Here is a 47,228-nt window from a genome sequence, read left to right as displayed (position 1 = left end):
CGTACGCCACACCCGCAGTGGGTGGCGTACGCGCCTCCGCACGCCCGCCGGGGGCACGGAGGGGGTTCGGCAGCGGCCGGGGGTCCGGGGTCGCCGGGCTCCGGACTCCGGACTCCGGGCTCCGGGCTCCGGGCTCCGGGCTCCGGGCTTCAGTGCACGAAGGCCGGTTCCGGCGCCGGTTCCGCCGCGGCCTTCTTGGCGCCGAGGTGGTTGAAGGCCAGGTTGAGCAGGATCGCGACCACGCATCCGGTGCTGATGCCGGAGTCGAGGACGACCAGCAGGTCCTTGGGGAAGGCGTGGTAGAAGTTCGGCGCGGCGATCGGGATCAGGCCGATGCCGACCGAGGCGGCGACGATGAGGGCGTTCTCGCCCTTCTCCATGGCCGCGCCCGCCAGGGTCTGGATGCCGCTGGCCGCCACCGAGCCGAAGAGGACGATGCCGGCGCCGCCGAGGACGGGCAGCGGGACGACCCCGATGACGGAGGCGGCCACCGGACACAGGCCCAGCAGGATCAGGATGCCGCCGCCCGCGGCGACGACGAAGCGGCTGCGGACCTTGGTCATCGCGACGAGTCCGATGTTCTGCGCGAAGGCGCTGCACATGAACCCGTTGAACAGGGGGCTGAGCGCGCTGCCGAGGGTGTCGGCGCGCAGGCCGCCCTCGATGGTCTTCGCGTCCGCCGGACGGCCCACGATCTTGCCGAGGGCCAGGATGTCGGCGGTGGACTCGGTCATGCAGACCAGCATCACGATGCACATCGAGATGATCGCCGCGACCTGGAACTGCGGGGCGCCGAAGTGGAAGGGGGTGGGGAAGCCGACGAGGTCCGCGTTCTTGACGGCGTCGAAGTTCGCCATGCCCAGGGGTATCGCGACGAGGGTGCCCGCGACCAGGCCGAGCAGGATGGAGATCTGCTGGAGGAACCCGCGCAGGAACTTGCGCATCACCAGGACGATCGCCAGGGTGAGCGCGGCCATGCCGATGTTCTTCATCGAGCCGTAGTCGGTGGCCGTGCGGTTGCCGCCCTGGGACCAGTTGAAGGCCACGGGGAGCAGCGAGACACCGATCAGGGTGATGACGGTGCCGGTGACCACGGGCGGGAAGAACCGGACGAGCTTGCCGAAGTAGGGGGCGGCGAGGAAGCCGACGACTCCGGCGACGATGATCGCGCCGAAGATGACGGGGATGGCGTCGTGCCCCTGCCCCTTGCCGATGGCGATCATCGGGGTCACACCGGCGAAGGAGACCCCGTTGACGAAGGGGAGTTTGGCGCCGATCTTCCAGAACCCGAGGGTCTGGAGGAGGGTGGCGAGCCCTGCGGTGAAGAGGGAGGCGCCCATCAGGAAGGCGGTCTCGGTGGCGGAGAGGCCCACGGCGGGGCCGACGATCATGGGCGGGGCGACGACACCCGCGTACATGGCGGCCACGTGCTGGAGGCCGCTGGTGAACATCTTGAACGGAGGCAAGGTCTCGTCGACCGGGTGCTTCTCGTCCGGTACTGCGACTGCATCTTTGCGGAACCTGGGCGCATCGGCCACGGCTTCCTCCGGTCGGTTAAACACGTCGGCAGGGACGTGGGTGTCAGGGAGGTGGTGCGAAAGCGTGCTGGTCGAGCCTTTATGGAGTTGTGGGTGGAGCCACTTCTGTTGTCCCAAGGGGTGCGGAATCGATTCGCCCAAAAACCGGTTCCACGCGGTGGTCCCCGCCCGGTCAGGGCTGGGGGTGCCGTGGCAGTGGCGCGGATGGCGCGCCGTGCGGGGGAAGGGGTGTCACGAGTCACCGCCCCGGGGGCGCCGTCGGATCTCTCCTCGGGCGCTTCCCGGGAACGGCTGCCGCGGACCCCGCTCGGGTCCGCGGCGGCCGGCCGGGGGCCGTCCCCCCCGGCCGGACTCCGTGGGGATCAGCCCTGCGCGGTGATACGCGCCAGGCGCTGGGCCTCCTCGCGGGTGGACACCGCGATGGCGTCCTCGTCCGCGAAGAGCAGCCGGTTGTTCTCGACGATCTGCTTGCCGTTGACGAACGAGGCGGTGACCGGGGCGGCCGCACCGAAGACGAGGGCGGTGACCGGGTCGGCGATCGAGGAGTGCAGGAAGGTGTTGAGGTTCCACAGGACCAGGTCGGCGCACTTGCCGACCTCGAGCGAGCCGATGTTGTCGGCGCGGCCGAGGACCTGCGCACCGCCGTAGGTGCCCAGGCGCAGCGACTGGCGGGCGTTGAGCGCGGCCTCGCGGTGCACCGGGTTCAGACGGTTGATCAGCAGCGCGTTGCGCAGCTCGGTGTGCAGCTCGCCGGACTCGTTGGAGGCGGTGCCGTCCACGCCGAGGCCGACCGGGACGCCGGCGGCCAGCATGTCCGGGACGCGGGCGATGCCGGCGGCCAGACGGGCGTTGGAGGACGGGCAGTGCGCGACACCGGTCTTGGTGCGGGCGAACGCGGCGATGTCGGAGTCGTTCATGTGGACGCTGTGCGCCATCCACACGTCCTCACCGAGCCAGCCGGTCGACTCGAAGTAGTCGGTCGGGCCCATGCCGAAGAGTTCGTGGCAGAACTTCTCCTCCTCGACGGTCTCCGAGCCGTGCGTGTGCATGCGCACACCGAGGCGGCGGGCCAGCTCGGCGCCCTGCTTCAGCAGCTCGGTGGAGACGGAGAAGGGGGAGCAGGGGGCGACGGCGACCTGGGTCATCGCGTCGAAGGAGGCGTCGTGGTACTTCTTGATCGTCGCCTCGGTGTCCGCAAGGGCACCCTCGAGGGTCTCGACCGCGTGGTCCGGCGGCAGGCCGCCGTCCTTCTCGCTGCGGTCCATGGAGCCGCGGGCGAGGGTGAAGCGGACGCCCATCTCGGACGCGGCGCGGATGATCGCGCCGGAGAGGTCGCCGGAGTTCTTGGGGTAGACGTAGTGGTGGTCCATCGCGGTGGTGACACCGCCGCGGGCCATCGCGGCCAGGGAGCCCTGGGCCGCCGAGTACGCCATCTGCTCGTCGATGCGCGCCCAGGTCGGGTACAGCGCGACGAGCCAGTTGAAGAGGTTGTGGTCGGTGGCCAGGCCACGCGTGATCCACTGGTAGAAGTGGTGGTGCGTGTTGACCAGACCGGGGGTCACGAGGTGCCCGGTGCCGTCGATGCGGCGGACGACGTTCTCGAGGTTCTCGGGGGCCTTGCCCGCGCCGACGAACTCGATCTTGTTGCCTGCGATGACGACGTGACCCGAGGCGTACTCGGTGTCGTTGGCGTCGACGGTCGCGATCGCACAGTTCTCGATGACGATGCGCTCTACGGCGCCGTCATGGGCTGCCGATGCTGCCATGGGACTTCCTCGTGCTTTCAGTGGCGGTGCGGGCACGGCAAAACCCTGGGGATTTGAGTGCCGGAGCCGGGGGCCTGACAGCTGACAGTACTGCCGCCCCGTGTGATGCGTCCGGGTGCCGATTCAGGAAGCTGTGGGGGTGTCGCCCCGGGGCCACTGCGGAGCCCCGGGGCGCACGTGCGCTGCTCAGAGGTTGGTCATGTCCACGGGGATACGGGCGTCAGCGCCGTCGCGGAGGACCGTCGCCTCGATCAGACCGTACGGACGGTCCGCGGCGAAGTACACCTCGTTGTCGTTCTTGAGGCCGAAGGGCTCCAGGTCGACGAGGAAGTGGTGCTTGTTCGGGAGCGAGAAGCGGACCTCGTCGATCTCCGAACGGTGGTTGATGATGCGCGAACCCATCTGGTACAGGGTCTGCTGCAGCGACAGGGAGTAGGTCTCCGCGAAGGCCTGGAGCATGTGCTTCTTGGTCTCGGCGTAGGACTTCTCCCAGTTGGGCATCCGCTGCTCGTCGTCGGTCCAGTTGAACCGCCAGCGGCCCGACACCTGGGTGGCCAGGATGCGGTCGTACGCCTCCTGCAGGGTCGTGTACTTGTCCTTCACGTAACCCCAGAACTCCGAGTTGGTGGAGTTCATGACGATCAGGTCCTTGAGGCCGGAGATGACCTCCCAGTTCTGGCCGTCGTACGTGATCTGGGTGACGCGGGTCTCCATGCCCTTGCGGACGAAGGAGTGGTTGACCTCGTCGGAGCCGATGAACTTCGAGTTGGCGTCCGAGGTGGCGATCCGGTCCCAGCCGTACTCCTCGATCCGGATGCGCGCGCGCTGGATCGGCTCCTGGCTGTTGACGAACCAGCGCGCCAGGTGGATGCCGAACTGCTCGGCGGACTCGATGCCGTACTCCTTGGCGAACGCGTACACCGTGTTCTTGGTGGTGTCCGTCGGGAGGACGTTGGCGTTCGAGCCGGAGTAGTGGACGTCGTCCATGTCGCCGGAGAGGGCGACCGAGACGTTCAGGTCCTTGATGTGGTGCGTGTCGCCGTCCCGCGTGATCTTGACGACGCGGTTCTCTGCTTTGCCGTACTGGTTCTGGCCCAGAATCGTGGCCATGCTAGCTCCCTCGGTAAACGGAGTAGCCGAACGGGTTGAGCAGCAGCGGTACGTGGTAGTGCTCGCCCGGGTTCACCGCGAAGGTGATGGTTACCTCGGGGAAGAACGCACCGCTGTCCCTTACGCGGGGGGCGTCCTGCTGCGCCTCGGCTTGCTTCTTTTCGAAGTACGTCTCGGTCTCGAAGTCGAGACGCACGTGTGTGGTGCCCTCCGGCAGGGCCGGCAGGTCCTTGCAGCGCCCGTCGGCGTCGGTGGCGGAGCCGCCCAGGGCCGCCCACTCGCCGTTCAGGCCCGCGCGGGCCGACAGGGAGATGGCGACGCCCTCGGCGGGGCGGCCGATGCTGGTGTCCAGAATGTGCGTGGACACCGACGCGGTGGTCTCGGTGCTCATGTTCACTCTCCTTCTGCGAGCTCGACGAGTCGGGTCAGACGGATCCGGTTGATCTTCACGAGTTCGCCGCGAGCGATCTCTCGCTCCTGCTCCGGCGTGTTCTCGATCCGGACCTTGACCGAGTCCCGCATGAACTCACCGGTGGCACCGGTGGCGCAGATGAGGAACACGTGGCCGAACTTGTCCTGGTAGGCCAGGTTCAGTTCGAGGAGCTCGTTCTTGAGCTCCTCCGAGGCACCGGCCATGCCACGCTGCTCGCGGGCGGAGGTCGGGTCTCCCGGCTTCGGCCGGCCGATCGGCGCGTGGCCTCCCATCGCCTCGCCCAGGTCCTCCGCGGTGAGCTCCGCCATGGCGGCCTCGTTCGCGGCGAAAAGGGAGTCGGCGGTGGTGAAGGGGCGCTGGGCGAGCATCTTGCTCCCCCACGCCGAGCTGGCGCACACCTCGTGCAGCTCGGCCGTGGCCTCGCTGTCGTCCAAGGCGTTGAACCGGGTCAGACCCGGGGTCTGGCTCGAAGTCACGGTAGGCCTCCGTGGCCTGTTGTTGCTTTGACGGGCTGCGCATAGCTAACGCCCTCCACAACACGGCGTCAACACTTTGTTGAAACTTCGCGTACACAAAAGCCGCCGCCCGGGTGAATTGGGCGGCGGCTCGTGACCGTGGGTGGAGCATCCCTCACTCCGGGCTGTTCCGCCCTTGTGTCTTGTTCGCGTTTTCCCGGTTCAAATAGTTGTAGACGGTGAAGCGGCTTACGCCCAGGGCCCCCGCGACCGTCTCCACGCCGTGCCGGACGGAGAAGGCGCCCCGCGCCTCCAGTATGCGTACCACGTCCTGCTTGGACTTCCGGTCGAGCTGCGCCAGCGGCACGCCGTGACGGCGTTCCAGCGCGGCCAGGATGTGGTCCAGCGAGTCGGACAGCTGCGGCAGGCGCACGGCCAGCAGCTCCCGCCCCTCCCACGTCAGCACGACGTCGTCGGGCTCGGCCGCGGAGGGGTCCATCAGCTCGCCGCCCATGGCGTCCACCAGCGGCTTGACCGCGGTGACGAACGGGTGGTCGCGGGGTTCGGTCATGCTCCGTCCTCACCGATCACGTTGACCTGGAGCGAGACGCGGGTGGCGCCGGCCTCCAGGGAATCCCGCAGCAGCGCGGCCACCGCGGTCAGCACCCGGTCGGAGTCGCCCTCGGCCGTATTGCCGAACGGGCCGACGTCGACCGCGTCCAGCTCGGCCTTCTGGATGACCTCGCGGGCGGCCACGGCGTGGGCGGGGGCCTCTTCGAGATCGAAGGGCTCGGTCGTGAACTCAACTCTCAATCGCACGTCGTCAAGCTACCGGGCAGTCCTGAGATTCCGGGAGTCGGCACTTGACAAGTCGGACGCCCGGCTTGCAGTCTTCCATCAAGCAGAAACTAACTTCCGCAATACGGAAGGAGCGCACACCCCTCATGGGATACTCGGACCAGCGCTTCGATGTGAACCTTTCGATCCTCTTCACGGAACTCCCGCTCCTGGAGCGCCCCGCGGCCGCCGCCGCGGCGGGCTTCACCGCGGTCGAGCTGTGGTGGCCCTGGATCGAGACCCCCACCCCCGCTCAGGAGGAGCTCGACGCCCTCAAGAAGGCTCTTGAGGACGCCGGCACCCAGCTGGTGGGCCTGAACTTCTACGCCGGCCAGCTCCCCGGCCCGGACCGCGGCGCGGTCTCGGTCCCCGGCGAGGAGTCGGACCGCTTCAACGCCAACATCAACGTCGCGGCGGACTTCGCCGCCTCGGTCGGCTGCAAGGCGCTCAACGCCCTCTACGGCAACCGCGTCGAAGGCGTGGACCCGGCCGTCCAGGACGAGCTGGCCCTGAAGAACCTGGTCGTCGCGGCGCAGGCCGCGGACCGGGTGGGCGCGATCCTCCTGATCGAGACCCTCAACAAGCCCGAGTCGCCGCTCTACCCGCTGGTGAGCGCCCCGGCCGGCATCGAGGTCGTGGACAAGGTGAACGAGGCCACCGGTCTCGGCAACGCCAAGTTCCTCCTCGACCTGTACCACCTGGCGATGAACGATGAGGACCTCTCCGAGGTCATCGAAAAGTACGCCGCCAAGACCGGGCACGTCCAGATCGCCGACAAGCCCGGACGCGGTGCCCCCGGCACCGGTGAGCTGCCCCTCGAGGACCTCCTCGACCAGCTCAAGAAGGCCGGCTACCAGGGCTTTGTCGGCCTGGAGTACAAGGCCGCCGACGCCGCCGCGTCCTTCGACTGGCTGCCGGCCGAGGCCCGCGCCGCCAAGTAAGAGGACGAAGTCCGGGCAATCAGCCAGGCACCTCACGCACTTTTCGTACGATGCATTAAGAGAAGGACCCTCATCATGAGCAACCTCCCCAAGATCGCCTGGATCGGCCTCGGAATCATGGGCTCCCCCATGTCCGAGAACCTCCTGAAGGCCGGCTACTCGGTCACCGGCTTCACCCTCGAGCAGGACAAGCTGGAGCGCCTGGCCGCCGCCGGTGGCACCGCCGCCGGCTCGATCGCCGAGGCCGTGGCCGACGCCGACGTGATCATCACGATGGTGCCCGCCTCCCCGCAGGTCGAGGCCATCAACTACGGCCCGAACGGCATCCTGGAGAACGCCAAGTCCGGCGCGCTCATCATCGACATGTCGTCGATCACCCCGCAGACCTCCGTCGACCTGGCGAAGAACGCCGCCGAGAAGGGCATCCGCGTCATCGACGCCCCGGTGTCCGGCGGCGAGGCCGGCGCCATCGAGGCCGTCCTGTCGATCATGGTGGGTGGCGAGCAGGCCGACTTCGACGCGGCCCTGCCGATCCTCGAGGCCCTCGGCAAGGTCATCGTCCTGTGCGGTCCGCACGGCTCCGGCCAGACGGTCAAGGCCGCCAACCAGCTCATCGTCGCGGTGAACATCCAGGCGTGCGCCGAGGCCGTGGTCTTCCTCGAGAAGTCCGGTGTGAACCTCGAGGCCGCCCTCGACGTCCTCAACGGCGGTCTGGCCGGCTCCACGGTCCTGACCCGCAAGAAGGACAACTTCCTGAACCGCGACTTCAAGCCCGGTTTCCGGATCGACCTGCACCACAAGGACATGGGCATCGTCACCGACGCCGCCCGCAACGTCGGTGCCGCCCTGCCCGTCGGCGCGGTCGTCGCCCAGCTGGTCGCCTCCCTGCGCGCCCAGGGCGACGGCGGCCTGGACCACTCCGCCCTGCTGCGCGCGGTCGAGCGCCTCTCCGGCGCCCAGGTCTGATCCACCCGCGGCCCGCTCCCCCGGGCCGCCTCCCCCCGCACGAACGGGGGCCCGAGTTTCCGGATGGTGCCGGTGCTGACACCTGTCCTGTCGCGCCCAAGCGCCGGCACCGTCCGGATTACCTCCCCATTCTTTCTTTCAACAAACTGTTGACGTCGCGTTCACGCCGAAATTAGGCTGTTCCGCATGACGGAAGATGCATTCCGTCAGCAGTTACCCGTACGGAAGGTCACCATGTCGAAGCGCACGCTGACGACCGAGTCCGGCGCCCCGGTCGCCGACAACCAGAACTCCGCCACCGCCGGCGTCGGTGGCCCGCTCCTGATCCAGGACCAGCAGCTCCTCGAGAAGCTCGCCCGCTTCAACCGTGAGCGCATCCCGGAGCGCGTGGTGCACGCCCGCGGCTCGGCCGCGTACGGCTACTTCGAGGTGACCGACGACGTCACCGCCTACACCTCGGCCAAGTTCCTCTCCGAGGTCGGCAAGAAGACCGAGACCTTCCTGCGGTTCTCCACCGTGGCCGACTCCCTCGGTGGCGCGGACGCCGTCCGCGACCCGCGCGGCTTCGCGCTGAAGTTCTACACCGAGGACGGCAACTACGACCTCGTCGGCAACAACACCCCGGTGTTCTTCATCAAGGACCCGATCAAGTTCCCCGACTTCATCCACTCCCAGAAGCGCGACCCCTTCACGGGCAAGCAGGAGCCGGACAACGTCTGGGACTTCTGGGCGCACGCCCCCGAGGCCACGCACCAGATCACCTGGCTGATGGGTGACCGCGGCATCCCGGCGTCCTACCGCCACATGAACGGCTACGGCTCCCACACCTACCAGTGGACCAACGCCCAGGGCGAGGCCTTCTTCGTCAAGTACCACTTCAAGACGAACCAGGGCATCCGCTGCCTGTCGGGCGAGCAGGCCGCCGAGCTCGTCGGCAAGGACGCCAACTCGCACCAGACCGACCTGCTCCAGGCCATCGAGCGCGGCGTGAACCCGAGCTGGACCCTGTACGTCCAGGTCATGCCGGCCGCCGAGGCCGCGGACTACCGCTTCAACCCGTTCGACCTCACCAAGGTGTGGCCGCACGCCGACTACCCGCTGCAGCGCGTGGGCCGCCTGGTCCTCGACCGCAACCCGGACAACGTCTTCGCCGAGGTCGAGCAGTCCGCGTTCTCCCCGAACAACTTCGTCCCGGGCATCACCGCCTCGCCGGACAAGATGCTCCAGGGCCGCCTGTTCGCCTACGCCGACGCCCAGCGCTACCGCCTCGGCGTGAACCACACCGTGCTGCCGGTCAACGCCCCGAAGGCGACGAAGGCCGACAACTACGGCCGCGACGGCGTCATGGCGCTGCGCAACGGTTCGCGCCACGACAAGAACTACGAGCCCAACTCGTACCAGGGCCCGGCCGAGACCGGTCTGCCGCTCGGCGCCCCGAAGGCCGTCTCCGGCTACACGGGCACCCACGAGGCCCCGGCCCACACCAAGGACGACGACTTCTTCCAGGCCGGTGAGCTCTACCGCCTGATGTCGGAGGCCGAGAAGCAGCGTCTGGTGGCGAACATCGCCGGCGGCCTGTCCCAGGTCACCCTCGAGGACGTCATCGAGAAGAACCTGGCTCACTTCCACGCCGCGGACGCCGACTACGGCAAGCGCGTCGAGGAGGCCGTGCGCGCCCTGCGCGACGCCTGAGCCCCACAGATGTACCGGGGGCCTGACGGGAGGTCAGGCCCCGGGTGCTGAGCCCGCGCCGCGGACCCGGATGAGGGGTGGTACGTGGTGAGGGCAGGACGAGGACCGTGGCAGGCGAGCGAGCCAGTGCGGTGGTAATGGGTTCCGAGGCCCGTCTCTTGACCTGAGGGAGACGACGCCGGAGTTCTCGTCGCCCGCCCGCCACGGTCCCAGCCACTCCTCTATATAGGGGCCACGCACAGAGTCCCCTATATAGAGGAGAACCAACCTCCCCCATGTCTCCGCCCGGCGGTGCGAACGTCCCCTTCCGGACGCCGTCCTCGCACCGCTGCGCGGGCTTCGGGCCGGCTGCGCCGGCCTCCGGCCGCCGGATTCCACCCGGCGCCACCACAACTCCGCCCGGCGGTGCGAACGTCCTGTCGCGCCAGCCTCGCTCCGTCGGGCGGTAACAACCAGAGCGCCGAGTCACGGACGGTCCCGTGACTCGGCGCTTTGTCATGCCCGGGCGTACCGGGGAAGGCGTACGGAGAGCAGCAGGGCCACCCCGACGGCGTTGGCCAGCTGCTGCACGGCGTTGAGCACCCCCGAGGCGGAGCCCACCTCGGACTCGGCCACGCCCGCCAGGATCACGTCGAACAGCGGCGGGATCACCAGGCCCATCCCGAGTCCCGTGACGAAGGTGCCCGGCAGCAGCCCCCAGCCGTCCACCGCCCCGCCGGCGGCCACGGCCAGCACGCCCAGGCCCAGGGCGGTGAGCGCGATGCCCGCCTGGATCACCAGCCGGCCGTGCCTCGCCGCGAGCCCTCCCGCCGGCCCGGCGGCGACGGCGATCCCCAGCGCCAGCGGGGCGACGGCGTACCCGGCCCCTTCGGGCGAGAGCCCGAGCGGGCCCTGGAGGAAGAGGGACAGGACCAGCATCAGGCCCGTGAAGGCGGCGAAGAAGGCGACGGCGACCGCGATCCCGCTCGTGTAGCCCCGGTTGGCCGGCAGGGACGGGGCCACCAGGGGCGAGGGACGTCGCCGCTGGAGCCGCGCGAAGATCCAGAAGCCCAGCGGCCCGGCCGCCATCAGTGCGAAGCTCCAGGCGGGCCAGCCCAGCTCCCGCCCCTGCACCAGGGGGTACACCAGGGCCCCCGAAGCCGCCGCGGCCGGCAGCATGCCCGGGACGTCGAGCCGCGCGCCCCCGTCGGGGACCGTGCGCGGGATCCAGCGGACCGCCCCGGCCAGGGCCGCCAGCCCCAGCGGGACGTTCACCAGGAAGACCAGGCGCCAGCCGGTGCCGAAGAGGTCGGCCCCGGCGAGCAGGCCGCCCAGGACCGGCCCGCCGACGGCGCACACCCCCATCACCGGCCCGAACAGCCCGAAGGCCCGGACCTGCTCGGGGCCGTCGAAGACCTCCTTGACGATGCCGAAGCCCTGCGGCAGCAGCAGTGCTCCGAAGGCCCCCTGGACGGCGCGGGCGGCGATCAGCCAGCCCTGTCCCGGGGCCGCTCGCGCCCCGCCAAGCCCCCGCTCAGCGAGGCGGCCGTCGTCGAGGCGGGCCTGCGGGTGCTGCGCCGCGAGGGGGTGGACGCGGTCACCATGCGCAAGGTCGCGGCCGAGCTCGACACCGGCCCCGCGTCCCTCTACGCGTACGTCTCCCAGCGCGGCGAACTGCTGCGGCTGATGCACGACGCCGTGATCGCGACCGTCCCGCTCCCGGCCGTCGGGCCCGGGCACTGGCGCGAGCGGCTCGCCGCCCTCGTCACCGACGTGGTGCGGGCGCTGGGCGCCCACCCCGGCATCGGCCGGGTCTCCCTGGGGGACATCCCCACCGGCCCGGCCTGGCTCAGCCTCTTCGACCGCGTCCTCGGGCTGCTCCTGGCCGGCGGGATCGACCGGCAGCGCGCGGCCTGGGGCTGCGACCTGATCGCCCTGCACATCGGAGCGGTCACCTATGAGGTGGACTCCGCCGCTCCGGCCGCCGGCGATGGCGAGGGGGCCCTCCAGGGGGCCCTGGACGCCCGCCACGCCCGGGTCGGCATCGAGGAGCGCCTGGCCGGCCTCGACCCCGTCCGGTACCCGCACCTGGCCGCCAGTACGGCCGAACTGGCGGCCGGACCGGCGTCGGCGCGGCTCGCGCTCGGGATCGAGGTGCTGATCGACGGCCTGGCCGGCGGGGGTTCCCGGTAACGCGGAGCGGCCCCCGCCCCTCCCGGAGGAGGTGCGGGGGCCGCTTCGTGCGTACGGGGTGGATCAGACCTGGAGGGCCTTGATCGCGGTCGGGGCGTGGCCCGGCTCAGTCGCGAGCTCCTCGAACTCGGTGACGTCGCTCATGTCGACCGTCTTGCTCATCGCGATGTTGGTGACGCGCTCCAGGATGGCCTCGACGACGACCGGGACCTGGAACTCCTGCGCCAGCTTCTTGGCCTCCTCGAAGGCCTCGCCCAGCTTGTCCGGGTCGGTGACGCGGATGGCCTTGACGCCCAGGCCCTCGGCGACCTTGACGTGGTCGACGCCGTAGACGCCGATCTCCGGGGTGTTGATGTTCTCGAACTCGAGGTTGACCTCGAAGTTGATGCCGAGGCCGCCCTGCGCCTGGCGGATCAGGCCCAGGTAGGCGTTGTTCACGAGGACGTGGACGTAGGGGACCTTGTGCTGGGCGGCGACCGCCAGCTCCTCGATCATGAACTGGAAGTCGTAGTCGCCGGAGAGCGCGACGACCGGGACGTCGGGCTGCGCGGTGGCGGCGCCGATGGCGGCCGGGATGGTCCAGCCGAGCGGGCCGGCCTGGCCGCAGTTGACCCAGTGGCGCGGCTTGTAGACGTGCAGGAACTGCGCGGCCGCGATCTGGGAGAGACCGATGGTGGTGACGTAGCGGGTCTCCGGGCCGAACGCCTTGTTCATCTCCTCGTAGACGCGCTGCGGCTTCATGGGGATGTTCTCGAAGTGCGTGCGGCGCTGCAGGGTGGCCTTGCGCTCCTGCGCGGAGGCGGCCCAGGCGGAGAAGTCGGGGAGCTTGCCCTCGGCCTTCCACTCCTTGGCGACCTCGATGAACAGCTCGAGGGCGACCTTGGCGTCGGAGGCGATTCCGAAGTCCGGGGCGAAGATCTTGCCCAGCTGGGTGGGCTCGATGTCGACGTGGACGAACTTGCGGCCCTTGGTGTAGGCGTCCAGGTTGTAACCGGTGTGACGGTTGGCCCAGCGGTTGCCGATGCCGATGACGGTGTCCGACTCCAGGAAGGTCGCGTTGCCGTAGCGGTGGGCGGTCTGGACGCCGACCATGCCCGCGGCCAGCTCGTGGTCGTCCGGGATGGTGCCCCAGCCCATCAGGGTGGAGATGACCGGGATGCCCGTCAGCTCGGCGAACTCGACCAGCAGGTCGGAGGCGTCGGCGTTGATGATGCCGCCACCGGCGACGATCAGCGGGCGCTCGGCCTCGAGCAGGAAGCCGAGGGCCTTCTCGGCCTGGGCGCGGCTGGCCTGCGGCTTGTAGACCGGCAGCGGGGTGTAGGTCTCGGGGTCGAACTCGATCTCGGTCAGCTGGACGTCGATCGGCAGGTCGATCAGGACCGGGCCGGGACGGCCGGAGCGCATCAGGTGGAAGGCCTGCTGGAAGACGCCGGGGACCTGCGCGGCCTCCAGGACCGTGGTGGCGGCCTTGGTGACGGGCTTGGCGATCGTGGCGATGTCGACGGCCTGGAAGTCCTCCTTGTGGAGCTTCGAGACCGGGGCCTGGCCGGTGATGCACAGGATCGGGATCGAGTCCGCGATCGCGGAGTACAGGCCGGTGATCATGTCGGTGCCGGCCGGGCCCGAGGTGCCGATGCAGACGCCGATGTTGCCCGCCTGGGCGCGGGTGTAGCCCTCGGCCATGTGGGAGGCGCCCTCGACGTGACGGGCCAGCGTGTGCGCGATTCCGCCCACGTTCTTGAGCTCGCGGTAGAACGGGTTGATCGCGGCACCGGGCACGCCGAACGCCTGCTCGACACCCTCGAGCTTGAGGATCTCAACGGCGGCAGCGGCGGCTGTCATACGAGGCATCAGGGTCTCCTGCGGGTCTGGCGGTCAGACTTTTTCCGGCATCCGGAATTTATGTTCTGCTATACGAAACAAGCTAAGCGGCGACTTCCCGCACGTCAAGGCGGTGGGGCACCCCGGAACCCACCAAAAGCCGCATCTCTTTCGGTGAGTTGCACAAATGGCCGGCCCGGCGGAGTGAATCGGCGGGATTCGGCGGGCTCGGTCGCCCCGGCGGTAGCCGGTGGTGGAGCATGGACCCACGCACAGCGACGGAGGGGGTCCAGGGCTCATGGCGGAAGCGGTACCGGTGCGCTGCCCGGCGTGCCAGCGCGAGAACGGCTACATCTCCCCGGTCTTCCCGTGCGCCTGCGGGAGCCCGGTCATCCCGCCCCTGGATCTGGCGGCGGCGCCCCTGCCGCTGACCCACCGCACCTGGCGGGACAGCTGGGTGGCGGTGCGGTGCGGGGCCTGCGGGCGGGAGAGCGAGTGGCCGCACCCGGAGGTGGGGTGCGGTTCGTGCGGGACGGTGGTGCTCGTGCCGGTGCGGCCGCCGGAGGCGCCGGAGCCCGCGGAGCCCTCCGCGGGGGCGGCTGACGCGTGGGCGGCGGCCGGGGCGGATCCCGGCGCGCCGGAGGCGGCGGGCGCGGGGGAAGGCGTACGGGAGGACGGCGCGCCGGGGGGCGCGCGCCCGGGCGGCCCGGCTCCGGCGGGTCCCGGGGGCGGCCCCGCCGGTGCGGCGCGGGGTCCTGCGGCACGGGGTCCCGCCTCCCGGCCGCCGTTCCGGCCCGTGACCATCCGTACCGCCCGGGACGCGGTGACGACGGCCGCGTTGTACCTGCGCTGGCTCGGCTTCAGGGACGTCCGGCAGCCCGACGGGGTGCCGATCCCCTCGGCGGCGGTGGACCTGCGGGCGCCCGGGGTGGTGGCGCAGGTGGACCCGACGACGGCTCCGGCCGGGCTGCGGGCGGTGGAGTGCGTGTGGCTGAACGGCCTGACGGCGTCGGCGACCAGCGTGTACTTCGCCCTGGCGGGTTATACGGAGGAGGCCCGGGGGCGCGCGGACGACCTGGGGATACCGCTGTTCGTCATGGACCTCACGGGCATGCCGCAGCCGGTCAACGACCCGGCGGACGCGCTGGTGGGGCGGGGGGCCTAGGCTCGGAGGCTGTTCGCACGTGTTGTTGTCCGATCGTGCTGTTCGATCGTGTTGTTCGATCTTGTTGCCTGCCGAGGAGAGCTCGATGAGCCTGTACGACATCCCGCTGACCACCCTGGACGACGAGCCCACCAGCCTGGCGGCCCACCGCGGCAAGGCCATCCTGCTGGTGAACACCGCCTCGCAGTGCGGCCTCACCCCCCAGTACTCCGGTCTGGCTCGACTGCAGTTCAAGTACGAGGAGAAGGGGTTCACCGTCATCGGTGTGCCCTGCAACCAGTTCGGCGGCCAGGAGCCGGGCACCGCCGAGGACATCCAGACGTTCTGCGCGGCCGGTTTCGGGGTGACCTTCCCGATGCTGGAGAAGACCGAGGTGAACGGTGAGAACCGGCACCCGCTGTACCAGGAGCTGGTGAAGACCGCGGACGCCGAGGGTGCGGCCGGGGACATCCAGTGGAACTTCGAGAAGTTCCTGATCTCCCCGGCCGGCGAGGTCGTGGCGCGCTTCCGCCCCCGCACCGAGCCGGAGGCTCCGGAGGTCATCGCCGCGATCGAGGCGCAGCTGCCGGCCTGACGACCGGCGCCGGGGCGCCCGTATGCGTACGGGCACCCCGGGGCGGGCCTCGTCCCGTCACGTCACCCCGTCACCTCACCCCGTCACGTCGGCCTCGTCGTACTCCTGGGCGGAACCGGCGGCCGTGAGGTCCCGGAGCTCGACCCGGCGGATCTTCCCGGACACGGTCTTGGGGAGCTCGGCGAACTCGATGCGCCGGATCCTCTTGTAAGGGGAGAGCACGGCCCGGGAGTGCTCGAACAGCAGCCGCGCGGTCTCCGCCCCGGGCTCCCAGCCGGCGGCGAGGGTGATGTACGCCTTGGGCACGGCGAGCCGCAGCGCGTCCGGGGCCGGGACGACGGCCGCCTCGGCGACCGCCTCGTGCTCGAGCAGGGCGCTCTCCAGCTCGAAGGGGCTGATCTTGTAGTCGGAGGCCTTGAAGACGTCGTCGGCCCGGCCCACGTAGGTGAGGTAGCCGTCGGCGTCGCGCGAGGCGATGTCCCCCGTGCGGTAGAGCCCGTCCGCCATGGCCTCGGCGGTGCGCTCGGGGTCGTCGCGGTAGCCGGTCATCACCCCGGCGGGGCGGGTGCGCAGGTCCACGCACAGCTCCCCCTCGTCGGGGGACTCCTTGCCGGTGACGGGGTCCAGCAGGACGATCTCGTACCCCGGCGCGGGGCGGCCCATGGACCCCGGCTTGACCTCGGCTCCGGGGAAGTTCCCCACCTGGAGGGTGGTCTCGGTCTGGCCGAACCCGTCGCGGATGGTCAGGCCCCAGGCCGCCTTGACCCGTTCGATGACCTCCGGGTTCAGGGGTTCACCGGCGGCGACCGCCTCGCGCGGCGGGCGCCGCAGGGCGGTCAGGTCGGACTGGATCAGCATCCGCCAGACGGTGGGCGGGGCGCAGAAGGTGGTGACCCCGGCGCGGTCCATCTCGGCCATGAGCCGCTGTGCGTCGAAGCGGGTGTAGTTGTGGACGAAGACGGTGGCGCCGGCGTTCCAGGGGGCGAAGAGGTTGGACCAGGCGTGCTTGGCCCAGCCGGGCGAGGCGATGTTGAGGTGGACGTCGCCGGGGCGCAGGCCGAGCCAGTACATGGTGGAGAGGTGCCCGATGGGGTACGAGGCGTGGGTGTGCTCGACGAGCTTGGGGCGGGCCGTGGTGCCTGAGGTGAAGTAGAGCATCAGGGGGTCGGAGGCGAGGGTGGTGCCGTCGGGGCGGAAGGCGCTGTCGGCCCCGTCCATGTCGGCGAGCCGCAGCCAGCCGGCCGGAACCTCGTCACCGGCGGCGATGCGCGTGTAGTCGCCGGGCACCTCGTCGAACTTCGGGGCGTCGGCGACGCGTGCGATCACGTGGCGGACGTTGCCGCGCTCGATCCGGTCGCGCAGGTCGGCGGGGCCGAGGAGCGGGGTGGCGGGGATGACGACGGCGCGCAGCTTCATCGCGCCGAGCATCACCTCCCACAGCTCGCGCTGGTTGCCGAGCATGACCAGGATCCGGTCGCCGGCGGCGACGCCCTGAGCGCGCAGCCAGGTGGCGGCGGAGCCGGAGCGCAGCCGCATCTCGTCGAAGGTGACGGTTTCGGTGGTCCCGTCCTCCTCGACGATCCGCAGCGCGTCGGCGCCGTTGCCCTCCGCGAGGCGGTCGAACCAGTCGAACGCCCAGTTGAACCGCTCGGGGCGGGGCCAGGTGAATCCGGCGCGGGCGCTCTCGTACTGCCCGCGGTGGGCGAGCAGGAAGTCCCGCGCGGCCAGGAAGCCGTCGGCGCCGCTGTTTTCGGTCATGGTGGTCATGGTGGTCATGGGAGGCATCGTGCCGCGCGGGACGGGCCCTCCACCAGGGCGGCGTCAGCCTGGGATTGACCCGAACCGCACCGTGCCGGGTCCTTCGCCCAGCGCGGCGAGCATCGCCTCGCCCTCGGCGGCGATCTCCTCCTGCACGCCGCCCGCCACCTCGCGGAACAGCTCGACGGTGACCACCCCGGCCGCGCTCGCCCACACCCCTGCGAGGAACCCGTCGACGAGCAGCGCGCAGCGGCTCTGGTTCCCGTGGGTGTTGCGCCCCTTGAACTCCGGGGGGACGACGCGGGTCCGGTCGGCGTGGGAGAGCAGCAGGTTGTCGAACTCGGGCAGGAAGCGGGGCGGGGCCGGGGTGCCGGCGTCGGGGCGGGGGGCGTCGGGGAGGTCGAACAGCTCGACGCCGTGCTCGTCGCGGAAGGTGAGCAGACGGGGCCGGAGCCGCTCGAAGGCCTCCCGGAGGCGGGTGAGTCCGGACCAGGTCTGCATGTCCTTGACGGAGGCGGGCCCGAAGCCCCCGAGATACCGCAGCACGAGCCCGTCGATCCCCCCACCCTCCTCCCGTACGCCCTCTTCCCCTCCGCCCTTCTCCCCTCCGCCCTTCTCCCCTCCGCCTCGGGCCCAGTTCTCCAGGGTGGTCAGCCGCACCTGGCCGCTGCGCCCCCACACCCCGCGCGGGGTGACCTGCACGAGCGGCAGCAGGCAGCGCGCGGCCACGGCCAGCGACTGCGGATCGGCCCCGGGCCACGCGCGCAGCAGCTCCTCGCGGATCTCCGCCATGGTGCGCGGCTCCTCCTCGACGAACCCCCGGGCCCGTGCGGCCAGCGCCTCCAGGTCGACACCGGCCAGGCCCTTGCGGAAGTACTGCACCTCCCGGTCCCGCGCCCCCTGCACCAGGAGCCTGAGACTCCGGGCGTCCTCGACGGTATGGGTGTGAATGGTGGACCTCATGGTCACCATCCGCACCACCTCCCGCTCCTCCATCAGCCGCCCCAGCTCCTCGGGCCGGAACCCGGCGAGCCGGGCGTGCAGCTGGAAATAGGGCGGCTTGACGTTCTGGGCCTGCAGCCCGACCAGGTGGGCGACGGCATCGCGGGCGGACATGTCGGCGCGGCTCAGCAGCAGCTGGCGGGCGAGCGTGGCACGGTTCAGAGCGCGGGTGCCGAGTACGGGACTCGTAACGGAAGCCATACCCGCAACCTAACCCCCCTCGCGGACACCCCCTGTCCGCAACTCCCCCCTCCCCCTCCATCCCCCTCCCTCCTCCCCCTCCCTCCCGGAGCTGCGATGCCGGAGCGCCCAGACCGCCGCCCCACCCCCGCGAAGCGCACCCCGTGGCTCCGCCCGTCCGGTCACACCCCCACACCCCCGTCACCACCCCCGGCCCCTCTCCCCCCGGAGCGCCACAGCGTGATCGACTCGGCCGTCTACCGCGAGGGCCGCCGCGTCGCCACCCCCACCACCCTCGCCGAGACCTTCCGCCGGCTCCGCGAACAGCCCGACGGCATGGCCTGGATCGGCCTCCACCGCCCAACGGCAACGGAACTCCACTCCCTGGCCGCCGAGTTCAACCTCCACCCCCTCTCGATCGAAGACGCCCTGGAGGCCCACCAGCGCCCCAAGCTGGAGCGCTACGGCGACACCCTCTTCGTGGTCCTGCGCGCGGCCCGCTACCTCGACGCCCAGGAGGAGGTCGACTTCGGCGAACTCCACGTCTTCGTCGGCCCCGACTTCCTGATCACGGTCCGCCACGGCGCCGCCCCCGACCTCTCGGCGGTCCGCCGCCGCATGGAGGAGACCCCGGAACTCCTCTCCCTCGGCCCGGAGGCCGCCCTGTACGCCATCCTCGACGCGGTGGTGGACGGCTACGCCCCGGTCGTGGCGGGCGTCCAGAACGACATGGACGAGATCGAGACGGAGGTCTTCCGCGGCGACCCGGAGGTCTCCCGCCGCATCTACGAACTCTCCCGCGAAATGGTCGAGTTCCAGCGCGCCACCCGCCCCCTGGTCGGCATGCTCCACGCCCTGATGGCCGGCTTCGCCAAGTACGGCACGGACGAGGAACTCCAGCGCTACCTCCGCGACGTGGCGGACCACGTGACCCACACCAGCGAACGCGTGGACGGCTTCCGCCAGGCCCTGACCGAAATCCTCACGGTCAACGCCACCCTGGTCTCCCAACAACAGAACGCCGAAATGCGCGCACTGGCAGAAGCCGGCTTCGAACAGAACGAGGAGATCAAGAAGATCTCCTCGTGGGCTGCCATCCTGTTTGCACCCACGTTGGTGGGAACGATCTACGGCATGAACTTCGAGACGATGCCCGAACTGCACTGGGCCGCGGGCTACCCCTTCGCGATCCTGCTGATGGCAGTGGTGTGCACGAGCCTGTACGTGATCTTCAAGAAGCGCGACTGGCTGTAGCGAACCAGCACAGAGTCTTGATCGACTTAGCGTAAGCGAACCGCGGACCGTACCCCAAGGGGCCCCTTGGGGAGAATCTGGGGAGTATGCGCGGCAAGGGGTCGCCCGAACTCGGCGTCGTCGCCTCAACGGGGGCGGCGCCCGGCGCAGTCGCTGCTGACCGCACTCCGCGGGAAATGGCCATTCGGTACACCCTGCGCTTCCGCAGCGTGGCACACGGCCGAAAGGTCTAGGCGCAGGCCAGCGGACCGTGCAGGCGCCCGGACATTCCCGAAGACATGGCCGACTTGCACCCTTGCCGCCCGCACAATCATGACGGTGCATCAGTTTCTGTCAGTGGCCGCCGCTACAACCGATCTGGAGGTCCGCACGGCGCGGACCGATGGGGAGGGATTCAGCATGCCGAAGGTTCCGGACGGATACGTGCGCGTACGAAGCCACCTCCGCCGCAAGCCGGGCCCGAAATCCGCCAAGGGCCTGAGCGTCTGGGCCATCGCCGGCCTGTGTGCGGCGGTGTGGCTCTGGGGCCAGATCTTCGGGTTCGGCGACAGCTCCGCCGAGCGGCAGCCCGCACCGAAGCCCGGCGTCTCCGCGCCAGCGGGCGGGCAGTGACGGCCCGGCGGCGGAGAAGCACCCGGTGGCGACCGCGCAGTACCGCAGACGTCCTGGGTGCGGCAGCCGTTGCCCTCGCGGTCGCGGTCGCCCTGGCTCAGGCCTCATCGCGCCTCCTTGCGAAGGCCGCCGAGAGCTGGCCGCTGCTGGCCCTGATCGGTCTGGCCCTCGCCACCGGCTTGGCCTGCCTCCGGATGCGGCGCTCGCGCCGGAACCGCGCGGACAGCGAGAGGCTGGCTCGCCTGCGCATCACCTTGCCCGAGTTGGACGCAATGGATGACCAGCAGTTCGAGTATGCGCTGCGCGACCTCCTCGTCCGCGACGGCTGGGCGGCCACGAAGGTAGGCCGGGGCGGGGACCAGGCCGCGGACGTGATCGGCGTCCTGGTACCCCTCGGACGGATCGTGGTGCAGGCGAAGCACACCCGCGCCGGCGGCAAGGTCGGCTCGTCGGTGATGTACGAGGTGAACGGCACAGCAGGTCCCGCGCACAGGGCGGACCACGCGGTCGTCGTCACCAACGGCTCCTTCACCCGCGACGCCATGGCCTGGGGCGACCGCCACGGAGTCCACTGGGTCGACCGCGACCGACTCGCCCAATGGGCCCACGAGGGCAAGGCCCTGCATGAACTGCTCGGACTGCCCGCGCGGCGCCCCCGCCTGCCGTGGCGTCGAGCGGCATGAGACACAGAGCCTGACCCACCAACGAGAACGGGTGGCACAGCATGTGCTGTGCCGCCCGTTCTCAGGCAAGGGCAAAGTCGTCTGGGACGTACTGAGGGGCCACACCGAGCAACGCATCGACTGCCGCGCGGCCCTTGCCGCCGGCCTCGGGCATGAAGTGGGCGTAGTGGTCAAGGGTGATGGTCGGGCTGGAGTGGCCGAGCCATCGGGCGAGGGTGACGACGGATTCACCCGCCTCGAGGATCACGGAGGCGTAGGTGTGCCGGAGTACGTGGAAGCCGTCCTTGCGTGAGGCCTTCCAGCGCTGGCCCTTCTCCCTCAGGGGGATCACGCCGGCCTTCGCGAGGGCGGGCTTCCACACCTCGTCGTTGAAGATGTTGGCGCGGATCGCGTTGCCGAAGGTCGTGGTCAGGACCAGCGGGAAGGAGCGCTTCTCCCGGTCGGGTTCGGGGCCGCCCCAGGGCAGCTCGACTTCGACGGCCGTGTGTTGCAGGAAGTGTGCGCGCAGCTCGGCGGCCACCGAAGGCGGCATGTCGACGACCCGCGTCTTCCCACCCTTGGGAAGGGTGAAGTACAGGCGGCCGTACAGGAGCTGGACCTGTCGGCGGACGCGGATGAGGCCACGCTCGAAGTCGACGTCCGCCGGGGACAGCCCGAAGACCTCCCCCTGGCGCAGCCCGCACCCGAGGGCGACCACGACGGCGATCCGGTACCGCTGGTTGACGGCGTCCCGCACCCGTTGCGCGGTCTCCAGCGGCCAAGCCTCCCGCTGATCCTCCGGGGCCTTGGGCCAGCGCACCGACTTGGCGCGCATCGGGTTGCGGACCAGCCGCTTGTCGTCGATCGCCGTCTCGAAGACGTTCGAGAGGGTGGTCAGGATCTGCCGGGCGTAGCGCGGTGCGCACTCGCCTTCGAGCGTGGCGATGTAGCCGCGCAGGACCGACGCGGTGACGTCCCGCAGCGCGACGTCACCGATGTGCGGGAGTACATGGAGGCGCACGCGCTCGTCCACCCGCTTGACCGTGCCCGGCGCTCCCCGAACGCCCGCCTGCCAGTGGCGCGCGACGTAGTCGGCGACGGTGATGGAGCCGTCGCGCGGGTCGACGAACTCGCCCCGCTCGCTGTCGGTGCCAGCCCTGCGGAGCCACGCCTTGGCGTCCTCCAGGGTGTCGAACGACATGCCCCGGACGCCCGGGATGCCCGCGACCCGGTAGCGGCTGCCCTTGCCGTACCGGGCGGTGCGCTCGCGCTTGCCGGTGACGGGATCCTTCTTCTTGTTGATCCAGCGGTCTTCGATGTAGCCGGCCAAGTGTTTCCTTGCAGCTAGGGGTTCGGGACGGTCAGCCGGAAGCCGTCAGACGGTTGCCGAGTAGGCAGCGCGCCGCTGCGGTGCGGCAATCCCGGGGTTGAGGTCGGGGTTGGAGCGGGAGTCCGCCTGCTCCTGCGCACGTATCCAGGCGTCGAGCGCGTCGACCCTGTACGTCACCCGCCCGCGGGCGCCCATCCGGAAACTGGGCGGTCCCTGCCGCCGGTGACGCCAGACGTAAAGCGTCTTGGGTGAAATGCCGAGATACGCGGCCGTGTCCTGAACCCCGAGAAACGCACGGCCGACGGTGGAACGGTGACGAAATCCGGGGGCACCGACAGAGGAAATCGGATCGACGACGGACAAGCGAGATTCCTTACGCAGGGGACGGGAAAATAGACCACTGGCCATACACAGGGGCAGCGGCCTCCAGGGACCACCAATGGTGCGGAGAATCCCCGGTTTCGGAAACCGGGGATCGTCGGCTATATTCCGCCCACCCTCAGCGACTCGGGGAAGCTCGACGGAGCAGCGAGAAGCGCGTTCGGCGAGGATCCGAGGGCTGCTGCGATGGCGACAAGGTCGTCGATGTCGCAGCGTCGGACCGTGCGTTCGATGCGGGAGAGCGCGGTGAAGGTCATGGGGCGACCGAGTGCGGTGACCCGGGCGGCGAGCTGGCGCTGGGAGTATCCACGAGCCACGCGGGTGCGTTCGATGGCGTGGGCGGCGGCGCGTCCGGCGGGTCCGATTTCGAGAGGGCGTGGCGGCATTGATGTGTTGTAACTTGCCCGCCGGAGGCTAGGGAAGGCATTCCCCGTCTGCTGTGAGCGATCCCGGGCCGATATCGAATAGCGCGGGCGATTTCGCCGACCGGGGTTTCGGGTTTACGGTCGTGCGACCGGAAAAGCTTTCACGGCCGCTTGAGCCAGGTCTGGACTTCTGGACCCGGGGTGTGGCTGTGTTGTCCACGCAACCCGGCCCCGCCGGCTTCCCTGCCCCGATTTCGAAAGGCGGTCGATCTCCATCGCCCGTATCCGCACCATCAAGCCCGAGGCCTTCGCCTCCGAGTCCCTGGCGGCCGTGTCCCTGAGCGCCGAGCGGACCTTCTTCGGTCTGCTCACCCAAGCCGACGACAAGGGCCGCATCCGCGACCAGGCCGCCGTCATCGCGGGACAACTGTGGTCGCTGCGCCGCGAACACGGCCCGGTGGAGGTCGAGGACGACCTGACGCAGCTCAACGCGGCCGGCCTGATCTGCCGCTACGAGGGCGAGGACGGAAGGCAGTACCTGCACGTCGTCGCCTTCGCCCTCCACCAGAAGATCAACCGCCCCAGCATCAGCAGGATCGTCCTGCCCGCACCACGACCTCGGCGTCCCGCGTGAGCCCTCACTGCCGGTGCACGGAGCCGTCACGGAGGCTTCCGTAACGGGTCAGGCAGCAGGCAGGGAGCCCACCATAAGCAGGGAATCCGCAGGTCAGGTGCAATTCAGTGAGCCCTCACAGCCGGTTGAGGGAGGGCTCACTGAGCCTGACGTGACCCCTCAGCGTCCGGATCTAGGACCTAGGAACAGGGATCTAGGAACTACTCCGTTGGGAGGCGCGAGCGCCCCCGCGCCCCAGAGCGTCTCGGCCGAAGGACCTCATCGCCGAGTACGCCGCGGCCTGCGAGCACCGTCCTCCCTCCACCGTGCTCGGCCAACTCGGGCAGGAGACCAGGAAGCTCCTCGACGAGGGCATCGCCCCTGCCCACGTACGAGCCGGTCTCGACCGCCACCGCGCCAAGGGCCTCCACCCGAAGACCCTGCCCAGCCTCGTGCACGAGGTCATGAACGCGGGCGCCTCCACGCCCACCGCCGCCCACCGCCCCTGGACCAACCCCACCGACGTCGCCGCCGCCTACGGGGGCGCCCTCTGATCACCACCGCCCTCCCGCAGCCCGCCGACCACGTCGTCCGGGCGATGGCGGGGATCCTGCTCCGCCGGGGCATGGACCCGTCCGTCATGGACTCGACCGAACCGGAGCCAGCGCCCCAACCGGTCGCCTCCCTGCAACTGGCCGACGCCCGCATCCCCCCGCGCTACCGGCAGGCCCACGCCGATCACCCCCAGGTCGCCGCCTGGGTGGACGAGATCGCGCGTGCCGGGCGCCCCGGCCCGTCCGGCACACGGGGCATCGCAGAGGGCCCGTCGCTGCTGATCGTCGGCCCGACCGGCACCGGCAAGATCCACCAGGCCTACGGGGCCGTCCGCAGCCTGCTCGCGGCCGGCGTCCGCCTGCGCTGGGAAGCCGTCACCGCCGCCGACCTGTACGCCCGCCTGAGGCCGCGACCAGGACTCGACGCCGAGCGTGAACTGCACACCCTGGCCCGATGCCCGCTGCTGGTCCTGGACGACCTCGGCGCCGCCAAGGGCAGCGAGTGGACGGAGGAGCTGACCTACCGGCTGATCAACCACCGGTACGAGTACCTGCGCCCCACCCTTCTCACGACCAACCTCCCCATCGACGATCTCCGCACCACCCTCGGTGACCGCGTCGCCTCCCGCCTCTCCGAGATGACCCACCGGGTCATCCTTGGCGGGCCTGACCGCCGCCGCACCTCCCCCGCCGCTTGAACGCGCCCACCCCTTTGGAGCACCACCCGCTTGACCGCCACCTCCCACCGCACGCAGACGGCCGAGCGGTACGCCCTCGCCGTCGCAGGCTGCGTCATCGTCGCCCTCACCGCCGCAGGCTTCTGGCTCTCCTACGCCCACCTGACCGAAGTCGCAGGGCGGCACGGCCTCGGAACTTCCCCCACCCGCCAATGGGCATGGCCCGCCACACTCGATGCCTTCATCGTCGCAGGCGAAGTGCTCATGCTCCGCGCCAGCCTCCGCCGGGAATCCGACGGGTGGGCGATCGCCCTCACCGCTGCTGGATCGCTGGGCTCGATCGCCCTGAACGTCGCTGGCGTCAGCAGGTCCGACGGCGTCCCGGCCCCGACACTCGACTACGTCGTCGCCGCCGTCCCTCCAGCAGCCGCGCTCTTCGCCTTCGGCGTCCTCATGCGGCAGATCCACCGCCACGTCGCTGCCGAGGAGTCCCGCCACAGTCGCCGTCCTACAGGGGAACCCTCAACACATCCCGCGGACCTGGACCGTCCCCGCGCCCACTCCGCTATACCGCAGGTCCCGGACCCAGAACGACCCGAGGTCCGCGAGGGTGACCGCCCCAGTCCGGCTGACGCCGTACAGGACACATCAGGCGATGTGGCGGAAGAGACCGATCAAGTGGCGGAAGCCCACGCCTCGCCGAAGAAGCGCACTGGTCGCAAGCCCGCCGCCACCGACGACGAACTCTTCGCCATAGCCCTCACCGCCCCGCTCGGACGCGATGGACGCGCGTCAAGCCGCCACATCGAGACGGCTGTCCGCTCCCGCGGCCTCTCCCTCGGCAGGGATCGCCGGGACAAGATCACACGGCAGGTCCAGTCCGAACTCGACAGGGGCCAAGCGGACGCCGCGTAGGCCCCGCCCGAAAGTCACGCTGCCCCCACGCATCCATCGCGGAGAAAGCTGGCGTTCGTACGCCCCATCCCCGCAGCACAGAAGCCGTTCCAGCCCGACCAACAGGAGACACGCTTTTGCACGAACACCCCACTGCCGCAAATGCCCACGACCACCGACAGGCGGCCCCTACCCAAGCCCGAGACGGAGCAAGTTATCCCTTTGGACACTCCACCATCGGCGGAGTGTCCAAAGGGCTCTCCGCCCCAGAGGGACGGAGCCTCGTCCAGCGCCGGGGGACGCCTGACGAGGAGGCTGCGACCGCAGCGCGGGCGCAGCCGGGAGAAGATCAACAGCCTCCGTGCGAAGCCCCGAACACCTCCGCTACCCCTCCAGAGCCCCGCACACGACGCCGCACCCGCAAGCACAGCCGACGCTCCAAAGTGTGCAGCGTCCGTATGAACGACGCCGAGCACGCGCTCGTCGCGACCGCCGCCAAAGCTGTCGGCGTGACCGTCGCCGGCTTCTTCGCCAAAGCCGCCCTCAACGCGGCCCACGACCCTCACACCAGCGCCGCGGCCATCGCCGGACGTCGCGAGACCGTCATCGAACTGTTCACTGCCCGCAGGCACCTCGGTCAGATCGGCAACAACCTCAACCAGCTGACCCGCGCCGTCAACTCCGGCGGCCGACCGACCGACATCCAACTCGACGCCGTGCTCGACTCGGTCCGCCAGGCCTCCGCGCGCGTCCAGGACGCCACCGACCAGCTCCTCGAACACGGCTAGTACCTGCCTCACCGAGATCCCCGAGATCCACCCTCCCCCGCGTGTTGTCCCCATACGCACGGTCGATCCGCGTCAATGATCCAGGACGAGGTCGAGGTGTTCTTGCACCGGCTCGAACAGGCGATACGGGACGTACTCAGAGATGTCGGCGCGGGCCACCCACGCGAGTTCGGCCAGCTCGTCGGTGTCCGCGATGTGCGCGTGGCCGCCGGCCACCTCGCAGGCGGTGTACGACATCAAGCGGCCGGTGTCAGGGTGGACCCGTTCCCCCAGCGGTTTCAGCGCCCTCACGGCGAGGCCGGTCTCCTCCAAGGTCTCGCGTACGGCGGCCTCCTCCGGGGCTTCGCCCGGCTCGACCTCACCGGCGGGGAACTGCCAGGACAGCCGCCCCTCGCTGAATCGGCGCCGCACCATGAGAACGCGGCCCTCGTGCACCACGACGGCCGCCGCGATGGCCGGTCGGCCCTCAGCGTTCTGCTGCTCCACGTTGCTCCTCAGATCGGGTGGGCTGGCTGCCCCGAGGGGCGATACCGGCACGTCACTGCGGCTCGCCCCCGGCATGGAGGAGCGGCGCGAGCAGAGCGACCGCCTCCTCCCAGGGGAAGCGGTCGGCCCCGCCGCCGGACTTCGGACGGTGGGGCTCGTAGCTGCCGATCAGCACGCCCATCTCCCGGAGCTCGTCGATGCTGCGCCGGTAGGCCCGGTGGGCGGCGAGCGCGGTGTTCACGTAGGGCAGCAGGACCGTGGGAATGCCCATGCCGGGGGCTTCGCAGAGGATGCCGAGCGCCAGGTTGTCGGCGAAGCCCGCGGCCCATTTGTTGACCGTGTTGAACGTGGCCGGCGCGACCGCGATGGCATCGGCCCGCGGGTAGGTCCGCGCCTCGCCGGGCGAACGCCAGGCGGACCTGACCGGGTACCCGGTCTGCTCCTCGACCGCCAGGGTGTCGAGGAACTCGACACCCTGCGGCGTGGCGATCACCCCGACCTCCCAGCCCCGTTCCTGCGCTGCGGTGATGAGTCTGCCGACGTCGCCGGCGATCCCGGCGGCGCACACGACGACGTACAGGAAGGGCTTGGACTGCGGCTCGGTCACGCGGGTACTCCCAGTCGGCGGCTGAAGTGGTGGAGCTCCGGCAGCGTACGTCGACGGTCCAGCGCGGCCATGTCGGCGACCAGCTCGCGGACGGCGGGACGGCGTACGTCCTGGGCGGCGCAGGTCTCGGCGATCCGCAGGGCCTGGTAGCCGTCGGCCAAGCGGCCCTGCTGGGCGTAGGCGCGGGCGGCCTCGATCCAGAGTGCGGCACGGCGCTCGGGGACCGGGATGTGGCGGTGCATGAGCGGGCGGGCCGCGTCGAGGGCGATGCCCGCGTCGCCGAAGGAGACCGCCGCGCTGATCCGGTGCAGGGTGACGTTCGTCGGGCTGAAGTTGGCCCAGGCGTCCGGGCGGTCGAGGGCGACGTACCGGGCCACCTCCTCCGCTTCGGCGAGGAACTCCGCTGTGGCGGCACGGTCGTCCGCGCGGCTCGCGGCCGTGGCTCCGCGCAGCAGGAGCAGCCCGAGGACGGCGAGGTGGTGCGGGGAGCGACGGTCGTACGAGCCGGTGAGCTGGGAAGCGGTGTGCCGGATCAGCGTGACGGCTTGTCCGGGGTGCTTCTCACGGACGAGGACGTGCGCGTGGAGCCGGACACTGGCGGCGACGACGAGGGGGTCACCGAAGCGTTCGGCCTCCGCCATGGCGCGGCCGACGGCCAGCCAGGCCGTTCCCGCGTCTCCCTGCTTGAGGAAGAGGCTGGCCGAGCTCTGGTAGGCCGTGGCGAGGAAGCGGGACACCTCCTCGGGCCGCGACGAGCTGCCGAGGGCATGACGCAGATCAGTGATCAGGCCGGGAAGCGTGCGCTCGAGTTCTGCGTAGTCGCACGTGGTCAGCAGCCTGCGGATGGAGGTGGCTCGTAGGCGGAGCCGATCCGTGGAGGCGGGCTCCGTCGTCGGGGCTGCGAGGACGCCGGGCAGGAGGGCCTGGACCAGCGCCGGGTGCGCGGCGGGCACGGGGGCGGCCAGCGCAGTGACGCCCGCGGCGAGGAAGGTACGGCGGCGCATGTCGTCTGTCTCCGGATCGTGGGGCTCTGCTTCCGGGCCGGCGTCAGCGAGCCCTAGCTGGACCGGCGGGATCCGCAGTACCCGGGCGACGTCGCGGAGGACCCGGATGTCGTCGGTTCCGCGTCCGCCCTCCAGGCGGCTGATCTTCGACTGGTGGTAACCCAGTTCAGCGGCCACGTCCGCTTGTGAGCGGCTCTGTAAGACCCTTGCCCGGCGAATCAGCACACCGATGCGGTGCGCCTCGCCCTGTGTGTCGGCCATCTGCGCCACGGCCCCTTCTGCCGAGACCGATCCTGCCTGCTCAACCGAGCCTATCGGTAGGGAAATTGCCCGCCATGCAGAACCTGCATGGACGATGCACGCCCTGCCCACGGCGTCGCGGGCAGCGCCCCCGGACCGGTTGCCTGGTGGAACCGCACCCCTCGAGGAGGCCGCCCATGGAAGTGCACGAGGTCACCCTGCCGGTGACGGGTACGCCGGAAGGCGCCGCCCGCGCCCGACGCACCGTGATGGACGAGGTCAATGGCTGGCGCCGAGGCGCGGTCACCGGCGAACTGCACGGAGCGGAGACCGTGGCGGGTGAGCTCCTGGCCAACGCCGTCCTGCACGGAGGTGCGGGGACCGCATCGATCACTGCTCGCCTGCGGGGTGACCGGCTGCGTTTCGAGGTCCGCGACCAGAGTGCGGCCGTCCCCCGGGAGCGCGCCGTCCACCCGGACTCCGAGCACGGACGGGGTCTGTTCCTCATCGCCGCTCTCGCCGACGAGCACGGCGTCGAGGAAGACGGCTCGGGCAAGTCGTGCTGGGCCGAATTCGACCTCGCCGCCCGACCAGCCCGCCCCACAACCTCCGTCTTCCTCCAACGTCTCGACCGAAGGAATTGATCGTGGCACTCACCCGAGCTTCGGCCTCGAACGCCGAAGTGATAGCCGTACGCCCCGGCAGCCCACTCGCCGGCTCCGTCACCGTCGACGGCTCCAAGAACGCCGCCCTTCCCATGCTGGCGACCGCGGCGGCCGTACGTCGGAACGTCCAGCTGGAGAACGTTCCGGCCAGCGCTGATGTCCAGGCGATGGTTGCCCTCCTCCAGGGAACCGGCTGGCACGTGGCACGAGCGGTCGCACGGCCGGACAACCTGTTGATCATGGCGCCCGAGAACGCGCCCGCCGTTCCCGACCTTACCCGCGCCTCGGCCATTCGGGCCTCGTACTACCTGGTGCCCGCCCTCCTCGCGTTACGGGGCACTGCCCGGCTGCCGTGGCCCGGCGGCTGCCGGATCGGTCAGCGCGGCATGGAGCTGCACTTCAAGGTGTACGAGGCGTTCGGCGACCACGTCACCGTCCAGGACGCCGGGTACGCCGTCGAGGCCAGCGGGCAGGGCAGCGGCGGCACGGTCTCGCACGCGCTGCCCTTCCGGTCGCGCGGCGCGACGATCGCCGCCGTGCTGCGGGCGGTCGTCGCCGACCGAGCGTTGCGCCTGGGGCGCCCTAACCTCTCGCCGGAAGTCCTGACCGTGCTCGATGCCCTCCGCTCGGCGGGTTGGCAGACCAAGGTGAGCGACCGGCTCCTCGCCCTCGATCCGGCACCCACACTCGCCGACAAGATTCCGGCCTGGCGCGTGCCGGGCGACAAGGTCGAGGCGGGAACCCTCGCCTGTGCCGTCGCCGCCACCGGCGGCAAAGCACGGATCGAAGGCATCCACGGCCGGGACCTCGTGCCGTTCCAGGCGGCGCTCCAGCGACTGGGCATCCCCACATCGGTACGGGGCGAGGCACTCCTCGTCGACGGCAGCAGCAACGCCGGCCCGACGGGCCGGCCGCTGCGGGCCATCGCCTCCCTTTCTCCTGGGGGCCTGGACGCGGACTTCGAACCGCCGCTGTTGGCCCTGGCCCTCGGGCGACCCGGCACCCACCTGTTCGCCGACTCGATCAACCCCGGCCGTCACGGCAACCTCCTGCCCCAGCTGGCGAGGCTCGGGGCCGACATCGAGGAGATCTCGCCCACCGAGTGCCGCCTGACCGGTCCGCAGCGCCTCACCGGAGCCGGTGTCGAAGCCACGGACATCCGCACCGGCTCCGCCCTCATGGTGGCCGCCCTGACCGCCCGCGGAATCACCACCCTCGGCGGGGTTGCCCAGCTGCGCCGGGGCCACGCCGACCTGCCCGGCAAGCTGCTCCAGCTCGGCGCCGACATCTGCGAGGTCGCCCCGTGACCGCAGGCCGTTCGATCCGGCAGATCCTCGCTACCACGGACGTGCACTCAGCCCTGGGCGCCGGCGCCTCCTTCCTCGGCCACCTCCACGAGGCACGGTCGGACAGCCTGCTCGTGGACTGCGGCGACTTCTTCGAGGGCACCGGCTACTACCGGCTCGGCAAGGGCACTCTCGAACGGGACGTCCTGCTCGGCCTGTACGACGTCATCGCCCCCGGAAACCACGGCTGGGCGCACTACTTCGAGCCCGCCCTCCACCAGCGGACCGTCTGCGCGAACGCAGTCGACGATTCGACCGGAACCCCGCTCTTCCCGCGCCTGCGCATCGTGGAGGTCGCGGGCCGATCCACGGCCTTCACCGGGGTAATCGGGCTCCAGGCGTTCGACTCGATCCCGGTCGCCCAACGGTCGGGGCAACGGGCCGTCGAGCCTGTGAAGGCCCTGCGCGAGCTGATGCTGGCGCACCACCACGAGGTCGACTCCTGGGTGCTCCTCAGCCACTCCGGCTTCGAGGAGGACCTCGGGCTCGCCGATGCCTGCCCCTTCCTGGACGTGATCTTCGCGGGCCACTGCCACAGCGATCACACGGGCCCAGCACGCATCGGCAGCACCCTCGTCCTGAAGGGCCGCGAGCTCGGCGTCGGCTACGCCGTCGCCACGTACACGCCCGACCGCTGGGCTGGCCGGACCGCCCTCTTCTCCGACACCGCGGACGCCACCCCGTCCGTCCTGCCACCCGAGCTGGCCTCCCTACGGGACCGGATCGCGGCGTTCGACGCACAGCTGGCCGAGCCGTTGGGCCGGATCGCGGAACCGTACCGGAACGAACAGCTCGATCGCCGGGCCATGGTCCAAGACCTGGCCGACCGGCTCCGGAGCGGCCTGGGCAGGGACGCCGTCGTCCTGAACGAGACCGCCCTCCGCACCACGATCCTGGGCGAAATCCTGACCACCGGCGATCTGCTGACCGTCGAGCCGTTCGCGAACTCCCTGGTCGAGGCCCGGATCGCACCAGCCCACCGTCACGACACCGAAGCCTTCCTCGCCCACCTCACCGAGCGGGTCGGGCCCCTCGTCACTTCTCCCGACCTGCTTCCGGCCGGGCTGACGAGCGTGCTGACCACCGACTACCTGGCCGACAGCTGCCTGGGCGGCCGGGCCCGTCCCACCGGCCTGAGCCTGGGCTCGGCGATCCGGAGCACCCTCACGAACGGAGACGACCAGTGATCCTGACCGGTCCGGAGATCATCTCCGCCTCGCGCGACGGGCGGCTGCGCATCGACCCCTTCTCCTCCTCCCAGGTCAACCCGAACAGCTACAACGTCCGCCTCGGATCCACCCTGCTGACCTACACGGAGGACGTCCTCGACTCCCACCGCCCCAACCCCACCCACCGCATCCAAGTCGGCGAGGGCGGCCACACCTTGCAGCCGGGCGAGCTGTACCTCGGACACACCGTGGAGGAAGTGGGCTCGGACCGCTTCGTCCCGCTGCTCTTCGGCCGCTCCTCCGTCGGCCGGCTCGGACTCTTCGTCGAGATCACCGCGCCCATCGGCGACATCGGCTTCCACGGTCAGTGGACCCTGATGCTCACTCCGACCCGCCCCGTCCGCGTATACGCCGGGATGAAGATCGGGCAGATCATGTTCTTCGTCTCGGAGGGCGCCATCGACCTGTACTCCGGCAAGTACCAGGCGTCCGCCGGGCCGCAGCCCTCCGCCTACTGGCGCGACCTCGCGCCCTCGGCGGTGACGCCGTGATCCTTACGGGACCGGCCATCGCCGCCGCCCGCGACGCGGGCCACATCACGATCGACCCGTACGAACCCGACCGCCTCTCCCCCAACGCCTACGACTGGCGCCTCGGCAGCACCCTCCGCGTCTGCCAGGGCGACTTGGACGCCGCCGCCCCCACCGCCTTCCGCGAACTCGCCCTCCCCGACGACGGCTACGTCCTCGAACCCGGCAACCTCTACCTCGGCCACACCCTGGAGCGGACCGGGTCCGAGACCTACGCCCAGCTCCTCAACGGCGACCGGACCACCGGCTGCCTCGGCATCTGGGTCCACATCTCCGCGCCCCTCGGACACCAGGGCCACGCCATCCGCTGGACCCTGGAGATCAGGGTCACCCGCCCCGTGCGCGTCCGACCCGGCATGACCTTCGGAAAGCTCGTCTTCCTCCGCACCCACGGCACGCCGGCCAGCTACCAGCAGCACGGCCTCAAGTACCGCACCAGCGAAGGCATCGAAACCTCCCGCCTCTACGAGGAGAACCCCGGAGGACGCCGGTGAACCGCCTCGTCGCCACCGCCCTCGACCTGCCCTACCCGAGCCCCGGCGGGAGCGTCGAGCTCTTCCTCGACCTCTACACCGGCGAGCGGCCCGCCGTCCCCGCCCGCGCCTTCATGCTCGCCCCCGACGGCCCCCGCCCCCGAACGCCCGCCGGCCTCGACCTCCTCCACGCCACCGGGAAGTGCATCGGCGGCGACCGCTTCAACCGGTACGTCACCGGCCTCCGTCACGCCCTCACGGCCGCCGTCGACCCGCAGCAGATCAGCGTGCTGCACCTCCACCACCTGGCCTTCGGCGCCACCCCGGCCCTGCTGCGCGCCTTTCCCCGCCACCCCCGCATCGCGTTCGTCCACGGCACCGACCTCCTGTACGCCGAGAACCACAGCACCCAGCTCCGCGTCCTGCGCGAGGCCGCGCTCGCAGCCGACTCGATCGTCGTCCCCACCCACGCGATGACCGACCGCCTGCTCAAGCTCGCCCCCAAGACCGACAGGCGCAAGATCGAGAAGATCCCCTGGGGCGTCCCCGACCAGCTCCTGAGCGCTCCACCGCCCCGACCCGCACGACGCCGCTCCAGCCACCTGCGCGTCCTCTTCGCAGGCCGCGTGAGCTCCGAGAAGGGCCTCGAACCCCTCCTCCAAGCCGTCGCGGCCACGCCCTCCATCGAGCTGAGCGTCGCCGCGCCCCGGTCCCAGTTCCAGGACCTCGTACCGGTCATCCGCCAGCACGGAGTACACGTCCGCTACCTCGGCTGGTTCCGCCGACAGCAGTTGTGGAAGGTCTTCGCCGACCACGACGTCCTGGCCGTGCCCTCCACCACCCTGGAGGCCATGGGCCTCGTCGCCCTCGAAGCCCAGGCCTGCGGCCTCCCCGTCCTCTACCAGCCCGTCCCCGGCCTCACCGAGGCACTCGCCGGCACCGGCATGGCCACGGACTTCACCACCCCCGCCACCGCGGCCCACGACCTCAACCGCCTCCGCACCACACCGGGCCTGCTCGAACTGCTCCGCGCGGCCGGCCGCACCAACGCCGCCCGCTTCCCCCTCAGCGCCACCGCCTCGGCCATCACCGAACTCGGCCGACGGCTCACCTGACACCACCCGTGGCGCAGTCGGGCCGACCCCTGACACGTCACTAGGCTGGCCAGCGGACCACCCGCGGCCGTACGACGATCGGGAGACCATGACCACGCCCTCCACCGCCCGTATCGAAGACCTCCTCAAGACCGGCGTGCGCAAGGAGGTCTACCCCGGCGCGGTGTGGGCGATCGGGGACGCCGACGGCGTCCGCGCGAGCGGAGCCGTCGGCCTCCTCGACCCCGACCGGCCCGACGAGCCCATGCGGCTGGACACCGTCTTCGACGTGGCAAGCCTCACCAAGATCCTCGCCGTCTGGTCCGCGATCGGCACGCTCGTCGAAGAGGGCAAGCTCGACCTCCACGCCCCGCTGGGCACCTTCTGGGACGAGGTAGCCGGCCACCCCCTGACCCGGGCCACGGCCCACCACCTCCTGACCCACACTGCGGGCCTGCCCCTGCGCGCCAACCTGAAGAACCTCTACGGCACCGACCCCCAGGACATCCGCGACGGCGTCCTCCACGAAGCCCTCCACCGCCCACCGGGCGAGGCCGTTGAGTACACCGACCGGGCCGCCCTCGTCCTGGGCTACCTCGCCGAGCGCCTGTCGGGCCACCCCCTGGACCGACTCGCCACCGACCGCGTCTGGCACCCCCTGGGCATGACCCGCACCCGCTTCGGCCCCCTCCCCGCCACCGAAGCTGCCCGCTGCGCCCCCACCGAGTACGACGACACCACCGGCACCCACCTCAAGGGCACCGCCCACGACTTCTCCGCCCGCCTCCTCGGTGGCGTGTGCGGCATCGCCGGCACCTTCTCCGTCCTCGACGACCTCGCCCTCTTCCTCCGCCACATGCTCGCCCCCACCCGGGCCGCCTTCGGCCCGACCTGGATCAAGGACTCCCTCCACCTCCAGACCGGTGCCCTCACCCCCGCCCGTGGGCTCTTCTGGCACCCAGCCCCCGGGACCGACCCCATCGAGGACGTCTGGGTCCACTACGGCTTCACTGGCACCGGCATGTGGGTCTCCCCCGCCCAGGAAAGGTGGGCAGTACTGCTGACCAACAAGCTCTACTACACCCGCGACCGCCAGCCGCTGAGCGATGTCCGTGACGCCTTCCGCCAGGAGTCATTTACCTGACGCTACCGGGCGGCCCAAAGCAGTCCGCCGCTGTCATTGACCACAAGCGGCTTCAAGGACGAGGACTCGTGGCCCTGCTGGACACAAGTGGCGCAAAAGAAGCGTCGCTGACTCCTGCTAACGATCGAGACGTTGAGGCCCTGTTCCCACATGCTTCACCCGCGCCTATTCTCGCGATCAAGCAGCGAGGGGGAGGGCGCGTGGCAGGCGAAGCGACAAGCTGGCAGAAGGAACAGATCAGCCGCGCGTACGTACACGCACTCGCTTCCCAAGGCGGTTACACCGTGGGGGAGTGGAACGTCGACAAAGACGGTGTGGACGTCACTCTCCGGGATCGCGGCCTAATGGTCGACTTTCAGCTCAAGTGCACGCAGAGTCCACGGGTCATCCGAGGCGGGTACAGCTTCGACCTAGATGTCGAGACGTACGACAAGCTGCGCAGCACGGAACGCTCGGCACCTGGGCACCTGGTGCTCTTGGTGGTGCCACCCAACCTCGAACTCTGGGTCACCCAGCACTCGGATTCCGTCGTGCTCGCCTGCCACGGATATTGGGCCTGCTTGCACGGTCGTCACTCGGTGGCCAGCCGTGCCACGACCGCGATCAGCCTCCCGGAGGAGCAACAGCTCTCGGTGAAGTCCATGCGCGGCATGTTCGACATGGCGCGCAGCATTCTTCTCTCCGGCAGCGCGGGGGTGCACTGACATGGCTACCGATACGCTTCCCTTCGGACCTGACGAGATCCGCAGCTATCTCAAGGTCACCGGCTGGTCCACGGTGTCCGGCAGTGACGTGGCCGAGCTCTGGCGCCTGCCGGGGCCCGCCGAGGAAGTCGTACTCGTTCCCATGAAACCGGGCGCACCAGACTTCGGGAAGCGCGCACGTATGCTCGTCGAAGACCTGGCGCGTGTCAGCGCCGAAGACACGCGGACCGTGCAGGACGCCATCGCATCCATCTTTCACGACGTCACGGACCTCAGGGCCTCCCACCCCACCATCCGCGACGGATCCATTCCCCTTGACGCCGGTTTCGAGTTGTTCCAGTCCGCCAAGCGCCTTCGCGTGGCATCGGCCGCGGCCACCATCCGCCGTCAGGGCCACTTTCGGAACTTTCCCACGCGCGCCCGGGAACAGGCCCGCGACGTCCGCCTCGGACAGACTCGCAAGGGCTCGTACATCGTGCCCATCATCAGCCAAGCACGGTCGCCGCTGGACGTGTACGAGCGGGGACAGCAACAGATCGACATCGAGGTCGAGGAGACGCTCTTCGACCGACGAGTCACCGCGACCATGTCACGCGCCCTGGGTGTGCTGGAGGAAATGGCTGGTGCCGAGCGGGTCCCCACTCCCAGCGAGATTACGGATTCCATCGGAGAAGGCGTCTCGTACGAGCTGTGCCAAGCTCTCTCGAAGGTTGTGAACAGCGAAGCGGTCGACAGACTGGACGTTACCTTCCACTGGTCCCGCGTCGCGGCAGCTCCACCCGGCACTCCACGTGAAGTCGAGTTCAACCACGATGCCATCGCGATCGTAGAACGGGTGTCCGATCAGCTCAAGACGAGCGTCTACAGTCGCGAGAACGTGATCTTCGGCTTGGTCACCCACCTGAACCGACATCCGGACGACGAGACAGGCAAGGTGGGCGTCCAAGCCCTTATCCAGCGACGCAGCCGCACGGTCTGGATGGACCTCCCTGACGCTGGCTACCACGAGGCAGTGCGGTGCCATGACTCCGGAACCCCCGTACGTGTCCGTGGGGTGCTCAACTGCCCGCCCGGAGGATCCGCCACCATGCAGGTCGCCGACTTCGGGCCAGATCCGTCCCTGGGGCAGTAGCCGCTCGCACCTATTGCCGAACACTGACGAGGCGTGCCTTATCAGTCCCTTCTCTGGCAGCCCCGGCAGCCCCGGGGAGCGGCCTGGTGCCACGGTCGGGACAAGTAAGCTGCTTGTCAGACATGACGGGGAGAGCGATGCAGTACTGCGAACGCCACGAAATGCACAACTGCGCAGACTGCGCTCCCAGCACACCGCGCAGCAGCACACCCACCAGTGAATGGGACGGCTGGCCGGCGGCTGCGATCATCATCCACGCCAGCGGCAAGGCCCACCTGCCCGGCTGCACGCACATCGTCCCGGCCGACATCCAGCCACCCCGCTATGGCTGGGTCCCCGCCCCGTCCCGTCCCCCGGGGCATGGCGCCGTCTCGCGCCCTCCAACCCTCTCCACGCCACCCAGGGCAACCCCGAGCGAGCGGCTGTGAGCCGCTGCGAGAGCTGCGACGCGACGCAATAGGGACGCTTGACCCGGGCGCCATGGCCTCTTGCACGCGTGCTCCTGCCTGCCTCTTGGGTCAGGGGTGGGTCTCGTGTCGTCCACCCCTGACCCCAAGGGATCTCTCGTAGCCAGGACACGCTCAGTCCATGTCGGGCAAGATCGGATAGGTACGCCAGACATCCGACCAAAGCAAGGGGTCACCGCCTTGAACGCGTCCACGGTCCAGAATGCCCGTCGCTTGGTCGCCCTCTTTGCCACAGAAGACCCCGAGATGACTGCGCGGGAGCTACTCAAGCGCATCGACGAGTTGGCCGAGAGCATCAGCTCGGTCACCGAGCGGTCAAAGTGTCGCAACTGCCGGAAGCCCATTGAGCTGGGCCCCGGCGAAGACAACTGGGTCCATTGCAACCCTGCCCGCAACCGGGGCTGCAGGGCAGCGTCCTTCGACTACGACGCCGAGTCTGCGTGGGACGAGTCTCTGGCCCGCTCTTGGAAGGCCCAGCCTTCGGCCTGAGATACGGCCGGCGCGGATGTCGTCCCCGACGCCCTCCAGCTATCCGCTAGCGGGTGCAATCATATGCAAGGGCGACATACCAACCAGGCCCCGACCGCGGGCATTCCAGGCGGCTCGTGCCTCTTCCTCACCACCACCGCGAGGGTGTGCCCCAAACCATGCCCTTGAGGACGATCAACAGTCGTCCGGGTGTGCATGATCGCAGCCGACTCTCCCACGTCTCGCGTGATCCTCACAGGACAAACCGCGTTGTCAGCGGGTCTGCTTAGCCTTGAACGACCAGCAAAGGCTTGCCGCTAGGGAAGGAGCAGCCGATATGGCGGAGCGTGGGGGGCAGGCTGCTGCCTTCGGATTTCAGTACCAATATCTCGTCACGTTGGAGGAGCTACTGGCCACCGCTGAAGGGCTGCGCCCGGGCGTACGTGCCGCACTAATCGAACCAACGTGCACCATCGGAGGGGCAGTCCACGACACAGACGCGATCGACTTCGATTTGGTGGGTGACGGCCGTTCCCCCGTGCTGGCGGCACAAGTGAAATCAGGAGGCCCTGGCACCGAGCTGTCCGCCCCGGCCGCCTTTGCCGTACTCGTGCGGATGATCAAGGCCAGGCCGAGGGCCAAGACCTACAGCTTGATCACGAATATGAGATTGCATGCCAAGGCCGTTCACCTGAACCGCCTCCTGGGCCTGACCGATCCTGAGGAGTTGCGACTGAAGCTGGCCACGCTTCTGGAGCGAAGCCCGAAACAGGAAGAGAACATGCACAGCCTTAGCCACGACGAGTTGTTGCGGTTGAGTCGCGCTCGCATCGTGCCTGATTCCCGCGAGCCTCATGAGCTGCGCGAACACCTGCGGGAGCGTATCAGGAGGTTTCGCTCGAAGCAGCGCAGCGGCCTCGGCCTGCGTTCGGCAGGGCGCATGACCAATCACCTGGTGTCGGAGATCTTCCGAAGGGCCTGCGGTGAGTTCGACGGTGTGCTGACCCTGGATGAATTCCGTTCCGAACTGCTGACAGAGTCCACTCACCTCGCCCACGACTTGGGGAACTTCGACTGGGGCATCATGGTCGGGCCCGTCCCTTCGCAGCCGGATCTACCCAGGCCTGAACTGCTGGCGCGCATGCACCGGGCGCTCACTGAGTCACCCGAGGACCGAGTGGTACGAAGTTGTGCCGTGCTGGGCCTGTCCGGGATCGGGAAGACCAGTGCCGCTGCCGCGTATGCCCACGACGTTGCGGATTCGTACGACCAGATCTTCTGGCTCGATGCGGAAAGCGATGCAGCTCTGGTTGCCTCCTACCGCATCTTGCACGATTGGCTCGCGCCGCAGCACGAGCAGGCGAGCATGGACTCCGGGGTCCTGCAGAACAGGGTGCGCTCCCTCCTGAGCGCGCTCCCAGGCCGATGGCTCATGGTCGTCGACAACGCATCGGACCGTCGCCGACTCCTCCCTTGGTTGCCCACCAGTGGACGAGGCCAAGTGATCATCACTTCCACCAACCAGAGTAGCTGGGCAACCCACCCACGGCGGGTGAACGTCGCACAGCTCACCACCGACGAGGCCGTCTCATTGGTCCGACTGCGCCTGTCCGCGGACGACGTCCTATGGAGCGAGACGCATGAGCAGGCGGCAACCGAGCTGGTGCGGAACCTGGAGCACTGGCCTCTGGCCATCGAGCTGGCCTGTGGTTACCTGGCCGGCTGTGGGCTCGGCCTCGCGGAGGTACCGCGCTACCTGGAGATCATCCGTGGTCGAGCGCTGGACGACGAGCAGTCAGTCCCGCCCGATTACCCTCGCACGCTGGTCGCGGCCATCCTGGTGGCACTGCAGCGGATCGGCCGTGCTGCGAAGGACGAGCGGGAGCAGGACACATCGAGCGCGGCGCTCGCGTCGATCATCACTGCCTCGTACATGGCCTCCCGCCAAATCCCGCTCCAGCTCCTGGTCGCTGCGGCCGTGCTATCGAAGGAGTCCGTCCTGCGCAGTGGCCTGAAGGGGCCGATGGTGATGGTCGAGTCGCCTGGGAACTCGCTCAGCGTGTTGGAGATCCACCGGGCCCTGCGGAGCGAGTCCCTCGTCCAGCGAGGTGAACCACTCAGTGCAGGCGCCCCGCATCGACAGGACGGGCCGGATCACAACCACGAGCTCGACGAGACGATCAGCATCAACGAGATCGTGCAGCATGTCGTACGAGGACGGCTGGAAGGCTCCGGCGACATGGAGCGGATCCTAAGCCGCGCTGCCTTTCACACCCAAGGCTGGCTCGCGGAGTTCATCGACAACGAGGACGAACACCGCATGCACCAGCTGGTTCCCCATGCACAAAGCCTCGCCGGACACGCCCTTCGGCTCGGGATCAGCTCCGACGATCTTGCCGTCCTGTACGGCAACCTCGGCGGGGCCCACTTCCGTACGGGAAGCCTGGATGAAGCCCGGATCTGCTTCGAGTCGGAGTTGGCCATCCTCATGGCCCGCACGGTCCCGGCACCCGTGCTCGAACTCAAGACACGGGTGCCCCTCGTTGATCTGATGAGGAAGCAGGGTGCACGACTGGACGAATTGGTCCCGAACCTGAAGCGCATCCGCGAGCTAGCGCTCCAGATCGCGGAATCCCGTCCGGCCGATGTGGTCAACGCGGTCGCCAACGTCCTGGCCATGCTCCGTACTGCAACACATCGCGAGGTGCCGGGCGAGCCGGTTGCCCGTCTGATCACCGACCTGCGAGCGCTTGCCGAACGACTCCCCACCACGGCTGTCTCCGAGTTCCTCGCCGACATCGAGCGGATCACACAGGCCTTGAGCGACAAGAAGCTGCCCGACCACGAGATCGAGCAACGCTGTCGGACACTGTTGGACGACCCTCGGCTTCCCGTGGTGCTGCGGATCAATGTCATCGCCCTGCTGGCGGAGGCTCTCGCGTTCCAGAAATGCTGGGCTGGGACTGAGGCGGAACTCGCGAAGCTCGCCACCTTCGCGACAACTTCGAAACTGGACCCCATGCCCATCGCGACGGCCGTACACAACGTCGGCTTGCAAGTCGGCATGGCCTTCATCCAGAACGACATCGCCGCCCGTCCTGTGCTCCGGAAGCTGGTGGAGATCATCAACCACCCCGATGGGGAACGTCTGGCCAGAGAGCCCGACCAGCCTTTGAAGCTACTGGTTCTGCGCCTCCTGGGCGCCGTCGATCGTGGCGACCGGACCGAGATCAAGGCGCTCCTTGCAGCGCTCAAAGCGGCGGACAAGTCCCTGCTCAACGCAGCGCACGAGATCGGGTGGCGGCTGATCGCCTCCGTGGCTGCCATGACAGCCACTGCAGCCCTTTCTGATTGAACCGATGAAATTGATCTGAGAAGCCGCTACTCGACAGCCCCATCCGAGGCACAGCTTCGGCTCTCGTCGGGGAGGGGGCGTTCTACGCCTCCACCACACTGGGCGGCGGGCGCCGCCGGACCAGTACGAGTCGCACGACCCGGTGTAGGTCGCGTCCGCGGGGCGCCGCCCCCTCGGGTGCGCAGCCGGAACGGGCTCGCCGACAGGCCGAGCGGCCCCAGCAGGACGCAGAAGGGGAGACGGCCAGTCGATGTGGCGTAGCCCACCGTGCACAGTCGCCCACTGGCCAGCGGTGAGTCGTCTCCGAGACTCTCCGCTGGGGAGAATCTGGGGAGAATAAAGTCCCGTTGGGGAGCGGCTGGGGAGGTTCGGCCGTACAAACGGGCAGCACCGCGAAAGGGCCTGAAAGGCGGATCGTCGCAGGTCGGGGCGCCTGCGCAGACGGTTTCCGCAGGTCAGCGGGGTGAGGGTGACGACTTCAAGAAGATCTCCTCGTGGGCCGCCATCCTCTTCTCGCCCACCCTGGTCGGGACGATCTACGGCATGAACTTCGAGGCCATGCCCGAGCTGAGCTGGAGTTTCGGGTACCCCTTCGCGATTCTGCTGATGGCTTTGGTGTGTACGAGTCTGTACGTGATCTTCAAGAAGCGGGATTGGCTGTAGCGAATCCCGAGAGAGGGAACGGTGTGCCGGCGTAGTAGCGGCGGCAGGTGCGGAGCATGCCTTCTGGGGAGAGGGTGAACACGTCTACGAAGTCGTGGTGTTGGGGGGCCAGTCTGCCCATGGCGACCACGCAGTCCCCGTCGGCGACGATGCGTGTGATGAGGTGGCGGGCTCCGGGTGGGCGGGGGCCCTCCAGTTCCGCGTCGAGGGCGCCAGCGTCCAGGAGTGAGCCGTAGCCGTCGAGGTCTCCCGCGTCGAGGTAGTCGTAGGCGAGGCGTACGTGGTCCACCCCGGAATCGGTGACGACACGGCTCGGATCACGCCGTCCGGTGTACCGGCTGTCCATCGAGGGGTCCTTTCCTGCGGCCGCTCCGCGCGGTCGCGGTCCAGCGGTGCGGGGCGGTGGGAACAGCTTCCGGGAGGGTCGCAACTCGCCGCTATCGCGCCCCTATCACGCGGCCTGAGTGAACCGCCCCTGGCGTGCGGAAAGGCCCCGCGCAAGGCTCCGGCCTGCGGAGACGGGGCTGCGGGTGCCGGAGGTCCGGAGGGCGATTTTCGGCCAACGACGCTTCATCGCCACGAAATCTCCACGCCATGGACAACAGCTCGTACGTTCGCAAGACTGGCCGGGCGCTCAACCACCTCACAAGCGCGGCTCCAGCTGGGAGACTCATGACCGTTTCGCCCGGCGGGGCACAGCACGCTCTCGAACCGGTGGCCTTCCGGATCCTCGGACCCCTCTCGGTCATCGGCGCGGCCGGCCCCGTCCGCGTACCGCCGGGACGGCAGGAGGTCATCCTGGCCGCGCTCCTGCTGGAGGCCGACCGCGTCGTCAGCACCGACTACCTGGTGGACCTGATCTGGGAGGACGAGCCCCCGGACACCGCCCGCACCCAGGTCCAGATCTGCGTCTCGCGGCTGCGGAAGCTGTTCACCAAGGCGGGGGTCGCCGCCGCCATCACCACGCGTCCGCCCGGGTACGTGCTCAAGACCGAGGGTGAACTCGTCGACTCCGTGCTGTTCGCCCGGCGGGTCGCCGACGCCCGGGTCGCCGCCCGGCAGGGACGTTTGGGTATGGCCGCCGAACTCCTGCGACAGGGAGGGGAGTTGTGGGAGGGGGCCTGCCTCAGCGGGATCCCCAGCGAGACCCTGCGGGGCAAGGCCCTGCAGCTCGACGAGGAGCGGATGACGGCCACCGAGACGCGCATCGAGCTGGAGCTCGACCTCGGCCGCCACCACCAGCTGGTCGCGGAGGTCCAGAACCTGGTGCGCCAGGAGCCGCTCCGCGAGCGGCTGCGCGGGCAGCTGATGCTGGCCCTGTACCGGTCGGGCCGGCAGGCCGAGGCACTGGAGACCTACCGGGTCGGGCGGGAACTCCTCGTGGAGGAGCTGGGCCTGGAGCCCGGCAGTGAACTCCGGGGGCTGGAGGCGGCGATCCTCTCCGGCGAGGTGCCGCCCGCGCCGGGTCCGGAGGGCGGAGCGGGCGGTTCTGGTGCGGACGAGGGGCCGGGGGGCGGGGCGTCAGGGCTGGGAGCGGCCGCGGGAACGGGGGCCGGGGTCGGGGCCGGGTTGGCGGGAACGGGGGCCGGGGTCGGGGCCGGGTTGGCGGGAACGGGCTTGCGCGGGGCGGAGGTCGTGTCGCGTGCTGTCGGCCGCCCGCCTGGTGCCGAGGGGACGGCGCCGGACCCCGGTGCGCCCGAATCCGGGGGCGCCGACCCGGTGGGGCCGGCGGTCACCGCCGAAGAGGTGCCGCGGCAGCTGCCCGCCGACACCTCCGACTTCGTCGGGGACGAGCAGCAGCTCGGGGCGGTCGAGCGGATCCTGCTCGGGGAGGACGGGCGGCGCGCCGTGGGGCTGGCCGTGATCGTCGGCAAGCCCGGCACCGGCAAGTCCACGCTGGCCACCCACCTGGGCCACCGGCTCGGTGAACACGCTTTTCCGGATGGCCAGTTGTACTGCGACCTGCGCGGCACCACGGGATCCCCGGCCACCGCCGCGGAGGTGCTCGGCCGCTTCCTGCGGGCCCTGGGCATCCCCGGCCCGGTGATCCCCGAGTCCCAGGACGAGCGGGCCGAGATGTACCGCACCCTGCTGGCCCGGCGCCGGGTCCTGGTGGTCCTCGACGACGCCGCCTCCGAGAGCCAGGTGTGGCCCCTGCTTCCCGGCAGCAGCCGGTGCGCCGTTCTGGTCACCAGCCGGGTCCGGCTCACGGCACTGCCGGGGGCGCACCGCGTCGAGCTGGACGTGATGGACACCGAGCGGGCCCTGGAGCTGCTGGGCCGGGTGATCGGCGGGGACCGGCTGGGGCGGGAGCGGGTGGCCGCGGAGGCGTTGATCCGCACGGTGGGGGGGCTGCCGCTGGCCCTGCGGATCGTGGCGGCGCGACTCGCGGCCCGGCCGCACTGGAGCCTGGCCTCGATGGTGCAGCGACTGGCCAACGAGCGTTACCGGCTGGACGAGTTGACGCACGGCGAGATGACCATGCGGGCGAGCCTGTCGCTGACCCACGACGGGCTGGGGGGCGAGGACCGGCGGCTGCTGCGGCTGCTGAGCCTCGCCCAGGGTCCGACCCTGCCGGGCTGGCTGGCCGGGGCGCTCCTCGACGACCACCGGCCCTTCCCGTCGGACCTGTTCGAGCCGTTGGTGGACGTGCAGATGCTGGACGTGGTGGGCGTGGAGTCCACCGGCGGTTTCCGGTACCGCTTCCACGAGATCATCCGGGTGTTCGCCCGGGAGCAGCTGGCCCTCAACGACGAACACGCCGTGCAGACGGCGGCGTTGGAGCGGATGCTGGGCGGCTGGCTGTCGCTGGCCGAGCAGGCGCACCGGCGGATCTACGGCGGCGACTTCACGGTGCTGCACGGCACGGCCCCGCGCTGGGTGCCGCCGGAGAGCTGCGTCTCGGAGCTGCTGGTGAATCCGCTGGAGTGGCTGGACAGCGAGCACGCCAACCTGGTGCAGGCCGTGGAGCATTCGGCGCGGGCCGGGATGGACGAGCTGTGCTGGGACCTGACGGCGACGCTGGCCACGCTGTTCGAGGGCAAGGGGTACTTCGACGACTGGGAGCGGACCCACCAGCTGGCCCTGGAGTGCGTGCGCGCGGCGGGGAACACGCGGGGCACGGCGGCCCTGCTGAGTTCGCTGGGCGTGCTCTACCTGGGGCGCAGCCAGCACGAGGAGTCTCGGGCCGCGCTGGCCTCGGCGCTGGACCTGTTCCAGGAGGTCGGGGACCGGCAGGGGCTGGCGCTCTGCCACCGGGACCTGGCGCTGCTGGAGCGGATGCGGGGGGACGAGGAGCGGGCGCTGACCCTGTACGACCGGGCGCTGCGGGATTTCGACCAGGTCGGTGACGTGGTGGGCCGGGCCATCGTGCTGACCCAGAGCGCGCACATCTGGATGCGCCGGGGCCAGGTCGCGGCGGCGCAGTCCCGGCTGGACGAGGCCCTGGGCATCTACCGTTCGGTGGGGTACACCGGCGGGCAGGCGCGGACCCTGCGGCGGGCCGGCCAGCTGCAGCAGGGGCAGGGGGAGCACGAGCGGGCGGTGCGGACCTTCATCGAGGTCCTGGAGTTGTGCCGGGACGACGGTGACGTGATCGGCGAGGGCCACCTGCTGCGGGACCTGGGGAACGCGCACGCCGAGCTGGGGCGCCGGGAGGCGGCCCGGGGCTTCTACGCGCAGGCCCTGACGGTCCGCGAGCAGATCATGGACCACGCCGGGGCGGCGCTGGTCCGGCTGGACCTGGCGCGGCTGCTGTCCTCGGGGGGCGCAGCGGACCGGGCGCGGGCGCGGGAGCTGCTGGAGACGGCGGTGCGGGCGTTCCGTGACCGGCGGATGGCGCCGGAACTGGCCCAGGCGGAGCGGATGCTCGACGCGGTGGGCCCGCTACGGGCGGCCGTGGTGCCGGCGGTGCCCGTGGTGCCCGTGGGGTCGGAGTCGGCGGCCGGGGTGCGTCTGCTGGGGCCGGTGGCCGGTGCGGGCCTGCTGTCCGGGGGCGGCCCGGTGTCCGGCGCGATGTCCCTGGGCTGACCGCCTGCGGCGCGGGGGCGCCGGGCGGCGCCGGGGTGGTCGGCCCGCGCGGGCTGCCGCGGACTGCCGCGGGGCCGGGGCCGGGGTAGTGCGGGGCCGGGGCCGGGGGCCGGGGGCCGTTGGCTGTGCCGGTCGTACCGGCGGCCGAGGGCCGTTGGCTGTGCCGGTCATAACGGGGGCCGAGGGCTGGGGGCCGGAGGTCGTACTCCGTCGTACCGGATCCGGGCCTGGAGGTCAGAAGGCCGGAAGCCTGCACCCTGGTGCCGGAGGGGGCAAAAGCCGGGGGCCGGAAGCCTAGAGCCGGGCCAGGGGCCGAGGGACCGAGGGACCGAGGGGAGGTAGCCGAAGGCCGGGGGCCGGGGGCCGGGGGCCGGGTGCCGAAGGCCGGGGGCCGAGAGCTGGAAGCCGGAAGCCGGCGACTGGGGCCGGGAGCCGAAGGTCGGAGGCCGGAGGCCGGAGGCCGAGAGCCGGGGGCAAAGGGCCGGGGGCAAAGGGCCGGGAGCCGAGAGCCTGAGGTCAAGAGGCAGAGGCCGAGGGCAAAGGGCCGAGAGCCGGAAGCCGAAGGCCAACGGGGCCCAAGAGCCAACAGCCGGGACCGCGAGCCGGAGGCTGAGAGCCGGGCCCGTCAGTCGGAGGCCGGGGGCCGGCAAACGGGACCGAGAGGCGGGACCGCGAGCCGGGGCCGAGGGCGGGGGCGGAGAGCCGGAAGCCGGAAGCCGGAAGCCGAAGACTGGAGGCCGAAGGTCGGAGCCGGGAGCCGAGGGCCGGAGGTATAGGACCGACGCCCGGGAGCCGCAGGCCAAGGGCCAATGGCCGGGAGCCTGAGCCGGGAGCCTGAGCCGGGAGCCGGAGGCCGGAGCCGAGGGCCGCAGCCGAGAGCCGGGCCAGAGGCCGGGGCCGAGAGCCGGGACCGATGGTCGGAGTCGGGAACCCAGGGCCGGGTGGCGGAGTCGGGAACCGAGGGCCGGAGCCGGAGACCGAGGGCCGGGAGCCGGAGGCCGGAGCCGGAGGCCGGGGGCCGGGGGCCGGGGGCCGGGGGCCGGGGCCCCGAG

41 protein-coding genes and 2 pseudogenes are annotated in these 47,228 nt (G+C 70.2%); 25 read left to right on the top strand and 18 right to left on the bottom strand.

Translation table 11 applies throughout. The features are described 5' to 3' along the window. Positions 1–149 precede the first annotated feature (149 nt). The 7 genes from ACFVXK_RS15565 to ACFVXK_RS15535 all read right to left on the bottom strand — a co-directional run bounded on the left by ACFVXK_RS15565 (position 150) and on the right by ACFVXK_RS15535 (position 6,121). Positions 150–1,538, bottom strand: a complete 1,389-nt coding sequence (locus ACFVXK_RS15565) for a nucleobase:cation symporter-2 family protein (RefSeq protein ID WP_389612041.1) — start codon at positions 1,536–1,538, stop codon at positions 150–152. Between the two features lie 362 nt (positions 1,539–1,900). After that, the gene (locus ACFVXK_RS15560; protein WP_389612040.1) at positions 1,901–3,304 is read right to left on the bottom strand and encodes an 8-oxoguanine deaminase; all 1,404 of its coding nucleotides are present in this window, start codon (positions 3,302–3,304) and stop codon (positions 1,901–1,903) included. Between the two features lie 186 nt (positions 3,305–3,490). Continuing rightward, positions 3,491–4,414 (bottom strand): factor-independent urate hydroxylase, encoded by a 924-nt coding sequence (gene pucL, locus ACFVXK_RS15555; protein ID WP_327279348.1) that lies wholly within the window; start codon positions 4,412–4,414, stop codon positions 3,491–3,493. Position 4,415: 1 nt separating this feature from the next. After that, positions 4,416–4,805 (bottom strand): hydroxyisourate hydrolase, encoded by a 390-nt coding sequence (uraH, locus tag ACFVXK_RS15550; RefSeq protein WP_389612039.1) that lies wholly within the window; start codon positions 4,803–4,805, stop codon positions 4,416–4,418. 2 nt (positions 4,806–4,807) lie between these two features. Next, positions 4,808–5,323 (bottom strand): 2-oxo-4-hydroxy-4-carboxy-5-ureidoimidazoline decarboxylase, encoded by a 516-nt coding sequence (gene uraD, locus ACFVXK_RS15545; protein WP_389612038.1) that lies wholly within the window; start codon positions 5,321–5,323, stop codon positions 4,808–4,810. Between the two features lie 154 nt (positions 5,324–5,477). After that, the gene (locus ACFVXK_RS15540) at positions 5,478–5,873 is read right to left on the bottom strand and encodes a helix-turn-helix domain-containing protein (protein WP_389612037.1); all 396 of its coding nucleotides are present in this window, start codon (positions 5,871–5,873) and stop codon (positions 5,478–5,480) included. Beyond that, complete coding sequence (locus ACFVXK_RS15535; protein WP_007267384.1) at positions 5,870–6,121, bottom strand: thiamine-binding protein; 252 nt, start codon at positions 6,119–6,121, stop codon at positions 5,870–5,872. The genes ACFVXK_RS15540 and ACFVXK_RS15535 overlap by 4 nt, the downstream gene beginning before the upstream one ends. 125 nt (positions 6,122–6,246) lie before the next feature. On the opposite strand from ACFVXK_RS15535, the gene ACFVXK_RS15530 reads away from it, so the two are divergent. The 3 genes from ACFVXK_RS15530 (at position 6,247) to ACFVXK_RS15520 (ending at position 9,738) form a co-directional block, all read left to right on the top strand. Beyond that, the gene (locus ACFVXK_RS15530) at positions 6,247–7,080 is read left to right on the top strand and encodes a TIM barrel protein (RefSeq protein WP_389612036.1); all 834 of its coding nucleotides are present in this window, start codon (positions 6,247–6,249) and stop codon (positions 7,078–7,080) included. Between the two features lie 75 nt (positions 7,081–7,155). After that, positions 7,156–8,046, top strand: coding sequence for a 2-hydroxy-3-oxopropionate reductase (locus ACFVXK_RS15525; RefSeq protein WP_389612035.1), 891 nt, complete (start codon positions 7,156–7,158; stop codon positions 8,044–8,046). A 234-nt stretch (positions 8,047–8,280) separates the two neighbouring features. Then, a complete protein-coding gene (locus ACFVXK_RS15520; RefSeq protein WP_389612044.1) occupies positions 8,281–9,738 on the top strand; it encodes a catalase in 1,458 nt (485 codons plus the stop codon). 495 nt (positions 9,739–10,233) lie between these two features. Here the strand turns inward: ACFVXK_RS15520 and ACFVXK_RS15515 are convergent, their stop codons facing one another. Then, positions 10,234–11,409, bottom strand: a complete 1,176-nt coding sequence (locus ACFVXK_RS15515) for an MFS transporter (RefSeq protein WP_389612034.1) — start codon at positions 11,407–11,409, stop codon at positions 10,234–10,236. Between ACFVXK_RS15515 and ACFVXK_RS15510 the strand changes: the two genes are divergently transcribed. After that, positions 11,320–11,910 (top strand): TetR/AcrR family transcriptional regulator C-terminal domain-containing protein, encoded by a 591-nt coding sequence (locus ACFVXK_RS15510; RefSeq protein WP_389612033.1) that lies wholly within the window; start codon positions 11,320–11,322, stop codon positions 11,908–11,910. The two genes, ACFVXK_RS15515 and ACFVXK_RS15510, sit on opposite strands and share 90 nt — an antisense overlap. Positions 11,911–11,973: 63 nt before the next feature. Here the strand turns inward: ACFVXK_RS15510 and gcl are convergent, their stop codons facing one another. Next, complete coding sequence (gene gcl / locus ACFVXK_RS15505) at positions 11,974–13,761, bottom strand: glyoxylate carboligase (protein WP_125823023.1); 1,788 nt, start codon at positions 13,759–13,761, stop codon at positions 11,974–11,976. A gap of 268 nt (positions 13,762–14,029) precedes the next feature. Here gcl and ACFVXK_RS15500 point away from each other — a divergent pair, with 268 nt between their 5' ends. Beyond that, a complete protein-coding gene (locus ACFVXK_RS15500; protein WP_389612031.1) occupies positions 14,030–14,896 on the top strand; it encodes a hypothetical protein in 867 nt (288 codons plus the stop codon). Positions 14,897–14,981: 85 nt separating this feature from the next. Next, positions 14,982–15,470 carry a glutathione peroxidase gene (locus tag ACFVXK_RS15495; RefSeq protein ID WP_388947454.1) on the top strand — a complete coding sequence of 163 codons (489 nt, stop codon included), beginning with the start codon at positions 14,982–14,984 and terminating at the stop codon, positions 15,468–15,470. A 75-nt stretch (positions 15,471–15,545) separates the two neighbouring features. On the opposite strand, the gene ACFVXK_RS15490 is transcribed toward ACFVXK_RS15495, so the two are convergent. Together ACFVXK_RS15490 and ACFVXK_RS15485 are read right to left on the bottom strand one after the other, a co-directional pair. After that, on the bottom strand, positions 15,546–17,228 hold the full coding sequence (locus ACFVXK_RS15490; protein WP_389612043.1) for an AMP-binding protein: 1,683 nt from the start codon (positions 17,226–17,228) through the stop codon (positions 15,546–15,548). A 63-nt stretch (positions 17,229–17,291) separates the two neighbouring features. Beyond that, the gene (locus ACFVXK_RS15485) at positions 17,292–18,431 is read right to left on the bottom strand and encodes a winged helix DNA-binding domain-containing protein (RefSeq protein WP_389612030.1); all 1,140 of its coding nucleotides are present in this window, start codon (positions 18,429–18,431) and stop codon (positions 17,292–17,294) included. A 96-nt stretch (positions 18,432–18,527) separates the two neighbouring features. On the opposite strand from ACFVXK_RS15485, the gene ACFVXK_RS15480 reads away from it, so the two are divergent. The 3 genes from ACFVXK_RS15480 to ACFVXK_RS15470 all read left to right on the top strand — a co-directional run bounded on the left by ACFVXK_RS15480 (position 18,528) and on the right by ACFVXK_RS15470 (position 20,959). Further along, positions 18,528–19,664 (top strand): magnesium and cobalt transport protein CorA, encoded by a 1,137-nt coding sequence (locus ACFVXK_RS15480; protein WP_389612029.1) that lies wholly within the window; start codon positions 18,528–18,530, stop codon positions 19,662–19,664. A gap of 399 nt (positions 19,665–20,063) precedes the next feature. Next, positions 20,064–20,276 carry a hypothetical protein gene (locus ACFVXK_RS15475; protein ID WP_389612028.1) on the top strand — a complete coding sequence of 71 codons (213 nt, stop codon included), beginning with the start codon at positions 20,064–20,066 and terminating at the stop codon, positions 20,274–20,276. A 53-nt stretch (positions 20,277–20,329) separates the two neighbouring features. After that, positions 20,330–20,959: a restriction endonuclease gene (locus ACFVXK_RS15470; protein ID WP_389612042.1), complete on the top strand. Its 630-nt coding sequence runs from the start codon at positions 20,330–20,332 to the stop codon at positions 20,957–20,959. Positions 20,960–21,020: 61 nt separating this feature from the next. On the opposite strand, the gene ACFVXK_RS15465 is transcribed toward ACFVXK_RS15470, so the two are convergent. From ACFVXK_RS15465 to ACFVXK_RS15455, 3 genes are all read right to left on the bottom strand, one after another. Next, on the bottom strand, positions 21,021–22,268 hold the full coding sequence (locus tag ACFVXK_RS15465; RefSeq protein WP_389612027.1) for a tyrosine-type recombinase/integrase: 1,248 nt from the start codon (positions 22,266–22,268) through the stop codon (positions 21,021–21,023). 45 nt (positions 22,269–22,313) lie between these two features. Further along, positions 22,314–22,631, bottom strand: a complete 318-nt coding sequence (locus tag ACFVXK_RS15460; RefSeq protein WP_389612026.1) for a helix-turn-helix transcriptional regulator — start codon at positions 22,629–22,631, stop codon at positions 22,314–22,316. 119 nt (positions 22,632–22,750) lie between these two features. Beyond that, positions 22,751–23,035 (bottom strand): helix-turn-helix domain-containing protein, encoded by a 285-nt coding sequence (locus ACFVXK_RS15455; protein ID WP_389612025.1) that lies wholly within the window; start codon positions 23,033–23,035, stop codon positions 22,751–22,753. Between the two features lie 253 nt (positions 23,036–23,288). On the opposite strand from ACFVXK_RS15455, the pseudogene ACFVXK_RS15450 reads away from it, so the two are divergent. The 4 genes and pseudogenes from ACFVXK_RS15450 (at position 23,289) to ACFVXK_RS15435 (ending at position 26,540) form a co-directional block, all read left to right on the top strand. Continuing rightward, positions 23,289–24,181, top strand: a pseudogene (locus ACFVXK_RS15450) (hypothetical protein). Positions 24,182–24,225: 44 nt separating this feature from the next. Further along, positions 24,226–24,879: an ATP-binding protein gene (locus ACFVXK_RS15445; RefSeq protein ID WP_389612024.1), complete on the top strand. Its 654-nt coding sequence runs from the start codon at positions 24,226–24,228 to the stop codon at positions 24,877–24,879. A 30-nt stretch (positions 24,880–24,909) separates the two neighbouring features. Next, positions 24,910–25,773, top strand: coding sequence for a DUF2637 domain-containing protein (locus ACFVXK_RS15440; RefSeq protein WP_389612023.1), 864 nt, complete (start codon positions 24,910–24,912; stop codon positions 25,771–25,773). Between the two features lie 437 nt (positions 25,774–26,210). Continuing rightward, on the top strand, positions 26,211–26,540 hold the full coding sequence (locus tag ACFVXK_RS15435; protein WP_327738258.1) for a plasmid mobilization protein: 330 nt from the start codon (positions 26,211–26,213) through the stop codon (positions 26,538–26,540). A 72-nt stretch (positions 26,541–26,612) separates the two neighbouring features. Here ACFVXK_RS15435 and ACFVXK_RS15430 read toward each other — a convergent pair whose 3' ends face one another. From ACFVXK_RS15430 to ACFVXK_RS15420, 3 genes are read right to left on the bottom strand one after another with little or no spacing between them, the layout of a single operon-like run. Beyond that, entirely contained in the window at positions 26,613–27,026 is a 414-nt protein-coding gene (locus tag ACFVXK_RS15430; RefSeq protein ID WP_389612021.1) for an NUDIX hydrolase, read from the bottom strand. A gap of 52 nt (positions 27,027–27,078) precedes the next feature. Further along, positions 27,079–27,633 carry a flavoprotein gene (locus ACFVXK_RS15425; protein WP_389612020.1) on the bottom strand — a complete coding sequence of 185 codons (555 nt, stop codon included), beginning with the start codon at positions 27,631–27,633 and terminating at the stop codon, positions 27,079–27,081. Continuing rightward, positions 27,630–28,898: a helix-turn-helix domain-containing protein gene (locus tag ACFVXK_RS15420; protein WP_389612019.1), complete on the bottom strand. Its 1,269-nt coding sequence runs from the start codon at positions 28,896–28,898 to the stop codon at positions 27,630–27,632. The genes ACFVXK_RS15425 and ACFVXK_RS15420 overlap by 4 nt, the downstream gene beginning before the upstream one ends. A gap of 176 nt (positions 28,899–29,074) precedes the next feature. Between ACFVXK_RS15420 and ACFVXK_RS15415 the strand changes: the two genes are divergently transcribed. The 11 genes and pseudogenes from ACFVXK_RS15415 to ACFVXK_RS15365 form a co-directional block, all read left to right on the top strand. Then, positions 29,075–29,521, top strand: a complete 447-nt coding sequence (locus tag ACFVXK_RS15415) for an ATP-binding protein (RefSeq protein ID WP_389612018.1) — start codon at positions 29,075–29,077, stop codon at positions 29,519–29,521. A gap of 2 nt (positions 29,522–29,523) precedes the next feature. Further along, positions 29,524–30,849: a UDP-N-acetylglucosamine 1-carboxyvinyltransferase gene (locus ACFVXK_RS15410; RefSeq protein ID WP_389612017.1), complete on the top strand. Its 1,326-nt coding sequence runs from the start codon at positions 29,524–29,526 to the stop codon at positions 30,847–30,849. After that, the gene (locus tag ACFVXK_RS15405; RefSeq protein WP_389612016.1) at positions 30,846–32,075 is read left to right on the top strand and encodes a metallophosphoesterase; all 1,230 of its coding nucleotides are present in this window, start codon (positions 30,846–30,848) and stop codon (positions 32,073–32,075) included. Before ACFVXK_RS15410 ends, ACFVXK_RS15405 begins: the two co-directional genes overlap by 4 nt. Next, a complete protein-coding gene (gene dcd / locus ACFVXK_RS15400) occupies positions 32,072–32,608 on the top strand; it encodes a dCTP deaminase (protein WP_389612015.1) in 537 nt (178 codons plus the stop codon). Before ACFVXK_RS15405 ends, dcd begins: the two co-directional genes overlap by 4 nt. Continuing rightward, on the top strand, positions 32,605–33,141 hold the full coding sequence (locus ACFVXK_RS15395; protein WP_389612014.1) for a deoxycytidine triphosphate deaminase: 537 nt from the start codon (positions 32,605–32,607) through the stop codon (positions 33,139–33,141). Before dcd ends, ACFVXK_RS15395 begins: the two co-directional genes overlap by 4 nt. Then, the gene (locus ACFVXK_RS15390; RefSeq protein ID WP_389612013.1) at positions 33,138–34,235 is read left to right on the top strand and encodes a glycosyltransferase family 4 protein; all 1,098 of its coding nucleotides are present in this window, start codon (positions 33,138–33,140) and stop codon (positions 34,233–34,235) included. Before ACFVXK_RS15395 ends, ACFVXK_RS15390 begins: the two co-directional genes overlap by 4 nt. Positions 34,236–34,323: 88 nt before the next feature. Beyond that, the gene (locus tag ACFVXK_RS15385) at positions 34,324–35,358 is read left to right on the top strand and encodes a serine hydrolase domain-containing protein (protein WP_389612012.1); all 1,035 of its coding nucleotides are present in this window, start codon (positions 34,324–34,326) and stop codon (positions 35,356–35,358) included. A gap of 68 nt (positions 35,359–35,426) precedes the next feature. Beyond that, positions 35,427–36,062, top strand: coding sequence for a DUF4365 domain-containing protein (locus ACFVXK_RS15380; RefSeq protein ID WP_260618521.1), 636 nt, complete (start codon positions 35,427–35,429; stop codon positions 36,060–36,062). Position 36,063: 1 nt separating this feature from the next. Next, positions 36,064–37,194: a hypothetical protein gene (locus ACFVXK_RS15375; protein ID WP_125818015.1), complete on the top strand. Its 1,131-nt coding sequence runs from the start codon at positions 36,064–36,066 to the stop codon at positions 37,192–37,194. A 1,272-nt stretch (positions 37,195–38,466) separates the two neighbouring features. Beyond that, positions 38,467–41,484: an NB-ARC domain-containing protein gene (locus ACFVXK_RS15370; RefSeq protein WP_389612011.1), complete on the top strand. Its 3,018-nt coding sequence runs from the start codon at positions 38,467–38,469 to the stop codon at positions 41,482–41,484. Between the two features lie 477 nt (positions 41,485–41,961). Further along, positions 41,962–42,147 (top strand): annotated as a pseudogene (locus tag ACFVXK_RS15365) (CorA family divalent cation transporter); the annotation flags it as partial. Here ACFVXK_RS15365 and ACFVXK_RS15360 read toward each other — a convergent pair. After that, complete coding sequence (locus tag ACFVXK_RS15360) at positions 42,125–42,493, bottom strand: nuclear transport factor 2 family protein (protein WP_389612010.1); 369 nt, start codon at positions 42,491–42,493, stop codon at positions 42,125–42,127. The pseudogene ACFVXK_RS15365 and the gene ACFVXK_RS15360 overlap by 23 nt on opposite strands. 326 nt (positions 42,494–42,819) lie before the next feature. Between ACFVXK_RS15360 and ACFVXK_RS15355 the strand changes: the two genes are divergently transcribed. Beyond that, positions 42,820–46,176, top strand: coding sequence for a BTAD domain-containing putative transcriptional regulator (locus ACFVXK_RS15355; protein WP_389612009.1), 3,357 nt, complete (start codon positions 42,820–42,822; stop codon positions 46,174–46,176). Positions 46,177–47,228 lie beyond the last annotated feature (1,052 nt).

Source organism: Streptomyces sp. NPDC058157 (assembly GCF_042884105.1).
GTDB lineage: Bacteria > Actinomycetota > Actinomycetes > Streptomycetales > Streptomycetaceae > Streptomyces.
The sequence above is the reverse complement of the archived record's forward strand: the minus strand, read 5'-3'. Positions and strand labels throughout refer to the sequence as shown.

Bases quoted from the DNA above. Each gene is read 5' to 3' on its own strand.
- ACFVXK_RS15525 (WP_389612035.1), top strand. From the start codon at position 7,156: ATGAGCAACCTCCCCAAGATCGCCTGGATCGGCCTCGGAATCATGGGC.
- ACFVXK_RS15385 (WP_389612012.1), top strand. From the start codon at position 34,324: ATGACCACGCCCTCCACCGCCCGTATCGAAGACCTCCTCAAGACCGGC.
- ACFVXK_RS15510 (WP_389612033.1), top strand. From the start codon at position 11,320: ATGCGCAAGGTCGCGGCCGAGCTCGACACCGGCCCCGCGTCCCTCTAC.
- ACFVXK_RS15480 (WP_389612029.1), top strand. From the start codon at position 18,528: ATGCCGGAGCGCCCAGACCGCCGCCCCACCCCCGCGAAGCGCACCCCG.
- ACFVXK_RS15475 (WP_389612028.1), top strand. From the start codon at position 20,064: ATGCCGAAGGTTCCGGACGGATACGTGCGCGTACGAAGCCACCTCCGC.
- ACFVXK_RS15420 (WP_389612019.1), bottom strand. From the start codon at position 28,898: ATGGCCGACACACAGGGCGAGGCGCACCGCATCGGTGTGCTGATTCGC.
- gcl (WP_125823023.1), bottom strand. From the start codon at position 13,761: ATGCCTCGTATGACAGCCGCCGCTGCCGCCGTTGAGATCCTCAAGCTC.
- ACFVXK_RS15500 (WP_389612031.1), top strand. From the start codon at position 14,030: ATGGCGGAAGCGGTACCGGTGCGCTGCCCGGCGTGCCAGCGCGAGAAC.
- ACFVXK_RS15485 (WP_389612030.1), bottom strand. From the start codon at position 18,431: ATGGCTTCCGTTACGAGTCCCGTACTCGGCACCCGCGCTCTGAACCGT.
- ACFVXK_RS15490 (WP_389612043.1), bottom strand. From the start codon at position 17,228: ATGACCGAAAACAGCGGCGCCGACGGCTTCCTGGCCGCGCGGGACTTC.
- ACFVXK_RS15560 (WP_389612040.1), bottom strand. From the start codon at position 3,304: ATGGCAGCATCGGCAGCCCATGACGGCGCCGTAGAGCGCATCGTCATC.
- ACFVXK_RS15520 (WP_389612044.1), top strand. From the start codon at position 8,281: ATGTCGAAGCGCACGCTGACGACCGAGTCCGGCGCCCCGGTCGCCGAC.
- ACFVXK_RS15530 (WP_389612036.1), top strand. From the start codon at position 6,247: ATGGGATACTCGGACCAGCGCTTCGATGTGAACCTTTCGATCCTCTTC.
- ACFVXK_RS15495 (WP_388947454.1), top strand. From the start codon at position 14,982: ATGAGCCTGTACGACATCCCGCTGACCACCCTGGACGACGAGCCCACC.
- ACFVXK_RS15435 (WP_327738258.1), top strand. From the start codon at position 26,211: ATGAACGACGCCGAGCACGCGCTCGTCGCGACCGCCGCCAAAGCTGTC.
- ACFVXK_RS15355 (WP_389612009.1), top strand. From the start codon at position 42,820: ATGACCGTTTCGCCCGGCGGGGCACAGCACGCTCTCGAACCGGTGGCC.
- ACFVXK_RS15375 (WP_125818015.1), top strand. From the start codon at position 36,064: ATGGCTACCGATACGCTTCCCTTCGGACCTGACGAGATCCGCAGCTAT.
- ACFVXK_RS15540 (WP_389612037.1), bottom strand. From the start codon at position 5,873: ATGACCGAACCCCGCGACCACCCGTTCGTCACCGCGGTCAAGCCGCTG.
- ACFVXK_RS15455 (WP_389612025.1), bottom strand. From the start codon at position 23,035: ATGCCGCCACGCCCTCTCGAAATCGGACCCGCCGGACGCGCCGCCGCC.
- ACFVXK_RS15415 (WP_389612018.1), top strand. From the start codon at position 29,075: ATGGAAGTGCACGAGGTCACCCTGCCGGTGACGGGTACGCCGGAAGGC.
- pucL (WP_327279348.1), bottom strand. From the start codon at position 4,414: ATGGCCACGATTCTGGGCCAGAACCAGTACGGCAAAGCAGAGAACCGC.
- ACFVXK_RS15360 (WP_389612010.1), bottom strand. From the start codon at position 42,493: ATGGACAGCCGGTACACCGGACGGCGTGATCCGAGCCGTGTCGTCACC.
- ACFVXK_RS15445 (WP_389612024.1), top strand. From the start codon at position 24,226: ATGGCGGGGATCCTGCTCCGCCGGGGCATGGACCCGTCCGTCATGGAC.
- uraH (WP_389612039.1), bottom strand. From the start codon at position 4,805: ATGAGCACCGAGACCACCGCGTCGGTGTCCACGCACATTCTGGACACC.
- ACFVXK_RS15370 (WP_389612011.1), top strand. From the start codon at position 38,467: ATGGCGGAGCGTGGGGGGCAGGCTGCTGCCTTCGGATTTCAGTACCAA.